At 57.3% G+C, this 57,671-nt stretch carries 35 protein-coding genes and 1 pseudogene (2 of these 36 cut by a window edge); 25 read left to right on the plus strand and 11 right to left on the minus strand.

The annotated features are described in order from the left end of the window. The 7 genes in view from ALFI_RS05270 to ALFI_RS05300 are tightly spaced (at most 49 nt apart) and all read left to right on the plus strand, a layout consistent with a single transcriptional unit that may run on beyond the window. Positions 1 to 2,022: the 3' portion of a beta-glucosidase family protein gene (locus tag ALFI_RS05270; RefSeq protein ID WP_014775054.1), read on the plus strand. 309 nt of this gene lie to the left of the window's left edge; 2,022 of the gene's 2,331 nt are visible here — the last part of the coding sequence; the start codon falls outside the window, past its left edge; the stop codon is at positions 2,020 to 2,022. A gap of 34 nt (positions 2,023 to 2,056) precedes the next feature. Then, positions 2,057 to 4,345: a glycoside hydrolase family 3 protein gene (locus ALFI_RS05275; protein WP_042493330.1), complete on the plus strand. Its 2,289-nt coding sequence runs from the start codon at positions 2,057 to 2,059 to the stop codon at positions 4,343 to 4,345. A gap of 22 nt (positions 4,346 to 4,367) precedes the next feature. Further along, on the plus strand, positions 4,368 to 5,954 hold the full coding sequence (locus tag ALFI_RS05280) for a beta-N-acetylhexosaminidase (protein ID WP_014775056.1): 1,587 nt from the start codon (positions 4,368 to 4,370) through the stop codon (positions 5,952 to 5,954). Between the two features lie 32 nt (positions 5,955 to 5,986). Next, positions 5,987 to 7,096: an acyltransferase family protein gene (locus tag ALFI_RS05285; RefSeq protein ID WP_014775057.1), complete on the plus strand. Its 1,110-nt coding sequence runs from the start codon at positions 5,987 to 5,989 to the stop codon at positions 7,094 to 7,096. Positions 7,097 to 7,145: 49 nt separating this feature from the next. Next, positions 7,146 to 9,161, plus strand: a complete 2,016-nt coding sequence (locus tag ALFI_RS05290) for a glycoside hydrolase family 97 protein (protein WP_014775058.1) — start codon at positions 7,146 to 7,148, stop codon at positions 9,159 to 9,161. 4 nt (positions 9,162 to 9,165) lie between these two features. Further along, positions 9,166 to 11,160: a glycoside hydrolase family 65 protein gene (locus ALFI_RS05295; RefSeq protein ID WP_014775059.1), complete on the plus strand. Its 1,995-nt coding sequence runs from the start codon at positions 9,166 to 9,168 to the stop codon at positions 11,158 to 11,160. An 8-nt stretch (positions 11,161 to 11,168) separates the two neighbouring features. Beyond that, a complete protein-coding gene (locus ALFI_RS05300; protein ID WP_009599127.1) occupies positions 11,169 to 12,005 on the plus strand; it encodes an endonuclease/exonuclease/phosphatase family protein in 837 nt (278 codons plus the stop codon). 59 nt (positions 12,006 to 12,064) lie between these two features. Here the strand turns inward: ALFI_RS05300 and ALFI_RS05305 are convergent, their stop codons facing one another. Beyond that, positions 12,065 to 12,922 (minus strand): metallophosphoesterase, encoded by an 858-nt coding sequence (locus ALFI_RS05305; protein WP_244076206.1) that lies wholly within the window; start codon positions 12,920 to 12,922, stop codon positions 12,065 to 12,067. Positions 12,923 to 13,262: 340 nt separating this feature from the next. Here ALFI_RS05305 and ALFI_RS05310 point away from each other — a divergent pair, with 340 nt between their 5' ends. The 16 genes and pseudogenes from ALFI_RS05310 (at position 13,263) to ALFI_RS05385 (ending at position 40,049) form a co-directional block, all read left to right on the plus strand. Beyond that, the gene (locus ALFI_RS05310) at positions 13,263 to 16,331 is read left to right on the plus strand and encodes a SusC/RagA family TonB-linked outer membrane protein (protein ID WP_009599108.1); all 3,069 of its coding nucleotides are present in this window, start codon (positions 13,263 to 13,265) and stop codon (positions 16,329 to 16,331) included. A 22-nt stretch (positions 16,332 to 16,353) separates the two neighbouring features. After that, positions 16,354 to 18,204: a RagB/SusD family nutrient uptake outer membrane protein gene (locus ALFI_RS05315; RefSeq protein ID WP_009599100.1), complete on the plus strand. Its 1,851-nt coding sequence runs from the start codon at positions 16,354 to 16,356 to the stop codon at positions 18,202 to 18,204. Between the two features lie 29 nt (positions 18,205 to 18,233). Then, complete coding sequence (locus ALFI_RS05320) at positions 18,234 to 19,106, plus strand: discoidin domain-containing protein (RefSeq protein WP_014775062.1); 873 nt, start codon at positions 18,234 to 18,236, stop codon at positions 19,104 to 19,106. Between the two features lie 29 nt (positions 19,107 to 19,135). Next, entirely contained in the window at positions 19,136 to 20,869 is a 1,734-nt protein-coding gene (locus tag ALFI_RS05325; protein WP_014775063.1) for a glycoside hydrolase family 5 protein, read from the plus strand. A 2-nt stretch (positions 20,870 to 20,871) separates the two neighbouring features. Continuing rightward, positions 20,872 to 22,362, plus strand: coding sequence for a glycosyl hydrolase family 28 protein (locus ALFI_RS05330; protein ID WP_014775064.1), 1,491 nt, complete (start codon positions 20,872 to 20,874; stop codon positions 22,360 to 22,362). Positions 22,363 to 22,371: 9 nt separating this feature from the next. Continuing rightward, positions 22,372 to 24,645 carry a glycosyl hydrolase family 28 protein gene (locus ALFI_RS17380; RefSeq protein ID WP_014775065.1) on the plus strand — a complete coding sequence of 758 codons (2,274 nt, stop codon included), beginning with the start codon at positions 22,372 to 22,374 and terminating at the stop codon, positions 24,643 to 24,645. Positions 24,646 to 24,695: 50 nt separating this feature from the next. Further along, entirely contained in the window at positions 24,696 to 26,147 is a 1,452-nt protein-coding gene (locus ALFI_RS05340; RefSeq protein WP_244265014.1) for a fimbrillin family protein, read from the plus strand. Positions 26,148 to 26,291: 144 nt separating this feature from the next. Beyond that, positions 26,292 to 27,803: a hypothetical protein gene (locus tag ALFI_RS05345; RefSeq protein WP_244265015.1), complete on the plus strand. Its 1,512-nt coding sequence runs from the start codon at positions 26,292 to 26,294 to the stop codon at positions 27,801 to 27,803. Positions 27,804 to 27,860: 57 nt separating this feature from the next. Beyond that, positions 27,861 to 29,732, plus strand: a complete 1,872-nt coding sequence (locus ALFI_RS05350; protein WP_014775068.1) for a beta-N-acetylhexosaminidase — start codon at positions 27,861 to 27,863, stop codon at positions 29,730 to 29,732. Between the two features lie 824 nt (positions 29,733 to 30,556). Then, positions 30,557 to 30,682, plus strand: a pseudogene (locus ALFI_RS17845) (DMP19 family protein); the annotation flags it as partial. 171 nt (positions 30,683 to 30,853) lie between these two features. Continuing rightward, on the plus strand, positions 30,854 to 31,855 hold the full coding sequence (locus ALFI_RS05360) for a FecR family protein (protein ID WP_014775069.1): 1,002 nt from the start codon (positions 30,854 to 30,856) through the stop codon (positions 31,853 to 31,855). Positions 31,856 to 31,981: 126 nt separating this feature from the next. Next, positions 31,982 to 35,497: a TonB-dependent receptor gene (locus tag ALFI_RS05365; protein ID WP_014775071.1), complete on the plus strand. Its 3,516-nt coding sequence runs from the start codon at positions 31,982 to 31,984 to the stop codon at positions 35,495 to 35,497. Between the two features lie 16 nt (positions 35,498 to 35,513). Then, the gene (locus ALFI_RS05370; RefSeq protein ID WP_009597106.1) at positions 35,514 to 37,286 is read left to right on the plus strand and encodes a RagB/SusD family nutrient uptake outer membrane protein; all 1,773 of its coding nucleotides are present in this window, start codon (positions 35,514 to 35,516) and stop codon (positions 37,284 to 37,286) included. A 33-nt stretch (positions 37,287 to 37,319) separates the two neighbouring features. After that, on the plus strand, positions 37,320 to 38,213 hold the full coding sequence (locus tag ALFI_RS05375) for an endonuclease/exonuclease/phosphatase family protein (RefSeq protein ID WP_014775072.1): 894 nt from the start codon (positions 37,320 to 37,322) through the stop codon (positions 38,211 to 38,213). A 31-nt stretch (positions 38,214 to 38,244) separates the two neighbouring features. Continuing rightward, the gene (locus ALFI_RS05380) at positions 38,245 to 39,306 is read left to right on the plus strand and encodes a BT_3987 domain-containing protein (RefSeq protein WP_009597101.1); all 1,062 of its coding nucleotides are present in this window, start codon (positions 38,245 to 38,247) and stop codon (positions 39,304 to 39,306) included. A 278-nt stretch (positions 39,307 to 39,584) separates the two neighbouring features. Beyond that, the gene (locus tag ALFI_RS05385) at positions 39,585 to 40,049 is read left to right on the plus strand and encodes an RNA polymerase sigma-70 factor (RefSeq protein ID WP_014775074.1); all 465 of its coding nucleotides are present in this window, start codon (positions 39,585 to 39,587) and stop codon (positions 40,047 to 40,049) included. 122 nt (positions 40,050 to 40,171) lie between these two features. On the opposite strand, the gene ALFI_RS05390 is transcribed toward ALFI_RS05385, so the two are convergent. The 9 genes from ALFI_RS05390 to ALFI_RS05430 form a co-directional block, all read right to left on the minus strand. Further along, positions 40,172 to 41,383, minus strand: coding sequence for an S-adenosylmethionine:tRNA ribosyltransferase-isomerase (locus ALFI_RS05390; RefSeq protein ID WP_009597097.1), 1,212 nt, complete (start codon positions 41,381 to 41,383; stop codon positions 40,172 to 40,174). A gap of 149 nt (positions 41,384 to 41,532) precedes the next feature. Then, entirely contained in the window at positions 41,533 to 42,492 is a 960-nt protein-coding gene (locus ALFI_RS05395) for a DUF4999 domain-containing protein (RefSeq protein WP_009597105.1), read from the minus strand. Between the two features lie 84 nt (positions 42,493 to 42,576). Further along, positions 42,577 to 43,746: a DUF1735 and LamG domain-containing protein gene (locus ALFI_RS05400; protein ID WP_014775076.1), complete on the minus strand. Its 1,170-nt coding sequence runs from the start codon at positions 43,744 to 43,746 to the stop codon at positions 42,577 to 42,579. 26 nt (positions 43,747 to 43,772) lie between these two features. Next, positions 43,773 to 44,894, minus strand: coding sequence for a glycoside hydrolase family 18 (locus ALFI_RS05405; RefSeq protein WP_014775077.1), 1,122 nt, complete (start codon positions 44,892 to 44,894; stop codon positions 43,773 to 43,775). Between the two features lie 28 nt (positions 44,895 to 44,922). After that, entirely contained in the window at positions 44,923 to 46,449 is a 1,527-nt protein-coding gene (locus ALFI_RS05410; protein ID WP_009597092.1) for a SusD/RagB family nutrient-binding outer membrane lipoprotein, read from the minus strand. Positions 46,450 to 46,462: 13 nt separating this feature from the next. Then, on the minus strand, positions 46,463 to 49,759 hold the full coding sequence (locus ALFI_RS05415; RefSeq protein WP_014775078.1) for a SusC/RagA family TonB-linked outer membrane protein: 3,297 nt from the start codon (positions 49,757 to 49,759) through the stop codon (positions 46,463 to 46,465). Between the two features lie 176 nt (positions 49,760 to 49,935). Then, complete coding sequence (locus ALFI_RS05420; protein WP_014775079.1) at positions 49,936 to 50,904, minus strand: FecR family protein; 969 nt, start codon at positions 50,902 to 50,904, stop codon at positions 49,936 to 49,938. Between the two features lie 106 nt (positions 50,905 to 51,010). Beyond that, positions 51,011 to 51,622, minus strand: coding sequence for an RNA polymerase sigma-70 factor (locus ALFI_RS05425; protein ID WP_014775080.1), 612 nt, complete (start codon positions 51,620 to 51,622; stop codon positions 51,011 to 51,013). 14 nt (positions 51,623 to 51,636) lie between these two features. Continuing rightward, a complete protein-coding gene (locus ALFI_RS05430) occupies positions 51,637 to 53,961 on the minus strand; it encodes a glycoside hydrolase family 20 protein (protein WP_014775081.1) in 2,325 nt (774 codons plus the stop codon). 189 nt (positions 53,962 to 54,150) lie between these two features. On the opposite strand from ALFI_RS05430, the gene nadB reads away from it, so the two are divergent. Together nadB and ALFI_RS05440 are read left to right on the plus strand one after the other, a co-directional pair. Beyond that, positions 54,151 to 55,710 (plus strand): L-aspartate oxidase, encoded by a 1,560-nt coding sequence (gene nadB / locus ALFI_RS05435; RefSeq protein ID WP_014775082.1) that lies wholly within the window; start codon positions 54,151 to 54,153, stop codon positions 55,708 to 55,710. 64 nt (positions 55,711 to 55,774) lie between these two features. Next, positions 55,775 to 57,358, plus strand: a complete 1,584-nt coding sequence (locus ALFI_RS05440; RefSeq protein WP_009597160.1) for a peptide chain release factor 3 — start codon at positions 55,775 to 55,777, stop codon at positions 57,356 to 57,358. Between the two features lie 182 nt (positions 57,359 to 57,540). Here ALFI_RS05440 and ALFI_RS05445 read toward each other — a convergent pair whose 3' ends face one another. After that, positions 57,541 to 57,671 carry the end of a pirin family protein gene (locus ALFI_RS05445; RefSeq protein ID WP_014775083.1) on the minus strand. Its footprint extends 586 nt past the window's final position, so the window shows 131 of its 717 coding nt (coding positions 587-717); its start codon lies off the right edge, out of view; the stop codon is at positions 57,541 to 57,543.

A 57,671-nucleotide genomic window follows, 5' to 3' on the forward strand; every position in this document is an offset into this window, starting at 1 on the left:
GGAGATGCACGGACTTATTTCTGTACGGCTTTTCCGATCGGCACGATGCTCGCCTCGACCTGGGACGAGGCGGCTATTGAACGCTGTGGCGCAGCGATGGGTAACGAGGTGCTCGAATATGGCTGCGACGTGATTCTCGGTCCGGGTATGAACATCCACCGCCATCCGCTCTGCGGCCGCAATTTCGAATATTATTCCGAGGACCCGTTGCTGAGCGGCAAATGCGGCGCGGCGATGGTGCGGGGCATTCAGTCGCAAGGCGTAGGGACTTCGGTCAAGCACTTTGCGGCCAACAACCAAGAGTCGATGCGCTTACAGAATGACGCCCGGGTGTCGCAACGTGCGTTGCGTGAGATTTATCTGCGAGGATTCGAGATCGCCGTCAAGGAGGGGCGTCCGTGGACGGTCATGTCGTCCTACAATCGTATCAACGGACCTTATACGCAGGAGAGCCGCGAGTTGCTGACCACTGTTCTGCACGACGAATGGGGCTACGAAGGTCTTGTCGTGTCGGACTGGATCGGAAAACGTAACACCGTGGCACAAGTACATGCCGGCAACGACCTGATGATGCCGGGAGAACCGGCTCAGGCGAGAGAGATTGTAGAAGCGGTGCGCAGCGGGAGACTCGCCGAGGCGGATGTTGACCGGTGTGTGACCCGTGTACTCGAATATATTCTGCGGACGCCCCGTTTCCGGAAACAAGCCGTGTCGGAGACTCCCGACTTGGAAGCACATGCTGCCGTATCGCGTCAGGTGGCAGCGGAAGGCATGGTTTTGCTCCGCAACGAAGGCGCTGCTTTACCACTTGCCGCAGGATGTAATCTCTCGGTGTTCGGAGTCAATGCCTATGACTGCATTGCCGGAGGTACGGGCGCCGGACACGTCAACAAAGCCTATACGGTCGATTTGGACGAAGGTTTGCGCAACGCCGGATTCCGGCTTAACACCCGTACGGCAGATCTCTATGCAAAATACATGTCTTTCGGTGAGGCACTGCTCGCGGAGCAGAACGCCCTGCGTTATTTGGGCGAAAAGTGGTTTGTCCCCGAAACGACGCTGACGCCGGAATTCATCGCTTCGCGTGCGGCGGACAGCGATGCGGCCATCGTTGCCTTAGGCCGCAATTCGGGTGAATACAACGATCGTCCTACATCGGATTTCTACCTGACGGAAGCCGAACGGGAACTGCTCGAATCGGTCTGCTCGGCGTTTCATGCCGCGGGTAAGAAGGTGGTCGTGGTGCTCAATATCGGCGGCGTGATCGAAACCATGTCGTGGAAGGAACTTCCCGACGCTATCTTGTTGGCCTGGCAGGGAGGTTTGGAAGCCGGGAATGCCATGGCTGATGTTTTGAGCGGCCGCGTATCGCCTTCGGGAAGGCTGCCGATGACTTTTCCGGCGGATTATTCGGATCATCCGTCATCGAAGAATTTTCCGCTCGACTATCGGGGGCGCTGCGGCGATTGGGCCGACGACGCCCCGGAACGGCACCTGCGAAACCTGGGATTCACTTGTTACGAGGAGGATATCTGGGTGGGTTACCGCTATTTCTCGACCCATGCTCCGGAGGCGGTGTCCTATCCTTTCGGCTATGGTTTGGGGTATACGACCTTCGAGTGGACGGATGCGGCCGTCAGGCGTTCCGGGACGGATTATGCGGTAACGCTCCGTGTAACCAATACAGGTTCGCGCGCCGGACGGGAGGTCGTTGAACTTTATGTTGCAGCCCCGCAAGGGGCGCTGCCGAAGCCCGTGCGCGAATTGAGGGCTTTTGCCAAAAGCCGGGAATTGCAGCCCGGGGAGTCGCAGGCGCTGACCCTTCGTTTCGCGGCTGCCGATCTGGCCTCGTTCGACGAGCGTATTTCGGCGTTTGTCGTCGATTCGGGGCGCTATATGGCCGAACTGGGGCGTTCTGCCGACGACATTGTCCAGCGGCTGCCTTTTGTCGCCAAAGCTTCCGAGCGCAAGGTGCATGACGTACTGAAACCGCAGGAGCCCCTGCGACGACTCAAATTCTGATGCAATGAAAATAATAGCTTGTTTGTTGATTTGTATGGGCTGCAATGCGCTGTTTGCAGCAGTGCCGCCCGCTATCCGGCCCGATGCGAAGATCGAAACCCGGATTGAAAAGATACTCGGCCGCCTGACGCTTGAAGAGAAAATCGGCCAAATGTGTCAGTTGACCGTCAGCATGGTGACCGATATGAATGATTCCGGGCATCCGTTCATCAGCGATGAGCTGCTCGATACGGTCATCGGACATTACAAAGTCGGGTCGATTCTCAACGTACCGTTCGATGAGGCGCAGTCCCGGGAGGCATGGACGCAGATTATCGGTAGGATTCAGCGTCGTTCGCTCGACTGCCTGGGGATTCCCTGCATTTACGGTGTCGATCAAATGCACGGTGCTTCCTACACCCGCGGTGCAACCTTTTTTCCGCAGGGGATCAACATGGGTGCCGCGCTGAACTGTGAACTGATGCGCCGTTCGTCGGAGATTTCGGCTTATGAAACCCGTGCCTGTGCCATTCCGTGGAATTTTGCGCCGGTGATGGATTTGGGACGCGATCCCCGATGGTCGAGGATGTGGGAGAGTTACGGAGAGGATGTTTGTGTCAATTCCCGGTTGGCGGCGGCTTCCGTGCGCGGTTTGCAGGGCGATGATCCCAATCGGATCGGGATGTATCGGGTGGCTGCTTGTTTGAAGCATTTCATGGCCTACGGCGTCCCCGTGTCGGGCAAGGACCGAACGCCTTCGTCCGTTACGCGCAACGCCCTGCGCGAAAAATATTTTGCCCCCTTTCTCGAATGTATCCGGGCCGGGGCGCTGTCGTTGATGGTCAACTCGTCCAACAACGACGGTATGCCCTTTCATGCCAACCGCGAGTTGCTCACGGGGTGGTTGAAGGAAGAACTGAACTGGGACGGGGTGATCGTTACGGATTGGAATGATATTTACAATCTATATGAGCGGGATCATATCGCCGAGAGCCGCAAGGATGCGGTTCGGATCGCTATAAATGCCGGGATCGATATGGCCATGGTCCCTTTGGACCGGGATTTCTGCGTCTATCTCCGTGAACTGGTCGAGGAAGGGCTGGTTTCCGAAAGACGCATCGATGATGCCGTTTGTCGGATTTTGCGGTTGAAAATGCGCATCGGGCTGTTCGAAGAGCCGTTCCCGGACACTTCGAAGTTCGATCGTTTCGCGAGTGATGAATTCGCCGCCGTGGCTTTGCAAGCTGCCGAAGAGTCGGAGGTGCTGCTCAAAAACGACGGAGGTCTGCTACCGCTCCCGAAGTCGGCGCGTATCCTGCTCACCGGCCCCAATGCCAATTTCATGCGCTGTCTCAACGGCGGCTGGTCTTACACCTGGCAGGGTGAGCGTTGCGATGAGTTTGCAGATCGTTACAATACGATTTACGAGGCCTTGGCGCGTAAATTCGATCATGTTACCTGGATTCCAGGCGTAGAATACGGCACCCCCTCGGAGAATTGGCAGGTGGAGCGTGTGCGGGGAATCGGCGAAGCAGTCTCGGCAGCGGCCGATGCAGACGTGATTGTCGTCTGCATCGGCGAGAACTCCTATTGTGAAACTCCGGGCAACATGAATGATCTGAACTTGTCGCAAAACCAGAAAAAACTGGTCCGCGAACTGGCGTCTACGGGGAAACCCCTCGTATTGGTGTTGAACGAGGGACGGCCGCGTCTGATCGGCGATATAGAGCCGTTGGCGCAGGCTGTCGTCGATATCCTGCTGCCCGGCAATTACGGGGGTGACGCACTGGCCAATCTGCTTGCCGGGGATGCGAACTTCAGCGCCCGGCTTCCCTTTACCTATCCGCGCTGGCCCGATGCGTTGGCCACCTATGACTACAAACCCTGTCAGAAAAGGGGTACGATGGAGGGCGAATACAACTACGATGCCGTGATGGACGTGCAATGGCCTTTCTGCCACGGATTGAGTTACACTACATTCGAATACGGAAATCTGCGGGCTAACCTTACGGAATTTCGGGCCGGAGATACGCTTTCGTTCACGGTCGATATCTCCAATACAGGCGACTGCGCGGGCAAGGAGGCCGTATTGCTCTGGTCGAGCGATTTGGTGGCAAGCCTGACGCCTGACGTGATCCGGCTGCGCAATTTCGAGAAGATCTCCCTTGAACCGGGCGAAACCCGTACGGTGACGCTTTCGATACCGGCATCCGATCTGGCGTTTGTCGGTTATGACGGTCGCTGGCGGCTCGAAAAGGGCGATTTCCGGATCCGTATGGGTACGGAGACCCTGTTCGTCCGATGCGTGGAAACCCGGGTGTGGGACACCCCTAACATTCCCTGAAACCGTTCTAAAACATACCGATATGAAAAATGTTTTTTTTGCCGTCATGGCGCTTGCTGTTTCATTTACGGAAACCCGAGCGGCGGATTCTCCCGCGATCGTTCCCATGCCTCAGCACATCGCTTACGCAACTGGCGAAGGAGCGGTGCTCTCCGCCGGATCGCGGATCGCTGTACCCGGCGGGGCTAAAGCGTTGCGGAGTGTCGCGGAACTCTTTGTGCGGGATATTTGCCGGGAACATGGACTTCGGCTGAAAGTTTCCGGAATTTCCGAAAGCGGCATCGTACTCGGGATCGATCCGGCGCTCAGGGCGGAGGCCTATTCGCTCGACATCGGCCAAGGGCGTGTCGCCGTGACGGGCGGTTCCCCTTCGGGACTCTTCTACGGATTGCAGAGCTTGCGTCAACTTATCTCGCAGTATGGCATGCGACTTCCGGCAGTGCATGTGGAGGATGAACCTTGTTTCGCTTATCGCGGCGCCATGCTCGACTGCTGCCGTCATTTCTTCACGGTTGACGAGATCAAAACGTTCATCGACATATTGGCGCTCCACAAACTCAACCGTTTTCACTGGCATCTGACCGACGACCAGGGATGGCGTATCGAGATCAGGCATTATCCCGGATTGACGAAAGAGGGGTCACGGCGTGCCGAAACAGTCCTTGGACGCAATACGAATATCTACGACGGCATACCTTCGGGAGGATACTATACGCAGCGACAAATTCGTGACGTCGTAGCCTATGCGGCCGAACGGTTCATTACGGTCATCCCTGAAATCGAAATGCCGGGACATGCCTCGGCGGCACTGGCGGCCTATCCCTGGCTGGGGTGTGCCGGTGAGGGGTATATGGTACGGACGCGATGGGGCGTATTCCCGGAAGTTTATTGCGCGGGCAAGGATTCGACGTTCGAATTCATGGAGAACGTGCTTGCAGAGGTGTGTGAACTGTTTCCCTCGGAATATATCCATATCGGCGGGGATGAGTGTCCCAAACAGAGTTGGACGAGCTGTCCCGCCTGTCAGCAGCGTATCCGTAATGAGCGGTTAGAGCATGAAAACGAATTGCAGAGTTATTTTGTCCATCGGATTGAAAAATGGCTCAACGCCCGGGGGCGCAATCTGATCGGGTGGGACGAAATACTCGAAGGAGGGATTTCAAAGACGGCTACGATTATGTCGTGGCGCGGTGCCGATGGCGGCGTTGCCGCTGCCAAGGCCGGGAATCAGGTGATCATGACCCCCAACACGCATTGTTATCTCGATTATTTTCAGACGCAGGAGCCGGAGCGCCTCGAACCACTCGGTATCGGCGGTTACGTGCCGGTTCGTAAGGTTTATTCGTTCGATCCCTATGACCGTCTTTCTTCAGCGGAACAATCGTGTATTCAGGGAGTACAAGGGAATATATGGACGGAATATATCGCTTCTTTTGCCCATGCACAGCATATGGCCTTGCCGCGGCTGGCCGCATTAGCGGAGGTGGGATGGGCCTGCGACCGCCGCGATTTCGGGGATTTCACCCGGCGCATGACGGTATTCCGGAAACTTTACGACAAATGCGGCTATCGCTACGCCTCCTATTTCTTCGATGGAACGGGCGAATAAATCGGTCTACCGGTGCTAAATATACTGCGATGATGAACCCGAACAGACGACTTTTATCTTTGGACACCCTGCGGGGGGTCGATATGTTCTTTATTATGGGCTTTTCAGGGCTCGTGACCTCGTTGTGCGCACTGTGGCCCGGATCTTTTACCGATATGCTTGCGTCGCAGATGCAGCATGCGGCGTGGAATGGACTAACGATTCAAGACACGATCTTTCCTCTGTTTCTTTTTATCGCAGGCGTGGCGTTCCCCTTCTCGCTGGCCAAACAGCGTGCACGCGGATTCGGCAGAAAACGGATTCTGGACCGGATTTTCCGCCGCGGACTGATTCTTGCCCTGTTGGGAATGGTTTATAACGGGTTGTTCGAGCTCAATTTCTCCTCGTTGCGCATAGCAAGCGTGCTGGGACGGATCGGCTTGGCCTGGATGTTCGCCGCACTGCTCTGCGTGTATTGCAGCGTGAGAACTCGGATAGCTGTTGCCGGGATTATCCTAATAGGCTATTCACTGCTGCTCGGCCTGGTCGTAGCCCCCGATGCTCCGGTCGGTGCCGATCCGCTTTCGGTGGAGGGGTGTCTGGCCGGATGGATTGACCGACAGTACCTTCCCGGACACATCCTTTACGGGGCATTCGATCCGGAAGGGATATTGAGCACCCTGCCGGCAGTCGTATCGGCTCTATTCGGAATGTTCACCGGCGAATTTTTGCTCGATGGCCGGAGAGGGCTCTCTGGCTCTTGGAAAGCGTTCTATATGGCCGTCGCCGCACTGGCGATCACGACGGCGGGCTTGTGCTGGAATCTTATCATGCCGGTCAACAAGAATTTATGGAGCAGTTCGTTCACTTGCGTGGTCTCCGGTTATTCGCTGGGGATGACCGCCTTGTTTTATTACCTGATTGACGTGTGCGGGTACAAACGATGGACGTTCGTTTTCCGGGTTATCGGATTGAATTCCATTACGATTTATATGGCGCAGCGGATTATTCCACTGCGTTATGCGTCCGATTTTTTCGTCGGCGGACTTGCTTCTAAATGCAGTGAAACAGTAGGGGCGGTGATCTACGATATAGGTTATATCGTGCTCTGCTGGCTGTTTCTCTATTTCTTGTATCGAAAAAACACTTTCCTTAAGGTATGACCGGCAAATAGCCCGAAAATTACAATAACCTCATTTAAATAAATTTAGCATGAACCAAACTTTGAAGTTCTCGTTCCGGAACTTGTTTTTGTCCTGTGTGTGCTTGCTTCTGTTTGCATGCGGCGGGAATCCGGAGATAATTTCTCCCGACGGGCGCACACGCCTTTCGTTCGTGACGGGCGCCGACGGCTGCATGGCCTATACCGTCGAACGCGACGGCAAACCTTTGATCCTTCCTTCTGCCTTGGGCCTCGTGGTGCAAGAACGGAACCTCGCCGGCGGCTTTTCGGTACGGGAGATTGTGAAAAGGTCCGTGGACGAAACATGGACGCAGCCGTGGGGCGAAAATAAAATCCTGCGCGATTGCCACAACGAAATGACGGCGGTATTGAAAAACGACGACGGCGTGTTGCTGACGCTTCGTTTCCGGGCTTTTGACGACGGTGTGGCATTCCGCTATGAATGGGAGGTGCCGGACCTCGATTCGCTGACCGTCACCGATGAACTGACCGAATTCCGCTTCGCCGAAGACGGCGTGTCGTGGTCGATTCCTGGAAATTTCAACACCTATGAATTGTTGTATCGCGAACTGCCGGTTTCGGCCGTCGAAAACGCCAATACGCCTTTCACATTCCGTGTGGACGGCACATACGGTTCGATTCACGAAGCGGCGCTGTACGATTTCCCCGAAATGAATCTCTACCGGACCGATTCGCTGGCCTTCAAAGCCGAGTTGGCTCCGCTGCCTGACGGTATAAAGGCTCGTATTCCCTCGAAATTCATGACGGCGTGGCGGACGATCCAAGTGGGAGACAAAGCGGTGGACCTGATCAACTCGTCGCTGATCCTTAACCTGAACGAGCCTTCGAAGATTGCTGACACTTCGTGGATCAAACCGCAGAAATATATCGGCGTATGGTGGGGACTGCATCTCGGCACCCATACATGGACAATGGGACCCCGGCATGGAGCGACGACGGAGAATGCTCTGCGTCATATTGACTTCGCAGCGGCGAACAATATTCAGGGAGTGTTGTTCGAAGGGTGGAACGAAGGCTGGGAGAACTGGGGTAAAACGCAGCACTTCGATTATGTGAAGCCCTATGCAGATTTCGATCTCGACCGCATTGCCGCGTATGCCCGGGAGAAGAACATCGAGTTGTGGATGCACAATGAAACGGGTGGTAATATTCCTGAATATGAAGCGGCTCTGGAAACGGCTATGCAGCGCTATGCCGGATTGGGTGTGCATGCCGTCAAAACGGGATATGCCGGAGGCTTCAGGGACGGCCAGCTCCACCACTCGCAGTATGGCGTGCGGCACTACCAGCGTGTCGTCGAGACGGCGGCCCGTTATGGGATCGTCATCGATGCCCACGAGCCGATCAAGGATACGGGCATTCGCCGCACGTGGCCCAATATGATGACCCGGGAGGGGGCACGCGGCATGGAGTGGAACGCATGGTCGGAAGGGAACTCCGCGGAGTATCTCTGTACGCTGCCTTTCGTACGGCTCCTGAGCGGTCCGATGGATTATACGCCGGGGGTATTCGATCTTGATTACTCGCGCGTCCGGGGCCGGGAAACCGGAATGCAGGAGTGGAACGGCGACAACAATTCGTGTTGTATCAAGACTACGCTGGCACGTCAGATTGCCAACTGGGTGATTATTTATTCTCCGCTTCAGATGGCGTCCGATCTGATCGAAAACTACGAGGGACATCCGGCTTTCCAATTCTTCCGGGATTTCGATGCCGACTGTGACTGGTCCGAAGCATTGCAGGGTGAACCCGGCGAATATATTGTCGTCGTACGCCGTGCGGATGACAGTTTCTTCCTGGGCGCCGGCACGAACGATGAGCCCCGGACATTGACCCAGAAACTCGGCTTCCTGAAGTCCGGTATGACTTATACTGCAACGATCTATGCCGACGCTCCGGATTCTGCGGAGAATCCCGAAAACTATCGCATCGAAAAACGGACCGTGACTTCTGCCGATATGCTCGAAATTGCAATGACTGCCCGTGGCGGGCAGGCCGTGACGTTTGTTCCCGTAAATGAATAGAACCATGATGAGACTTGTTTTTTGGGTCGTGCTGCTGTCGGTCGTTCCGCTGTCGGTCGATGCCCGCAGCGAAGGGTGGGTAATTACCGCACGAGATACCACGGCTGATTATTTTGCCGTCGCCATGGCCAACGGAGAAATTGGCGTAGCCGTGGGTCGGGAGCCTTTTGCCCTCGGTTCTGTGATTCTGGGAGGGAGTTATGAGCCGGGGTTCGGAGATGATGTGAGTCGTATTCTGGAAGGGATCAATCCGCTGGGGTTGACAATGGCTGTCGATGGTCATCGGTTCGATCCGTCGGAGGTCCGTCCACAGCATCAGTCGGTCGATATGCGGCGTGCAGTGCACACGACCCGTTTTTCAACGGACGGTGTGACGGTCGTCTATCGTATACGGGCCTTGCGGAACATGCCTTACGCTCTTATGACAGAAGTGGAAGTGACGGCGGAACGCGATGCAGAGGTTCTTTTTTCAAACGGTCATACCGTTCCCGGAGAGTTCGCCGACACCCTGCGGGAGTCGCGCACGGTCGGATGTGAGGACGGCAGCCGTATTGCCGTACAGCGCACTTCCGGCAGTTACAACCGCGGCCGCGACCATATTGTGGCTTCGTCGACTTTTCTTTGCGGTGAAGGGTGCGAAGCGGTCTCACCGGAAAGCGTGAGGATTGTTCTGCGCAAGGGCGGCCGGGCGTCGTTCTCCCTTGTGGGAACAATCTGTACTACAGCCGCTTTCGCCGACCCGTGGAATGAATCGGAAAGGCAGGCTATTTATGCAGCCCGGGAGGGAGCGGCGCAACTCGTTGCGGCACACGAACGGAAATGGGCGGAGTTGTGGCAGGGCGATATCGAGATCGAAGGCGATCCCACGGCACAGTTGGATGTGCGTTTCGCCTTGTTCAACCTTTACGGCTCTATCCGTGAAGGCAGTCGCCGGAGTATTCCGCCGATGGGCCTTTCGGCCCGGGGCTTTTACAACGGTCATATCTTCTGGGATTCTGAGATCTGGATGTATCCGGCGCTGCTGGTGCTCCGGCCCTGCCTGGCGCGCCAGATGCTCGATTACCGAACCGACGGACTCGATGCGGCCCGTCGTCGGGCCTACGCCCACGGCTATCGGGGCGCGATGTTCCCCTGGGAAGGGGATGACCGGGGCGAGGAGGCTACGCCGACCTTTGCCCTCACCGGTCCGCTCGAACATCATATTACAGCCGATATCGCCATCGCCAGCTGGAACTATTACTGTGTGACGCAGGACCGGGAGTGGCTGCGCCGCGAGGGTTTCCCGCTGATGCGCGAGGCTGCACGTTTCTGGTGCGATCGCGTTACGGCGAATGCCGACGGCAGCTACTCGATCCGCAATGTGATCGGAGCCAACGAATACGCCGTCGGCGTCACGGACAATGCCTTTACCAACGGCGCGGCCCGCCGGGCACTGGAGTACGCTTCGGCTGCGGCGGAGCTTTGCGGCGAGCGTCCCGATCCGCAGTGGAGTGCAGTAGCCGCGGGCCTTCGCATCCCGCACTTCGCCGACGGAACGACGCGCGAGCATGCCGGCTACGACGGCGAGATGATCAAACAGGCCGATGCCAACCTGCTGGGCTATCCGCTGGGCATCGTGACCGGACGCGAAGCTCAGTTGCGCGATCTGGAATACTACGAGCGCCGAATCGATCCGCGTAACGGTCCGGCGATGAGTTACTCGGTTTTTGCGATTCAGTATGCCCGGCTCGGAATGGCCGAAAAAGCCTGCGAAATGTTCCGTCGCTCCTACTTGCCCAACCTGCGGCCGCCGTTCGGGGTGTTTGCCGAAACGGCCACCAGCGGCAATCCCTATTTCATGACGGGTGCGGGCGGCATGTTGCAGGCCGTGCTGTTCGGATTCGGCGGGCTGGAGATTACGGCGGACGGTCTCGTGCAGCGCCCGTCTGTCCTGCCGCCGCAATGGAAGAATCTGAGAATCAAAATAAATGGTAAAATCTATCAGGCAACGAACCAATAAATATTCCGATGAAAAAGACAATGCTTTTTTTGCTGCTTGCGTTCTGTTTCTCGAACTCGGTCCAGGCCGGTCAGGATGCAGTATCTATCAAACTGATTTCTTTCAATATGCGTACCAGTTGGGGGCGCGACGGCGACAACAGTTGGCCGAACCGTCGTCACGCCACGGCGCAAATGCTCCGGCAGGAGGCTCCCGATGTGATGGGCGTGCAGGAAGCCATGCAAGACCAGTTGTATTACATCGACACCGAATGTCCCCGGTATGCCCGTGTCGGCGAAGATCGTGACGGCGGGGCCGAAGGCGGCGAAACGATGGCGGTGTTCTACCTCCGCGACCGGTTCGAACTGCTGGACAGCGGCACCTTCTGGATCAGCGAGACTCCCGACAACGTGTCGCGCGGATGGGATGCCGCCTGCAACCGCACGGTAACATGGGTCGAATTGCGCGACAAGAGTTCGGGCAAAGAGTTTTTCTATTTCAACACTCACCTCGACCACCAAGGGAAAATTGCCCGTGAGGAGGGCGTGAAACTGATCGTGACGAAGATTCGACAGATTGCCGGTAAGAAAGCGGCGGTTATCTTGGGCGGAGACCTTAATACATCCATTGACAATCCGCATCTCAAGCCGTTGACCAGACTGATGGCTTCGGCACGCGATACAGCGGCGGAAACCGATCAAAAGGGAACATTCAATGGTTTCGGATCGGCTCCGGACACGATTATTCTCGATCATCTTTTCTACCGCGGCAGGATGAAATGTCGAAAGTTCGTCACCCTCGACGGCGATTACGGGGCGCCTTACATTTCGGATCACTATCCGATAGCAATGGTTTTTACGCTCTGAAAGCGACGAGGCCGATTCGTCGAACCGGCCTCGTCGTACCGTCCGGAATTTGAACTCCGTTATCGGAGAGCCTGGATCAGTCCGGTTCGAGCGTCCGGTATTTCATCGAGCGGATAGTACCGGTGGATGATCGTTCGATCCTTGATGACAATAATCCGTACTCCCGAAGGAGCGTCTCCCAACGGTCGGCCCACGGCACTCGTGGTTATCATTCCGATGTTGTCGTACGATGTCTCCGCGTTGTCGTGCAAATGTCCCGTAAAGACGGTTTGCACACCGGTTTCCCGGAACAGTTCGAAATATCTCCGGCGTTTTTCCGGCGAAATGGTCGAATAGCCGTCCGGTTCGTCGATTTGCCGGAGAAAGAACGGGTGGTGTGCGAAGACAAGAGATGTCCGGCTGGGCCTTTTCTTTTTGAGCGAACGGGCCAGCCACCGGAACTGATTCTCTTCTTTCGAGGGGTCCCGGGTTTCGTCTTTCAGGTAATCCGAGTTGATTCCGGTCAGTAGGATCCCGTTCACACGCACACAGAAGCGGTCGATTCCGAGGTGTTTCGTGTAGGGTTCCACATCGACGGAACCCTCTTCCAGCCGGACGTCGTGGTTGCCCGGGAGATAAAGGGTCTTGATGCGGGGATTTATTTCTGCGACGATCCGCAGGAATTCCGTCCATTGGCTCTCGTCCGCTGCATTGTGCACGTAATCGCCGGTGAAGACGACGACATCGGGGCGGAGCCTGTTTATTGCTTCGACGGTTTTTGTGAGGGTGCGGGTTTCATAGGCCATGTCGCGGTTGTCGGCATAGAACCCCATCTGGGGGTCCGAAACCTGCATGATGATCGTGACCGGAGATTTTTCCCTTGCGGATGTGAGTGCGGCCGTCAGACAGCAAAGAGTTGTTAAAATGATCTTTTTCATTGGATTATAGATGAATGCATAGCCAAAAATAACGAATGGGTTGCCGAAATCCAAAAAAAAACGAAGGAATCCCACTTTATTTTCCTTACGGTGTTTTTCCGGTAAAATTTCGACCTTTTTTCTAAATAAGAGAAGAATTTTGTATCGGCATTTCAACCGAAACTACTTTATCTGAAAATTGTAAAATGAAACATGCTCATGACACACGTTTACGACATTACTTCTTATCCCGTTCTCTATTTGTAGTCGGGTCCCATCTCTACGAATCGCTAATGTTTGATCCCAGAAAATCATGAAATGTATTAAGATTGATAATATGTTGCGGACTGCGCGGTTGATTATGCTCGCCGTGTTGTCCGGAGGTATTTTCGCGGTTCCTTGCGGAATATATGCACAGTCTGCTCCCCGAACGGTTTCCGGTACTGTCACCGATGCGGCCACCGGAGAACCGCTGATCGGAGCCACCGTACAGGTAAAAGGTGTGACCATCGGTACTACGACGGACCTGAACGGAATGTTTTCGATCAACCTGCCGGCAAACCGGAAAACACTGCTTTTCTCCTATGTCGGGTATGAAGCCCAGGAGATTGCGGTTGGCCGTGAGAATTATCTCAACGTGGCGTTGAAACAGGACGCCAATGCGTTGGACGAAGTTGTGGTGGTGGGTTACGGCCAGCAAAAGAAAGGCATGCTGGTGAGCTCGGTACAGTCCATCGCTCCCGCGGAACTGCGGATGCCTTCGTCGAGTTTGTCGACCGGGTTTGCCGGACGCCTGGCCGGTGTGATCGCCGTGCAGCGCAATGGACAGCCCGGTGCCGACCAGGCGGATTTCTGGATACGCGGTATCTCCACGTTCGGTTCCGCGACCAAGCCGTTGATCATCCTTGACGGTGTGGCTATCGACGCGAATGAACTGAACGGGCTGGACCCGGAGATTATCGAGAGTTTTTCGGTGCTCAAGGATGCTACGGCGACCGCTCTCTATGGTTCGCGGGGAGCCAACGGCGTGATGATCGTTACGACGAAGAACGGTAAGAATCTGGATAAGCCGGTCATTAATTTTCGCTTCGAGACGGCTCTTTCGACTCCGACGAGCCGCCCGGAAACGGTCGATGCGGTGACCTACATGCAGATGTACAACGAGTCGGTTCTGACGCGCGGTACGGGGCAGATTCCTTATACGCAGGCGAAGATCGACGGTACGCGGGCCGGCAGCAACAAATATATCTATCCGGATGTGGATTGGTACGATGAGATGTTTAAAAATTTGGCAGTCAACGAAAACTTTAACTTCAATATCCGCGGCGGCAGTTCGAGGGTCGATTACTTCATGAGCGCCACCGTCCGTCACGAGGAAGGTATGTTGAAGAACCTGAGCCGGGATTACTTCTCCTATAACAACAATTACTCGGTTTGGCGTTACGCTTTCCAGAACAATGTCAACGTCAATCTTACGAAGTCTACCAAAGTGTCGCTGAAAATCAACACCCAGCTCCGGGATACGCACGGGCCGGTGAAAAGCAGCGAAAACATTTTCGGAATGATCATGAACGGCAATCCCGCCGATATGCCGATAACCTTTCCCGACGATCCGACGGTAAACCATATCCGTTGGGGCGGCAAAGCCATGGTGAAGAATCCCGTGGCTGAAATGGTTACCGGCTACAAAGACGAGTTCCAGAGCGTATTGAACGCCAATCTGAGTCTGGATCAGAATTTCGATTTCATCACCGAAGGGCTTTCCGCTTCGGCGCTGATCTCTTTCAAGAACTATTCCTATACCCAGACATCGCGTTCGGCAGGTTATAATTCCTACGAAATTTCGGGTACGCATACGGGCGATGACGGATTGGAAGACTATGATCTGGAGATCCGCGGCAACGAGCAAAGTACGACACTCGCCACCTCCAGCAGTACTGACGGAGACCGCAAGATATATATCCAGGGAATGATCAACTATAACCGCAGTTTCGGCCGTCATGACGTGAGTGCTATGGTCGTGTATAATCAGGAGGAGACTGCGCTCGGAAATCCCGGTAGTCTGTTCAGTTCTTTGCCCAAGCGTAAACAGGGCCTTGCGGGCCGTCTGACCTACGGGTACGACAACCGTTACCTCATCGAGGCCAATTTCGGATACAACGGCAGTGAGAATTTCGCCGAGGGACGGCGCTTCGGCTTTTTCCCTTCGGTGGCCGTGGGATACGTGGTCAGTCAGGAGAAATTTTGGGCGCCTATCAAGAAGGCCGTCTCTTATTTCAAACTCCGCGGTTCGTACGGTCTTGTGGGCAACGACAGCGAGGAGACGCGTTTCATGTACATGTCGGACCTCTCCCTTTCCGGAGCCGGATATACGACGGGCGCCGACGGGGAGTATACGCTGAGCGGTCCCGTTTACAACCGTTTCGAGAATAAGAAGATCACTTGGGAAACCGGAGAAAAACTCAATGTCGGTGTCGATCTGCAATTTTATAACCGACTGAATGTAATGGTCGATCTGTTTCAGGAGGTCCGGAGCGGTATTTTCCTGGAACGCGGCACAGTTCCGGCTTTTCTCGGAACGGCTACGACAAAAGTGTACGGCAATCTGGGTAAGGTGAGAAATCGCGGTTTGGATCTCTCGATGGATTATACCCATCAGATCGGCAAGGATTTCTTCATTTCTGCCAAAGGAACCTTCACCTTCGCCCGCAACCGGGTGCTCGAACAGGATGAGCCGGATTACCTGCAGTATCCCAATCTTTCGCGGGTCGGCCGTTCGGTCAATTCGTTCCTGCTTTATGAGGCGCAACGCCTGTTTATCGACAATAACGAGGTGAAATACAGTCCTGAACAACTGCTGGGCGGTGAAATCATGGCCGGCGACATCAAATACGTCAACCAGCCCGATGCGAACGGCAACTACGACAACACGATCAATTCGAACGACCGTATTTATGCAGGGTATCCCGAAGTGCCGGAGATCGTCTACGGGTTCGGGTTTTCAGCGCAGTGGAAAGGACTCGATTTCTCGGTCTTCTTCCAGGGTACGGCCAATACGTCGCTCGTGATGAGCGGATTCCATCCGTTCGGTATCAATAACAATGTCAAGCGCAACGTCATGCAGTTCGTCGCCGACGATTACTGGAGCGAAAGCAATCCGAATATCTATGCGGCCTATCCGCGGTTGAGCGTCGTGGAATACGGCAACAACACGGTTGCCTCGACCTACTGGCTCCGCGACGCGTCGTTCCTGAAACTGAAAAACGCGGAGATCGGCTATACCTACAAGAAAATGCGTTTCTACATCAGCGGATCGAACCTGCTGACCTTCTCGAAATTCAAGTTGTGGGACCCCGAACAGGGCGGCGGATCGGGACTGAAATATCCGACCCAGCGGGTTTTCAACATTGGAATCCAGATGACGTTATAAAATAAATTCCAAACGAAATCCTATGAAATATTACACACATATTCTATCCCTGATTTTATCTGCCGCATTCCTGTTTCAGGCGTGCAGTTATCTGGACGTAGTCCCCGATGAGACGCCGGACGAGAAAGACGCCTTCCAGAACCCGACGATGGCCGAACGCTATCTCTATTCCTGTTATTCGTTCCTGCCCAATCCGCGTCACGAAACAGCTTCGCTGGACCTGATGACGGCCGACGAGGTGGTGACCCCGTGGGAACACGAGACCTTCGCCAACTTCCCGAAGGGAAACTACAACGCCAGCGAACCGGTGATCTCCTACTGGAATACGCTTTTCGGAGGTATCAGGCGGTGCTACATCTTGCTGGAAAATATCGACGCGGTGCCCAACATGACGGAGGCGAATCTCCGGATTTACAAAGGAGAGGCGAAATTCCTGATCGCTTATTACCATTTCCTGCTTTTGAAGAACTACGGTCCGATTCCGCTTATCAAGGGCGTCATGTCCATCGATATGGACAAGGCGGACTTCCCCGAGCGGGACAGTTACGACGTATGTGTGCAGTGGATCTCTGACCTGTTCGACGAAGCGGCCGGGATGCTGCCGGCAGAGCAGACCTCCACGGCCTACGGCCGGGCCACGAGCGTTGCTGCCAAAGCGCTGAAATCACGGTTGTGGCTCTATGCCGCTTCCCCGCTCTTCAACGGGAACAGCGAATACTATGCAAATTTCGTCAGCAAGGTGGACGGGCGCCATCTGATCAGCCAGACTTATTCGGAGGCAAAATGGGAAAAGGCGGCTTCCGCAGCCGAGGAGGCCATTGAGGTCGCTAAGGCCGCAGGTTATAAACTCTATACCGAAAGTCCGGTGGTTACGTCGAGGTTCGCCCAACCGACCGATCCCGTGCATCGGGTGCTCCGTCTGAATTTCATGGATTACAACACTTCGAAAGAGGTGCTGTGGGCCGACACCCGAAAAGAGGGTCACTATGGGTTGCAATACAAGTCCACTCCCTATCGCGTGGGTCCGTCATCGGGCAACGGTGTCGGCGTGACATTGACGATGGTCGAGATGTTCTATTCCAAAAACGGACTTCCGATCGATCTCGACCCGGAATACGACTATACCGGGAGGTACCGTTACGGGGAGTATCATAACGATGTCTGCGACGGTGTGACCATGAACCTGAATATCGATCGTGAACCCCGCTTCTATGCGTGGGTGGCTTTCCAGAACGGGTATTACGAAGTGCTCCGTCGCGACGGAGCTGACGACAACGCGAACATCGTGCAGACGAAGTTCCGCAAAAACGATGTTTTCGGCATCAAGGAGCGCACGACGAACTACACCCCTACGGGATACCTCAATAAGAAGGGTTGTTCGCCGCTCTACAACAACATTCAGGAGGATGTTGCCGCTCCGCATTATCCGTGGCCGGTGATTCGCATGGCAGAGCTGTACCTGAATCTTGCGGAGGCTTATGCCAACTTGGGACGGATTGACGAAGCGGCAGCAGCGCTGAAACCGGTCCGCGAACGGGCGGGACTGGACCCGGTAGACGAGGCTTTCGAAAAGGCGGGGCTGACGCTTGGACGCGACGAAATGATCCGCATGGCACGTCAGGAGCGGACTATCGAACTTTATCTGGAGGGGCACCGCTTCTGGGATGTGCGCCGTTGGAAAGAGGGCGACAAGTATTTCAACGTCCGCCCCAAAGGCATGAATTACAACGGGGAGTCCGATGCCGATTTCTTCCGGGTGACCGAAGTGATCGTCCAGCGCAAGTTCATGACTCCGATGCATTACCTGATGCCGATACCCAAGGATGACATCAACAAGAACGAACGAAAGTTCGTCCAGAATCCGGGTTATTGACAGAATCACGAATTTGAAAAACTGCATCTATGAAAAGCATATATAAAATACTGTTGCTCTTTACCTGTTCGTGCGGCGTTTCGTGCGGCGGGGACGATGAGCCGGCCATGACGGCGCTCGCCGTACAGGGAATCCGCGCCGAGGCATTTCCGGGAGCGATCCGACTGACATGGAATCCGGTCGAGAACAGCGACTTCCTCTATACCGAGGTTTCGTATTACGATTTCGGCACGCAGACGACAGTCTCGAAGCAGTGCAGCCGCTATACCGGTACCCTCTACATTGACGGACTGCTGAACAGATATGGGAAGTACCGTTTCACATTTACGGCTTACGATGTAAACGGAACGCCCGGGCAACCCGTCTATATCGAACGGCAGTGTGAAAAGGCCGAGTCCTATTATGTGGTTGTTGCGGAGAATCCGATCCCGCTCGCAGCCGACCAGTTGGCTACCAATGCCCAGGAGCCGAGCGAAGGCCCCCTGGAATTGCTTGTGGATGGAAATCCGGATACTTTTTTCCAGAGTTTCTGGGATGAGTGGACCTATCCCGAATTGAAGCCTGCGGGTTACCATTACCTGACTTTCGATCTTCGCAAGGAGGTTTCAGCGTTTAAATTCCAATATTGGAACCGTAAGAAAGCGAACGGTTCGCTGCCCAAGACCGTGAATATTTACGGCAGTCCGGATGGCGAAACGTGGGCGTTGCTGGCCCAATTGGATAACCTGCCCGGTGATCTGGGTTCCTCCTACACTTCGGAGTTGTTTCTGCCGGAAGAACCTATTTCCCATGTAAAATACGAGGTGGTGAAAGGAACCGATGTCTACCAGCCCTATTTTTCACTCGCAGAGATCGAATTTTACGAGGTCGTGCGGGAATTGGTCGATCCCGAAGCCGAATGACAATCATAATTGAAAAAGCAACGATAAAGATGAAAAAACTCTTGAAATACATATTGCTGCTAATTTATGTCGCATTGATGCCTGCTTGTGGGGAAGATTCCGGACTGGACGGCGTATTTGCGAATAAGCCTTTTGCCCTGGTGACCGCTGCCGACGGCGGGCGGACTTCCATTTCGGCGGTCATCGACGACGGCAAGCGGACGATCCGTCTGACTTTCGACAAAAAGCGGGATGTGGATGCCGTGGAGTTGACGTTCCAGTTGAATCCCGGGTATGCGATGGTTTCTCCGAAGGAACCGGAGACGACGATGGACCTGACGCAACCCCGAACCGTGACGGTCAGCTCGGGAGCCGGGGAGGTCTCCTACGAAATCTCAGCCCGGAACGAAACTCCGGTCTTGTCGGCCTCTTTCCTGTTTCGCGGGAAACCGATCGAGGGAGTGATTGACCATGAGACGAGGACGGTTTCGTTCCCGATCACGACGATCTATGCTTCGGAATATCCGGAGGAGCTGTTGGGTGCCGTACCGCTGGATATCACGCTTTCCGACGGCTATCGGCCGACAAGCGAAAAGGTTTCGTACGACCTTTCGACCGGGGAGAGTTTTTCCGTTTACAAAGGCCGCAATACGTACACTTATAGACTGGTTGCCGACATTGCTCCGATATCGGTGGCAGATCATCTCTCTGACTTCCGGTTTCGGCGCGGCGTGAACCTCGCTTATTGGATGACGGAAGCCGATCGTGACTGGTTGGGCTATGTCATGCCCGCTCAATTCCCGTTGTGGAAAGAGTTGGGATTCGACCATTTCCGGGTTCCCGTCGACGAGCTGTGCATCTTTGACCGGGAGGGGCAGTTTAACGAAAAGGCCGTCGGGAAATTACACGAACTTTTTACATGGTGCGAGCAAAACGGCATGTATGCGATTCTCGACATGCACACACTGGCTCCCCGTGAAGGCTCGGACAGTTACCGGGAGGAGGAGTTGTACGACCCTGCCTATCCCGAATTTCGCACCCATTTCGTAAATGTTTGGCGAAAACTTGCTGCGGAATTCAAGGCTCACAATCCGAAGTGCGTGGCCTTTGAACTGCTGAACGAACCGCATGACGGGACACCCGACGCAACTGGTTGGAATAAGCTCCAGAATGAGGTTCTGACGGCAGTCCGAGAGCAGGACCCCGAACGGATCGTATTCGTCCCGGCAATGGGCTGGCAGGACTACAACTACATCAAGTATGCACGGGTGGCCGAGGAAGATCCCAATGCGGTTGTGTCGTTCCATTATTATCTCCCGATGCTGCTGTCGCATTATAAGATGCTGGCGTGGGTCGGCTATCAGGGAGCCGTGCAATATCCGGGGGTGGTCATTCCCACTCAGTCGGATGCTGACAAATACCCGCAGTATGCCTCTTTTCACAAAACGACCTACAATGCCGACCGGATTATGGGTGAAATGTCCAATGCGGCGTCCGACGGTCGGAATGCCGGACTTGCGGTACATTGCGGCGAATTCGGATGCAGTAAAAACGTCGCGGAAGCGATGCGTTTGGCGTGGTTCACGGATATGGTGGCTGCCATGGAGGCAAATAATATTCCATGGACGCTTTGGGAGTGCCTCGACGGCGGATTCGGATTTGTCGATATGGAATATGGCATTTACCGGATCAACTGTCCTCTGCTGAAAGTGTTGACCGGCAAGGAATTGACCGATGCAGAGGCGAAAGCTCTGCTGCAAAAGTATGGATTTAAAACCGAATAGGAATGTTGTTGAAGATTGCACAGGGCGTATTCTGGATACTTGCTGTTTGCCTGATGCCCGGAACGGCCTATGGGGAGGGCCGGGACGTCCTGCCCGGAAACGCCGCCTATAAGGTCGAGGTTTTTCGGGGCGGAACCTGGGAGGAGATTTTCGTTTACAATGCCCGGGTTTCCGATTATGCCGGCAATCCCGAGGCGGGATATACCCAGTATACAATGGGGTTCGCCTTGTTTACGGACTCGTTTCGGCAGTCGTTGAAGGTCCGCGTGACCCGCCGTGCGGGGACGTTTTCGAAAGTGGAGATTCGTCCGCTCTCTTACGGCATCGTGCCCGACGTGCAGACCCCGAACAGCGTCGAGTTCGAACTGGGCGATCCCGCGCAAAAGGTTTCGGTGGAGTTCGACGGCAATCGGATGGAGAACCTCTTCATCCTGCCCGACCTGCCCGACACGGCGATCCCGATGGGTGCCAATGTAACTTATTTCGGTCCCGGGGTGCACAATGCGGGTGTGATCCGTATTGCGAATGAAAGCGGCCGTATTCTCTATCTCGATGAAGGGGCGGTCGTGCTGGGACGGATCGAGGCTGAAAATGCCGCCAACCTTACAATTCGAGGACGAGGTGTTTTCTGTTCGTCGCAGGAGGATCACGGCGCCGGCCGGCGGCCGCAGATGGAGTTCCGCAATTGCGACAATCTGAAGATCGAGGGCATCCTGCTGCGCGACACGCCGAACTGGACGCTCAAGATCGTCGGGAGCACGGGCGTGCATATCGACAATATCAAGGAGATCGGCTGGATCATGAACTCCGACGGCATGGATTTCATCTGCTGCCGCGATGTGCTGGTCGAAAACACCTTCCAGCGTAACTACGACGATAACGTGACCATCAAGGCTTTCAATGCCACGCCCGAATACATCGCTTCCCATACGAATACCGACGGCTCCTATTCCGACGGGGCGATCTGGATGGTTGCCGGGCTTCGCGATTTCGAGGTCTGCAACTACGAGATCCGCAACTGCGTTTTCTGGGCCGACAAGGCGCACAATATGCTCGTAGGCCCCGAGGCGCGGGGCATTGCATTCCGGAATATCCGGTTCCACGACAACATTGTGCTGGAAAACCGTCAGGACGACGGGATTTATCCCGGGGCAATGGCGGTGATGATCGCCGACGACGGCACGTTCGAGGACATTGCGTTCGAAAACATCATTGTCGAGGACATCGACGGCGGAAAGGTTTTCTGCGCGCACTTCACCAACGCCTGGGCGTTCGACGGACTTTATGGACAATGGGCCCGGAACATCACCCTGCGCAACATCGCCTATACCGGTACGCGGGCGACTCCGAGCTGGATCAGAGGACGCAACGACGCGCAGTCGATCGACGGAGTGACGATCGGGAACTTCACGGTCAACGGCACGCCGGTAACCGACGGATCGGGCCCCCATCTGGAGATCAATGAATATGTCCGAAACGTAACGTTCGAATAGACTTTTGTCATGAGAAGAATCTTAATAACCTCTCTTGCCCTGTGTACGGCCGCGCTGTCAGCCGCCTGCTCCGACTCCGCGTGCGATTCGGACTTGGTTGCGGGCGGAATGGCTATGGTGCGGGCCGTACCGCAGTCCGTGACTGCGGAGGCCGCCTATGCCCACCGTGTCTGCCTGATCCGTGAAGGCGTTGTTGCGCAGTCCGTCTCTGCGGCATCCGCCGCGGCGCTCGCACCGTTTCGGGTAGAGCCGGGAACCTATGGAATGCTGGCGGTTGCTGCTGCGGACGAGGATAATCTGACCTTTCCGGCAGCGGAGGGGATCGCTCTGTCGGAGTACGGCGTCCGGATAACGGACATGACCGCTCCGATTCCCGACCTGCTGATCGGGTGCAACAGCCGTTTCGAAGCCGTCGCCGGATCGGTTTCGGCTCCGGTCGGGATGAAGCGGGCCGTGGCTCACCTTACGGTGACTGTCGTGGGGCTGGAAGCGCTCTCCTGCGAAAGTATCACGGTCTCGATTCCCCGGATGTACGACCGGATCGCCTCCGACGGAACGCCCGGAAACAGCGGGGCTGAATTTTCCGAAAAGGCGATCGTGCTGGCTCGGAACAGCGCGGGACGTTATGTCGGCCAGGCCGTCGTCCTGCCGACTGACACAGCCTCCGCGACGTTGGAGTTCCGCTTCACGATCAACGGAAAGAATTATGTTTCCGTGCAGGAAACGCGTATCGAGGCTAATCGGAAATACGCGCTTTCGGTCGCGGCGAAATTTAAGGACGATACCGACCTGAAACTTACGCCCGTGATCAGCTATCTCCCCTGGGACGCTCCGACGACGATTCCCGACGACGGGCTGCCCGCCATGGACGACCGTCCGGCCAATGACGATTTCACGGTGGAGATTTTCCGCAACGGATGCTGGGAAGAGATTTTCGTGTACAATGCCGAAGTTTCGGACTATGCCGCCAATCCGGCTGCGGGGTACGTCCAGCATGACATGGGCTTTGCAATGTTCACCGATGCGTTCGCCGCTCCGTTGAAGGTCCGTGTGACCCGCCGTGCGGGGACGTTTTCGAAAGTGGAGATTCGTCCGCTTTCTTACGGCATCGTGCCCAACGTGCAGACCCCGAACAGCGTCGAGTTCGAACTGGACGATCCCGCGCAAAAGGTTTCGGTGGAGTTCGACGACAACCGGATGGAGAACCTCTTCATCCTGCCCGACCTGCCCGACACGGCGATCCCGACGGGTGCCAACGTAACTTATTTCGGTCCCGGCATTCATAATATGGGGCGCAAGGAGATTCTCTATAAGGATAATCAGACGATCTATCTCGACGAGGGAGCGCTGGTCTACGGCAGCATCTATGCCAAGAGATGCCGCAACTTGACGATCCGGGGGCGGGGCATCCTCTGTTCGTCAAAGGAGAATCACGGTGACGGCCGCCAGCCGCAGATCGAAACCTTCGACTGCAACGGTTTCAAGGTCGAGGGCATCCTGCTGCGCGACACGCCGAACTGGACGCTCAAGATCGTCGGAAGCACGGGCGTGCATATCGACAACATCAAGGAGATCGGCTGGATCATGAACTCCGACGGCATGGATTTCATCTGCTGCCGCAATGTACTGGTCGAGAATACGTTCCAGCGCAACTACGACGACAACGTGACTATCAAGGCCTTCAACGGAAAGACCGATTACGTCACCGCGCACACCGCCTCCGACGGATCGTTCACCGACGCTTCCATCTGGACGGTCTATTATCTGGCGCAGAACAAGTTTGATGTCTACGATTACGAGATCCGCAATTGTGTTTTCTGGGCCGACAAGGCGCACAACATGCTCGTCGGTCCCGAGGCGCGGGGCATTGCATTCCGGAATATCCGGTTCCACGACAACATCGTGCTGGAAAACCGTCAGAACGACGGGATCTATCCCGGAGCGATGGCGGTGATGATCGCCGATAACGGCACGTTCGAGGATATTGCGTTCGAAAACATCATTGTCGAGGACATCGACGGCGGAAAGGTTTTCTGCGCGCACTTCACCAACGCCTGGGCGTTCGACGGACTTTATGGACAATGGGCCCGGAACATCACCCTGCGCAACATCGCCTATACCGGTACGCGGGCGACTCCGAGCTGGATCAGAGGACGCAGCGACGCGCAGTCGATCGACGGAGTGACGATCGGGAACTTCACGGTCAACGGCGCGCCGGTAACCGACGGATCGGGGCCTCATCTGGAGATAAACGGATACGTCCGGAACGTGACGTTCGAATAACCGCCTGAAATCAATAAAAAAATTTTATTAACCACCTTAAACGCATAATTATGAAAAAGTATTCCATGTACACATTTGCCGTCGCCATGCTGGCCGGTATGATTCTGACGGGCTGCTCCTCTTCGGAGGAGATTCCGGGAGGTACTCCCGACAACGGACCGAAACTGAAGATCGAGACCCGCTCGGCGGATGCCGCCGAGGCTGCTTATGCACACCGGGCGATTCTGGTGTCGGAGGGTAACATTGCGGATGCAAAGAGCGCCGCCGATGCTGCGGCTTTAGGTTCTTTCTCGGTCGAGCCGGGCAGCTACACCGTTTACGCCGTCGCTTCCAGCGACGAGACGAATCTCACTTTTACGGGTGTCGCCGCTTCGAATGCCGTTGCCGATGCACGTGTCAAAATAACCGACATTTCGGCTCAGATTCCCGAACTGTTGGTCGGTAATTCCGACGTCGTTACGGTCGGTGCCGAAGGCGCGGCGGCCGCACTCCAGCTCAAGCGCGTCGTGGCATCGGTCACGGTGACGGTCAGCGGACTGGAGAACGTCGATGCCGAGAGCATCACCCTGACGATCGGCAACATGTACGATCAGGTGAGTCTCGACGGAGCGTTTTCCAAGAGCGGAGCTGCGTTCGCATCGAAAAGTCTTGTACTCACCAAGAATGCCGAAGGCAAGTTCGTCGGCAACGCTATCGTGATGCCTACCGATACGGAGGCTTCCAACCTCTCGCTGACTTACAGCGTCAACGGCACGGATTACACCAGCACCCCTGCGGGCCGGATCGCGGCCAACGGGCAGTATGAACTGGCGACGACGGTCGAAGCCGGCAGTTCCTCCTCGAAGGTCAACCTGAACTCGGCGATTACCTACGCGGCCTGGGACAGCACGGTGGTGAATCTTTCCGACAGCTTTACCATCGACGAGACTACCCCTGACAAGCAGTGGATGGGTCCGACAGCCCTTCCAATCAGCGGTTCAGCCGCTCCTGGATACGACAATTTCTGGGCGTCGTCCGATGGAGGCGATTCCGGCTGGGGCGAGACATTCTGGCAGTACAACCTTTATGACGGGAACAAAACGGACGGAAGCAACTATTGGTGTCCTGACGAATGGGACCGCACGGCTCCCGTCTGGTATATCGACCTCGGCGCTGCCAAGCAGGGCGTGACCATCGACTACTGGAACAAGGCTGGCGGTAAGGGCGGTCAGAAAATCAAGACGATGGACATTTACGCAAGCAATACGCGAGCCGATTACGGCGGTGGCAATGCGGATTGGGTGAAGATCATGACTTTCACCTCCGACAAGACCACTCCGACCACGGACGCCGGGGCGCAGGTGACGACGGGCAAGATCGCATTCTCGGAGGATGGAAGCGTCTCCTATCAGTATGTAAAATGCGTGATGACATCTAAGGTCAATCCTGACGGTGCGACCATTACGGATGTGCTCGACGTGAATGTCGGCGAGGTAGAGGTTTCCTACTGGGAGTTCAAATAATTGTCGGAGGGGAGTTCTCCTCCTGCGATACGCTGAATGGGGATTTGCGGGAGCGGACTTTAACGGTCCGTTCCCGGCATCGCCCCGAACGGCAGTCGTGTGGGCCTGCGGGGCCTGAAGAATCAAGTATATAATATGAAAGCCATGATGATGAAAAAACAGAATGTCGGGAATGCCTGCGGATGGGCGGGTCGCCTTGCACGCCTTCTGTTACTGCCTGCGCTCACGCTCGTTCTGCTTTGCTCGTGCGACGAGGACAAGGCGAAATCCGAAAGACCGGAAGAGGGGGATCAGCTTTGGAAGATCGTTCCCGTTCTTGCATCCGAAAGCGATGGCTTCGAGGGGCTCGGTGAGTATGGGGTGTCGCTCTACCTTTTCAACGACATGTCATCCGACTGCTATAAATACCAGCATGCCGACTCGTTCGGCGATCTCGAACCTTTCGTGGTGGAAAAGGCGGCTTATTCGCTTGTCGCGCTGATGATGGATCGTGATGTTCCTCATGTTTTCTATGAGGCTTCGGACGAGGCCAAAAAGAACACAACCGTGACCGTAACGGACATGAACGAGACTATTCCGGATATGGTGCTCGGTACGGCGTCCGTTTCCCGGAATGTCGGCGCGACGGTTCCCGTCTCCGACCTGCAACGGCTGGTCGGGGCCTTGGATGTCCGCCTGACCGATGTCCCGAATGATGTCACGGCCGTGGAACTTACCGTAGGCGATCTCTACGACCGGGTCGACCTTACGGGGCAGTACGACTTTTCGACGGGGGAGCCTGCTTCGAAGCGGATCGAGCTGACGAAAGAGGGAACCGTTTTTTCAGCCCGGAGTGTGCTGATGCCTTCGGACGAGACGAGGGCCAATGTGAAGATGGATTTTCGGGTTTTCCGGGGCGACGCGTATGAGGATTTCGTCGTACGTCTTTCCGGAAGTATTCCGGCAGACAAACTCACGCGGCTTGAAGGCCGTGCGGAAGAGATCTTGAAGAATGCTGAACTGACGTTGGGTTTGACCTATGCTCCGTGGGATGCGAGCATAACGATCGAGGATCACTTCCAGACCGACGACGACCTGAATAAGGTTTGGTCCTCGGCGCCGCTTCCCATCAGCGGCGCAGCCGATCCCGGATATGACAATTTCTGGGCTTCGTCCGTATTCACCGACTGGGACGGTTCCGTAAAATACGATTCGTATCTTTATGACGGTATCATGGACGGGAGCGACGAGCACAAGGACCTCTATTGGGGCCCCGACGCAGTTGGGGAGGCAGAAAAAGGCACCGTTCCGTCGTGGTATGTGGATTTGGGAACCGGATGTCAGGGCATTACGCTCACCTACTGGAACAAATTCGGAGGCAAAGGCGGCCAGAAGCTCCGCACGATGAATATCTATGGAAGCAATGCTCCGGAGGACTATCGGGGCGGCAACGAAAGCTGGACGCTGATCACGACTTTCACTTCCGACCGGACGAAACCTACGGAAGACGCCGGAGCCGAGGTCACGACCGGGCGGATCGAATTCGACAAGGGAAATGCGACCTACCGGTATGTGAAATGCGAGATCACCTCCCGGGTGAACGCCGACGGCAATGTGGTCGAGGATTCCGATGTGAATGTTGCCGAAGTGCAGATAACCGTGTGGTCCTGTAAATAGGAATGTTTCGGCCCGGCTTGACGGCCGGGCCGTATTTTATGTAAAAATCAATTGGACATGAATGAACGATTGTTGCCGGGACGTATCCGTTCGGGCTGGGGAGTCTCTATTCTTTTTCTTTGTTTAATGGCCCTTTCCGGGTGCTGTTCACACGAAGCGATTCGGGTGAATCTCATTCCGCGCCCGGCGGAAATGGAGGTGCTGTCCGGGTATTTTCAGCCGGGAAACACGACGGTGGACGACTTCACGACCGTAGTTGTGGACAATTCCCGGATGGATGCGCTGGGACGGGAGGGATACGAACTTACGGTCGATCGCTCGTCGGTGAGACTCACGGCTGCCACCCAGACCGGCATTTTCTATGGGAAACGGACGCTGGAACAGTTGATGACCGACAAGGGTATTCCTTGCGTAAGGGTCAGCGACCGGCCCCGGTTTGCCTACCGGGGCATGCACATGGATGTATCGCGGCATTTCTTTCCGAAAAGTCAGGTGCTGAAGATGCTGGACGAAATGGCCCGCTACAAACTCAACGTATTCCATTTCCATCTGACCGATAACGGTGGTTGGCGCATCCGGATCGACAAATATCCGCGGCTCACCGCCGAAGGGGCATTCCGCACGCAGCGGGATTGGTATGCATGGTGGGACCGGAACGACCGTCGCTATCTTCCCGAGGGAACTCCGGGCGCTTACGGCGGATATTTCACCAAAGAGGACATCCGTGAGATCGTGACCTACGCCGCCGAGCGGCACATTACGGTCATTCCCGAGATCGAATTCCCGGCGCATTCCGACGCCGTGTTCATCGGCTATCCGGAGTTGTGCTGTACGGGCAAACCTTATACGACGGGAGAATTTTGTGTCGGCAACGAACAGGTATATACTTTTATGGAGGATGTGCTTACCGAAGTTATGGAGCTTTTCCCTTCGAAATACATCCATATCGGAGGCGACGAGGCCCGGAAAGTCGCCTGGGCGACCTGTCCGAAATGCCAGGCCCTGATCGAGCGGGAGAGACTTGACGGGATACAGGGACTCCAACCCTATATGATCGCCCGTATCCAGGATTTTCTCGCTTCGAAAGGGCGGGTTATGGTCGGCTGGGATGAAATACTGCACAACGAACTGCATTCCGAAACCTTGGTTATGTCGTATCGTGGACAGAAAGGGGCTATCGAAGCCGCTAATCGGGGCAATTATGCCGTAATGACACCCGGTGAAGTGCTCTATTTCGACTGGTATCAGGCCGATCCTTCCACTCAGCCGCGTGCCATGTACGGATATTCTCCCATTAAAAAGATGTACGCTTTCGAGCCGGTGCCGGCTGATCCGGAATCGGCGGCCCGCAACGAGTCGATCATCCGGGCCGAATTCGTGGACCCTGCGGCCGTGGAGCCGATCCGGGCGGATCGCGCCGACCGCATCGTCGGTGTGCAGGGATGTACGTGGGCTGAATATATCGAAGATGAAGAGCAACAGGAATACATGATCTTTCCGCGTCTGCTGGCTGTGGCAGAATTGGCATGGACACCGCAGGAGAAGCGCGAATGGTGCGATTTCAAAGTCCGGATGAACTCCCATATCCCACTGTTGCAGCAACGGGGGCTAAATACTTTTACGCTGAGCGACGAAGTTGAGATCACGACTCGCATTCGTTCCGGAAATAGAGCGGTTGAGGTGACTCTCGACTGTGAGAAATATCCCGCAGAGATTCGCTACACGTTAGACGGAACCCCGCCGACGCCCGACGCTTCGCTTTACGAAGCTCCTTTTACCGTGACCGATTCGACGGTGGTCCGGGCCGCCGTATGTCGGGATGGAGTGATTCGAAGTCCTGAACGGAAACAATTGGTTACTCTCGCCGCGGAGATCGACAACTATTATCCGTTCGATGTGCCGGAAATCTGGAAAGAATATTTCGATTAATCGTTCCATCGACTATTGTGCGTTATCGCCTTTTCTTTCTGGGCGGCAGACTGTGCGCAGCCTTGAAACGGAGTCGGACGTGGCTGACTTTGGGTTGATTCGGGAAAAGGTCCGGGTGGAGGGAATAACAGACAGCCCTTTTATTTTCGGCCTTCGGATTTTTCCCGTATGCCCTGGCGCGGACGAATATGCCGTTGGGTCGCTCCTGTTCCGAAAGATCGTCTTCATTTCGCAAACAGAAACGACATCGTAATTGACGTTCCGGAGGGGGCAATGCCCGATAAACACACCGGTCGATAACCGATTCGTCATAGATCGCCCCGGAGATTTGCTAGTTTTCAAAATCAAAGATCCCCGGGGCTTATCGTACGATTCAGAAGCGATCGATATTTATGTGAACGGTTCAACATCGCATATAATCGGCTTATCTATCAGGTTCAATCTATTTAGAGACGGGAGAACCAAATATTTAAAGTCATACGCTCTATATTAGTGTACAAGCGTTTGTCAATGTGTTTATGTTCCTCAATATTCCGGAACGATAACCCATATCCTCCGAGATAGTTTTGTTGTTCACGATCATTTGATGGAATATAACCATTGGAGGACTGTCTATTTATCATGGTGAAGTCATTCTAAATAAATTATCCAATTTGAAAAATCGGGACATTTTATTAAATTTGTATTCAATAACAGGAGTTGTTTGACAAGATGGAACGCAGATGCGAACAAATGCATACGACTGTTTCCTAACCATTACCTGCTATATGCAAATAGAGTCATAACTTTTTAAGTTACAACTCTATCTAAAAATGAATGGATAATACGAGCAGTACGAAGCCTTCGACGAGCTGGAGGAGGAGTACGGCGAAATGGAAGCCGAGGTCACGGAGACGCTCGCCCGCTACGTGGACGGGCATCTGGATCTGTTCGCCGCGGTCGTCGGATAACCGGCCCGGAATCCTGCGGAAACAGCCTCTCCGCATCGCCGTTCCCGGCATATACGAAGCGTCCGCGGAGGAATATCCGGAGACATTCCGCTAAAAAAATCGGAAAAAAGGCGGTCGGCCGTAAGGGTCGGCCGCCTTTTTCGTGTCTTCGGGTAAAAACCGAATACCGTCATGGACAAACATTACCGGGACCTCCTGATCCGTGCGCTGAAGGGCACGCTGGACACCGCATCGCGCCGCGAATTCGACCGGTGGGTCTCGGATGCGGACAACCGCCGCATCTACGAAAACGCCCTCCGCATATGGGACGACGTACAGCGCCGCACCTCGGCCTACAATCCCGACCGCGACCGGCTCTGGGAGCAGTTGCAGTCCCGCATCGGAGTCTACGGAACGCCGCAGCCGACGGAGCGGCCCGCGCCAAAACGCCGCTGGGCGCCGATACTTCGCACGGCGGCAGCCGTCGCCGCGGGCGTCGTCGTCACGCTCTTCGCGGTGCGTCCCGACGCCGCCCCCACACCGAGCCCGGCCCGACAGGAGTTCTGCGCCTTCGGCGGCAAATCGCTGGCACACCTGACCGACGGTTCGACCGTATGGCTCCAAAGCGGCTCGACGCTTGCCTACGACAGCTCCTTCGGCGCCGAAAGCCGCAACGTAAAACTCCGCGGAGAGGGATTTTTCGACATCGCCAAAGATCCCGAACGCCCTTTCACGGTCGAAGTGGAAGGGCTGCGCATACGGGTTCACGGCACGAAATTCAACGTGAACACCTCGCACGAAGACCGGACCGTCGCCGTATCGCTCGTTGAGGGTTCGGTGGCCCTCGATTCCGGCAACGGGGAGACGCGCCGGCTGCACCCCGGAGAAATAGCCTGCTACGACCCCGCCACCCAAGAGCTGAATATCCGCAGGGGCAACGTCGAGCTGGAATCCTGCTGGGCCGCGGGCAAACTGGTCTTCGAGCGGCAGTCGTTGGGCGAAATCTGCCGCTACCTCTCACGCTGGTACGACATCCGGATCGACATCTCCCCGGCACTCGCCCACAACTACGCCTACACGTTCACCATTACCGACGAACCGCTCGAAGCGATTCTGCGCATCATGAGTCGCATCAATCCGATCGTCTACACTTTCTCGGACAACCGCTCGGTGTACATCTCCGAGATAGAATAAAACCGCAAACCTACCAAACACCAACCAAACCCCGAATGCCTATGACCGAACAGAGCAGAACCGTACACTATCCTTCCCGCGGCAGCATCCGCCGCCGCAAACATACGCTAACTTTAAACTTCAACCATGAAACATTTTAGACTATTCGCAATTCTTTTGCTGCTCGTCTGCGGATGGACAACGGTTGCACACGGCCAGACGCAGGAGCCGGCGATCAACCTTGAGTTCACCGACATACCTCTCTCGGAAGCCATATCGCGCATCGAGAAGAGCAGCAAATACACGTTCTTCTACGACGCCAAACAGACCGATCTGACCCGGCGCGTCAGCCTCCGCGCCAAACAGCTGCCGATCTCCGCCGCCCTGCGCCAGATGCTCGCCCCGACGGGTCTCAATTTCACGATCTCCGAACGCCAGATCGCCCTGATCCCCGCGGCGCGCAAGGCCCCGGCCGGATCGCGCACGATCACCGGCACGGTCAACGACTCCCACGAGCTTCCCTTGGCCGGCGTCGCCGTCACGCTGGAGGGCGACAATACCCGCGGCACCGTTTCCGAGAACAACGGCAGTTTCACCATCACCGTTCCCGACACCGATGCGGTGCTCAGTTTCACCTACTTGGGCTACATCTCCAAGAAAGTCTCCGTTCCCGTCTCGCAGAACAGCCTCAAGGTATTCCTCGCAGAGGACGCCGTGAGGATGGAGGACGTCGTAGTAGTAGGTTACGGCACCCAGAAGAAGGTCAATCTGACGGGAGCCATCACCACGGTGGACGACACGCAGCTTGCAAACCGTTCGGCGCCGTCCGTAGCCCACATGCTTCAGGGTGCGGTTCCGGGTCTGACGATCTCGACCACATCGGGCCGTCCGGGCAACTCGGCCGACCTGAACATCCGCGGCATCACCTCGATCAACGGCGGTTCGCCGCTCGTGCTGATCGACGGCGCCGAGGGCGACCTGATGAAGCTCAACCCCAACGACGTGGCCTCGATTTCGGTGATCAAGGATGCCTCGGCAGCCGCCATCTACGGCGCACGCGCGGCCTACGGCGTCGTGCTGGTGACCACCAAGGAGGGCGACGATTCGGGAAAAACCCGCGTGTCGTACAGCGGCCGCTGGGGCTGGAACGCCCCCACCACCTCGACCGACTACGAGACCCGCGGCTACTACTCGGTCTACGTCAACGACCTGTTCTGGCACGCCGACGCAGGCACCAACTACACCAACTACACAGAGCAGGACATGATGGAGTTGTGGGCCCGCCGCAACGACAAGGTCGAAAACCCCGAACGTCCGTGGGTGAAGATCGACCAGCGCGACGGCCGCGACACATATGTCTATTACGCCAACTTCGACTGGTACCACTACCTGTTCAAGGACGAACATCCCAACACGAGCCACAGCGTCTCGCTGTCGGGCGGCAACTCGAAGGTCAAGTACATGCTTTCGGGCAACTACTACAGCGAAGAGGGACTCTTCCGTCAGGACCCCGACCGTCTGCAGCGGATCAACTTCCGTTCGAAAATCTCGTTCGACATCAACAAGTGGCTCAAGATCAGCAACAACACCAGCTACTACAACTACCAGTACTACTACCCCGGCCCCACCGGAGTCAATACCGCCTTCTCGCTGGGCACGGTACACGGACTGGCCTCGATGATGCCCTACAACCCCGACGGCACGAGCGTCTACTACACCTCGCTGTCGAAATACTCGATCATGGACGGCCTGCCCACGATCATGAACAAGGGCGGCCACTACAACAAGGACAAGACCGACAACATGTCGACCACCACGGAGCTGACGTGGGCCCCGGTCAAAGGGCTGGAGATCAAGGGTAACTTCACCTACATGTTCAACACCCAGCACAACCTCAACCGTCAGGTCAATACCGAATACTCGCAGTATCCGGGCGAAGTGCAAACCCTCTCGACGGGCAGCCGCTTCCAAGACAAGCTCTACGAAAAGACCATGATGCACAACTACTATCAGGCCAACGTCTACGCCACCTACGCACACACGTGGAACGAGAAGCACAACTTCAAGGCGATGGCCGGTTTCAACTGGGAGACCAAGTATCTCAAGGACGTATCGGCCACGGGCTACAACCTGCTCTCCGAAACGCTGATGGACCTCAATCTGGTGGGACAGGGCGCCGACGGCAACGAGCGCATGGAGGTCGGCGGCGGCCAGAACGAATACGCCCTGATGGGTTTCTTCGGCCGTCTGAACTACGACTACAAAGGCAAATACCTCGTGGAGGTGAGCGGCCGCTACGACGGCACGTCGCGCTTCAAGCGCGGTCACCGCTGGGGTTTCTTCCCCTCGTTCTCGCTCGGATGGCGCATCTCGGAAGAGCCTTTCTTCGAGGGCATCCGCGAAAACTTCAACAACCTCAAAATCAGGCATTCGTACGGACAGCTGGGTAACCAGAACGTAGGCTACTACGACTATATCCGCAAAATCTCGATCGGCAACCAGAACTATCTGTTCGGCGGCGACAAACCCACGACGGCCACCATTTCGGCCCCCGTGGCCTCGAACCTCTCGTGGGAAACCTCGATCCACAACAATCTAGGCGTAGACATGAGCTTCCTGAACAACCGGCTGGCTTTCAGCGCCGACTTCTACATCCGCGATACGAAGGACATGCTGACCGCCGGCGTCGCACTGCCGAGCGTCTACGGCGCCGATTCGCCCAAGATGAACAGCGCCGACCTGCGCACCAAGGGTTACGAGCTCTCGCTCAGCTGGCGCGATGAGTTCCAGCTCCTGCGCCGGCCGTTCACCTACAGCGTGACGGTCACCTTCAACGACTACGTGACCAACATCACCAAATACGACAACCCCGACCGCACGTTCGCCAAGTCCTACTACGAAGGCATGCGCTGGGGTGAGATCTGGGGCTACCGCATCGGCGGACTCTTCGCCACGGACGCCGAGGCTGCCGGCTACGCCGTCGATCAGACGGCCGTCAACAACCGGATCAACGCCGCGGCCGGCTCGGAACGCGGCCTGCACGCCGGCGACCTGAAGTTCCTCGATCTGGACGGTGACAACATCATCTCCATCGGCAAGAACACCGTAGACGATCCGGGCGACCGGGAGATCATCGGCAACAGCCAGCCGCGGTTCCACTACGGCACTACGCTGAGCATGTCGTGGGCGGGCATCGACTTTTCGATCTTCTTTCAGGGCATCGGACGCCGCCACTGGTATCCCAAAGCCAATACGATCGCCTTCTGGGGTCCCTACGCCCGTCCGTATGCGAGCTGGATTCCCAAAGACTTCCACAAGATGTACTGGAGCGAAGAGAATCCCGACGCCTACTTCCCCCGTCCGCGCGGCTACGTCGCCCTGTCGGGTACCAACCGCGAGCTGACGGCCGTCAACGACCGCTATATGCAGAACATCCGCTACTGCCGTCTGAAGAACCTCACGATAGGCTACACGCTGCCCAAGAAATGGACCCGCAAAGTGCTGATCGACAACCTTCGCGTCTACTTCACGGGAGAGAACCTCGCCACATGGTCGCCCATCCGCTCGGACTATATCGACCCCGAAATGGCCGCCATGAACGACGAGATGCGCACCTACCCGTGGCAGAAGACCTACATGTTCGGCGTAGATGTCACATTCTAATCAAACAAGCAGAACCATGAAAAAAATATTATTGATACTGGCCGCAGGCTGCACCATGGCGCTCGTCTCCTGCGAAGAGTGGCTCGACAAATACCCGCTGGCCCAAATGTCGCCCGAAACCTTCTTCTCGAACGAAAACGAGCTGCAGGCTTTCAGCAACAAATTCTACACGGCCTTCCCGTCCGACGGGCTCTACAACGAGTACTGGGACAACATCATTCACAACGACCTGCCTCAGGAGATGCGCGGCGGCCGCACGATCCCCGCGTCGGGCGGCGGCTGGACATGGACCAGCCTGCGCGACATCAACACGCTGCTCGAATACTCGGTCAACTGCAAGGACCTCGACGTCCGTAACCGCTACGACGCGCTGGCCCGTTTCTTCCGCGCCTATTTCTACTTCGAAAAGATCAAGCGGTTCGGCGACGTGCCATGGTACTCGAAACCGATCGGCTCGGCCGATCCTGAGCTCAAGCGTCCGCGCGATTCGCGTGAATACGTCATGCAGCGCATGATCGAGGACATCGATTTCGCCATCCGCTACCTGCCTACCAAACACGACCTCTACCGTATCACGAAATGGACGGCACTGGCCCTGAAATCGCGTTTCTGTCTCTTCGAAGGCACGTTCCGCAAATACCACGGCATCGACCTTCCGGAGAACGACTGGAAATACTACCTCGACCTGTCGGCGAAGGCATCCGAAGAGTTCATCACCAACAGCGGCTACGGACTCTACACATCGGGCGGCACGCAGACCGCCTACCGCGACCTGTTCGTGTCGGAAGACGCCCAGCAGATCGAGGTCGTCCTCGCCCGCGATTACAACAAGGGGCTAAGCGTATTCCACAACAGCACCTTCTACTCGCTGAACACCTCCTACGGGCGTCCGGGCCTGACGCGCAAGATCGTCGCCAGCTATCTGATGGCCGACGGCACGCGCTTCACGGACAAGGCGGGCTGGGAAACGATGGAGTTCCGGGACGAGTGCCAGAACCGCGATCCGCGTCTGGCGCAGTCGATCCGCACGCCGGGTTACACGCGCATCAACTCCACCAAGGTCGAAGTGCCGAGCCTTTCGACCTGCATGACGGGCTACCAGCCCATCAAGTTCGTCGCGCCCGCCGATTTCGGTTCCGACGGTTACAACCTCTCGTACACCGACCTGCCGATCATCCGCACGGCCGAGATCTATCTCAACTACGCCGAAGCCAAAGCCGAGCTGGGCACGCTGACGCAGGACGACATCGACCTGACGATCAAGAAGCTGCGCGACCGAGCTGGCATGCCCAATCTGGACATGGCCCAAGCCAACGCCAACCCCGACCCGTACCTTTCGGCCCCTGAGACAGGCTACCCCAACGTGACGGGTTCGAACAAAGGCGTACTGCTCGAAATCCGCCGCGAACGCACCATCGAACTGCTTCAGGAGGGCCACCGTTACTACGACCTCATCCGCTGGAAAGAGGGCAAGACCTTCACGCAGCCGCTGCTGGGCCTCTACATCCCCTCCAAGGGCGAATACGACCTCGACGGCGACGGCACGCCCGACATCTATCTCAAGACCAAGGGAGAGACGCCCTCGACCAAAGCCCCGCTCATCATGGAGATCGATCAGGACATCTTCCTCTCGGAAGGCGACCACGGCTACATCTCGCCCCACAAGAAGAATCCGGGCGAGTGGAACGAGGCCCGCGACTACTACTACCCGATTCCGACCGACGACCGCTCGCTGACCGGCGGCGCCCTGACGCAAAACCCCGGCTGGAACGACGGGCTCGACTTTTAATTCCCAATACTAACTTCAAAAACGAACGAAACGATGAACAGACTGAAAAAATATCTTACCATCATGCTGCTGCTCGGCCTGACCTGCCCGGCAACGGCCTGCAACAGCAGCTCCTCCTCCGAAGACGAAGTTCCGCCCCATCTGAAACCCGCCCCCCCGGAGGAACCGGGTCGGGACTACTACCCCAAGGCCGACGGCGCGACGCGTCTGGTGACCTACAACGTCGGCGTCTTCACCAAGTACATCAGCGACGGCAGCTACCAGATGATCGCCGACATGATGACCGAGGGCAAGGCCGATCTGGTGGGCATCAGCGAACTGGACAGCTGCACGGTCCGCACCGGCCGGGTCTTCCAGCTCAAGAAATTCGCCGGACTGATGGGCAAGGAGTGGAGTTACGAATATTCGCGGGCGATGGCCTATCAGGGCGGAGCCTACGGCGACGGAATCGCCAGCCGTGAAAAACCCGTCCGGACCTTTGCCGCTCCGCTGCCGAAGGGCGACGGCGCCGAACCCCGCGTGATGGTCGTCATGGAGTTCGAGAAATACGTCTTCGCCACCACCCACCTCGACCATGTGTCCGCGCTGGCTCAGGCAGGACAGGTAGACGAGATCAACAAGGTCATCGAACGCGAATTCGGCGGCTCGAAGAAACCCGTCTTCCTCGGCGGCGACTTCAATGTCCGTCCCGATTCGCCCACCATCTCCAAACTGAAGACGGGCTGGACGGTCCTCACGCCCCACGGCGCGAGCGACTTCACCCACTCCTCGCAGGCGCCGAACAAATGTATCGACTACATCCTGCTTTGGAACGGCAACGGCGCGAAGTGCAACGTGGTCGGCACCAAGATCATGCTCGACTTCAACAAAGGCGACATCAAGCGGGCCTCGGACCATATTCCCGTGCTGGTCGATGTCAAATTCTAATGCTGAGACGAACCCTTAAACGCAAACGATTATGAAACGATATGCAAACATACGTCTTCTGGCCGCCGTCGCCCTGCTCGTCGCAACGGCGGGCTGCAAGGACGACGAAGGTCCGGCGCTCAAGCAGCCTGCCCTGCTGAGCATTCAGGACGCCGCGGCCGACGCCGAAGTGATTACGGTGGAAAGCCCCAAGAAGCAGACCCTCAACATCCGCGTGGAGGCCGAGCAGATCAGCGGCAACTACATAACCGTCGTGTTCAAGATCGACCCCGAACTGGTCGAGACCTATAACGCGGCGCACGGTACCTCGTACAAGCTCTGCCCCTCGGAGGCCTACGCATTCTCGACCACCGAAGTCATGCTGCCCCGCTACAACACGGTCTCCTCGACGATGAAAGTCGAGCTGTTCAGCGAGCGCATGCCCGACGAGGAGCCGTACCTGCTCCCGATCGCCATCGATTCGATCAAGGGCGACCCGCGGGCGACGGTCTCGCCGACGGGCGGCGTCCGCTACATCCTCTTCAACAAGTTCGTCAAGCCGGGACCGCCCGCACCCGTGCTGCTCGACCGCAGCGGCTGGAAGGTGCTCGCCGCCCCCAAGGCCAAACCCAACTACGAAGTGGAGAAGATGTTCGACGAAGACATCAACACCTTCGGCTACTGCAACGCCGACGAGGAGCAGGCCAATCCGCCCTACGACTTCGTCATCGATCTGGGCAAAGAGGTGACCGTACGCGGCTTCCAGTTCAATCAGCGCTACATGACTACCGGCAAACCGGAAGCCGGCGCGCGCTACGGCATCGCCCACTTGGAGGTCTGGACCGCGAAGGAGATCACCGGCGACGGCCTCGGCGCAGCGAACGACGCCAACTGGACCTACACCCAGACATACCGCGACTACAGGACCGATCCCGACTCGCCGCTGGATCCGATGGGTGTGGTCATCAGTCCGATGCTCGACGACTACCAGCATGCGCGTTACGTCCGGCTGCGCATTCACGCCAGCTATACGAACAAGACCTATAATCCGACCTTCCGGGGATGGTGCATCGCAGAACTGAATGTCTGGGGCAACAACGAACTGCTCGAATAATACGTATGAACCTGCAAAGGGACCTGCCGAAACACTTCAGCAGGCCCCTTTTTTTAACGCAGTCCCGATTTCGGGCGTCCCGCATTCCGCAGGATAACAGGAACGAAAGAATGCCGAAACGAAAAATTCATACGTTCCGCGTCCGTTTTGTCCCCGAAAATGCCTATCTTTATTAGTCTGAATTTCCTTTAGCGATACGATGAGGTCGGAAAACGAACACGACATGGTTTTATGGAAACGCATCAGCCGAGGGGGGGGGAACCGCCGCCTTTCGGGAGTTGTTCGACCGTTATTACGCCCCGCTTTGCAGGTTCGCGGCCTACTGGCTCCGTGACCGCACCTCTGCCGAAGAGATCGTATTGGACACCTTTACGCACATCTGGCAGCATGCCGGGGAACTCCGCATCTCGACTTCCGTCCGGGCCTATCTGTTCCGCGCCGTGCGCAACCGCGCGCTCAACCGGCTTCGCGACAAACGCACCGACGGCATCCCCATCGAGGGACCTGAGCCGCTCTTCACGAACCCGGAAGCATTGCAGCTCGAAGCCGACGAAATGATGCTGCTGGTCGCCGAAGCCGTCTCGCAACTGCCCGACCGCTGCCGCGAAGTATTCCGCAAAAGCCGCGAAGAGGGGCTTTCCAACGCCGCGATCGCCGACCAGATGCGGATTTCGGTCAAGACCGTCGAAGCGCAGATCACCAAAGCCCTGCGACGCATCCGCGAAACGCTGCTGCGCAGGTGATCTTCTCCCCGGACTCCCCGGAGACTTTCCGCCCCCGCCGAACGACCGTCTGATGACCGCCGAAGACCGGCCGGCAGCCGCATCCGGCAGCCGCGCTTTCTCCCTCAGCCTCGCTCCCAGCGTCAGCGCATCAGCACCGACGAGTCGCCGTAACTCAGGAAACGGAAGCCGTGTCCGAGGGCGTATTCGTAAATCCGCTTCCAGTCCCCGCCGACGAAAGCCGACACCAGTAGCAGCAGCGTCGATTTGGGCTGGTGGAAGTTGGTGACGATATTGCGCACGATGCGGAACTCGTACCCCAGCGGCGTAATCATGATCTGCGTCGCCGCCTTGATGCGTTCCAGCCCCTTTTCATCCATGTATTTCAGCAGAGTCTCCAGCGCCTCGCGCCCGGAAAACTCCGCCGGCACGTCGTACAGCTCCCACTGACCGACGACCCGCTCCGCATCGGGCGTTCCGGCCGTACGTATGCGCCACGCCAGCGCCGTGAGCGATTCGAGCGTCCGCACCGAGGTCGTGCCGACGGCCGTGATCCGCCCCCACTTCTCCAGCAGGCGGGCTACCGCCGCACGCCGCACCTCGAAATGCTCGGTGTGCATCGGATGCCGCGCGGCATCGTCGTCCTTGACGGGCAGAAAGGTCCCGGCCCCGACATGCAGCGTCACCTCCTCGAACCCGAAGCCGCGCGCCTTCATCCCCTCGATCAGTTCGGGCGTGAAGTGCAGCCCCGCCGTCGGCGCGGCCACCGATCCTTCGAATTTGGAATAGACGGTCTGGTAGCGCGTATAGTCGATCTCCTCGCTTTCGCGGTTCAGGTAGGGCGGAATCGGAATCCGTCCGAGGTATTCGAGCAGCTGCCCGAACGTCATCGCCGCCGACCACTCGAAACGCACGGTATGCTCGCGGCCGCGGTTCTCGACGAGCCACGCCCGCAGATGCTCCGGGCGGCCTTCGTGCTCGAAGTTGATCTCCACATACCCCTCTTTCCATTTCTTGAGGTTGCCCACGATGCACGACCATTCACACCGCCCGACGACGGCGAACGCCCGTTCGTAATCGGCCGGATCGTGCGGTTCGAGACAGAACACCTCGATGCGGGCGCCCGAAGGCTTGTGCATGATGATCCGCGCGCGAATCACCTTCGTATTGTTGAACACCAGCAGCTGGCCTTCGGGCAGCACGTCGCCGATGTCGGCGAAATGCGCTTCGCCGATCTCCCCGCCGCGGTAAACCAGCAGTTTCGAGGCGCTGCGCTCGGCCAGCGGGAACTTGGCGATCCGCCCGTCGGGCAGGTCGTAATCGAATTCGTTTATGTCTATATGCCGTTCACTCATGGGCACAAATGTACGCTTTTTTCGCTTCCGTTGCACACGCTCCGGCCGATAATCGCCCATATACCATATCCCACAGGCCCTCTCGGTCAAAAAAGCCGCCCGGTCTCGGACCGGGCGGCTTCCCCTCAAAAACTATTCAAAGCCCACCTCTATTTGGAATAAACATAAATCTCGGAGCTGAGAGGCGCCGACCCATACATATGCCAAATTATATAACGAGCGGTTATCGGCGCGATAAACGAAACATACTGCGTTCCGGCAGGCGTCATCGACAAGCCCTCTTCAGGCGTTACGAGTTTCCACCCGGCCCCGTCATCGCTAGTATAAACAGCACAAGAACTCATCGCATAAGCCGCACCGTAAGCACTGAACGTCTCCAATCCGGTAACAGTCTTTGTAGCGCCCATGTCGATCTTTACACCGAGATGGGGAGTATTGAACCATATATAATCTCCGGTATTCCCATTGATCAATTTAGGTTGATGGGCTCCCCAGTCTGCATTATTATCATCCACATTGGTAGCATAAACCGACCAACCGCTGTAATCCGCAATCCGGCTGCCCGAAGGTTTCACGCCGGCCTGTATATCCATGGATTTGGCTTTGTTTATCTGAACGGACAGCTCCTTCTGTTTCGAAGAAATACGCAATTGTCCGGAAACAGGCTGCACCGATCCGATCCCGACCGTCACTTTGTAGGTGGCAGCCTCCTGCGGAACAAAACTCCAATCCGTCCTGAGATCCATCGTATCTCTGGCTGCCAACTCCCCGGCAGGAATCACGACGGCACCGCCTTCGCGGAAAGTAACGATCTCCTCCGGCATATCGCCTTCGATCGTATAAGCGAACTTCACGGCGACATCCGACTTCCATGGTTTGGCAAGACAAACCGCAAACGGCATCGAGACCTCCGTATCGCCTGCAATTCCCAGAGACGAATGCGTCTGATTGAACTCCAAAGAGCCGACACCGAGCTTCAGACGTTCCAAATAAACATAGTCGGCCGTCCATTCGTCTGTTGCAGACTCATCGTCGTCGCATGCGACAAAACAACCCGCAACCGCAGAAACGAGAACTCCGGCCAAAAGATATTTCAATTTTTTCATCATAATGTAATCGTATTTAACAAACAATTTGAATGAACCGCATGGCGGCAGGCACGCACCGGGCGCGCCTGCGCCATAATTACGGGATTAAGGCCACGGCGTTTCCGTATCGGTGGACTTGATGCCGGCAACCCACGTCGGGGTCTTGGACGTCTTCAGCGTATGCCCGTTGCCCGTGCAGTCCTCGAACGTATTGCCCTCGCCTTCGTTGAAGCGCCAGTAAGCCTCCAAGCCCTGCGATTTGGCGCTGGTCGTGGTCATGTTGTTCTGCACCTGCGCTTCCGTACGGCATACCGACCAGATACGCGCCTCGGACATCAGTATCTTACATCCGCTCCACCACGAATCGCCGGTTCCGTGTCCGCCGCCGGCATCGCCGCCGAACCAGTTGGCCGATCCGAAGTTGGGATCGCACACGCCCTCCTTGCTTCCGGCAAAAGTACCGTTGACATAGAGGGTCACCTTGGTTCCGTCATAGGTCAGCGCCAGATGTTGCCATTTGTTGGGCGTGAACGACAACGACGGATTGAGATACCAGCCGTCGCCTTGGAACTGCACCAGCGAATGGGCCTTATGGTCCGAAGTGTCGTTCTGCGGGTCCTCGAAGCGCAGCAGCACCGAACCGCCGTTGGTAAATACGGCACGGTTGCGGTTGGCCGTATTGCTCACTTGGAAACGCACCTCGACCGTAAACTGCGGAAGCGTCAAGGGGAAACCGTCGGCGGCAAGTCCCGCGCCGCCGACGAACATCGGGAGCGACGAGACGACGATCGCTTCGGTCGTAATCACATAGGTCGAGGTCACCGAGGTCACCGGAACCGACCCGTCGGCGCTGACAAGACGCAGCGGCAGGGCATAGCTCTCGCCGACATACTCCTTGGGCAGCGGCTTGATATGGATCTTGGTTGCAGGAGCGCTGAATTCTCCGGCCTTGATCGTCACTTCGGAGTCCATCTCGTAGACCTCTTCGGGCAGTACGAGAAAACTCGAAGCCTGCTTCTGGTTGTAACGGTCCAGCACCTCGGAATCGACCACGAATTTCAGCTTTACGTCTTTCGTTGCGGCCTCGCTCAGGCAGGCCGTGATTTCGGCGTCGGCGCCCAGTTCCGTAATGGTCACTTTCGTGCTTTTATTCGACGCGCTCTCGCTGACGAAGGCGTGCACTCCGAGCGTATCGTAATCGGCATCGTTGCAGGCCGAGAATCCCGAAACGAGCGCCGCGAGACCGAGAACTGCTGTTTTAATGCTGTTTTTCATCTTTTTCTTGCTTTTGGTTGTTCGGACTAATTGACTGCGGGGTTCTGCGCCTGAATTCCGGTTCGCATCCATTTGTAGGAGGGTTTGTTCACCGCCTCGTTGCTGAACCGGTAACCGCCGAAACCGCCTTTGCGGAAGCCGTTGACGGGCTGCCATCTGGCCATTCCCAGCAACGACGGGCACTCGGCCTTGTCGAGTCTGGTTCCGTTGCGAAGCGTCCAGTAATAACCGCCGTTCAATGCGTCGATGGCGCTCTCCATGTTTTCCGTGACGATGAAGCGCTTGGTGATCTCCTCCTCGGACATGTATTCGCCGAAGTTATTGATTATCTGCCTCAGGCGAGAGTCCATATTCGATTCGCTCTGTCCGGCATTGGGCGACGGAGTGCCGCCGGAAACCGAATAGGCCTGTCCGATGAAATAGTCGAAATAAGTCGCCGCGCTCACAGGAACCTTCCAGAGTTCGCCGTCGATAACGAGCATTTTACCCGAATTGGACTGAGGGCCGAGGTGCTTGCACAAAATATCGAGGAACCATCTCACATAAGTATCGTTTTCATCGAGTTTGCCCACAACTCCATCGACATTCGGTTCGAAATCGATATCCAGACCGTCGTAGTTGTACTTGTAAATGGTATCCGCGATAGCCTGCGCATATTTCTCCATCGAGGTCTTGATGGCCGCTTCATCGTCGTCCACCCAGCCCCAGAACGCTTCGCGGGTCGCTTCATCGACATCATATTCGGCAGGAGTGAACCCCTTGCCGACATACTGGATAAAGGTACACATCAGCACTTTGGTCCCTTTCTTCTGCTGCACCATGCGGAGATCTTCGATCTTGCCCTGCGAAAGGTTGCTCGAATTGTCCCACAACGAGACCATATCCATACTGTCGGGAAGTCCCATCAGCATACTGGCCGTCAGAACGGCAGGATCGCCCCAGCCGCTGAACCACCCGAACGAAATCGAGTGATCCGTCTTTTTCCACTCGCGCAGAGCTTGGTAGTAGGATTCGGGGCGCGAGGTCTCGGTATTGCCGTAATCGACCTTCTTTTCGGCTTCGACCTCCGTCCAGTCGCTGCAGTTGGTAAACGCAGTCGCGAAAAGCAGCGCCGCCGCCAATGCCCATATATTTTTCTTTATGTTCATAATGTATGCTTTCGTTTAGGTTTCGACACTATTTTTTCTTCGTCCAGAAAAGATCGACCGACTCGTTGTCCGTACCGCCCAGCAATGCCACCGCCTTGTCGTAATTGCTCTTGTTGAGGTTACGCTCGGTATAGGGATAGCGCAGCCGGCGCAGGCCGCGGAAGTTGTCGGAGATAACGCCGCCGCTGAGGTTGTCGATGGCCGGCGCCAGTTCGGGATAGCCCGTACGGCGGAATTCGGCCCACGCTTCGAGTCCCATCGGGAAGTTTGCGATCCATTTCTGGGTGATGATGCGCTCCAGATTCTTCTCCGTACCGTCCGCGTCGTTCCACTTGATCTTGACGTCCGTCTGACGGTCGTAGTTGTACTTCGCGCCGCGCGGATCGTTCAGATGTCCGGCGGGAACGAGCGTTTCATCGGCCAGATAGGCGTCGATGTCCTCGCCCGCCACGCCGTTCTGCTCCATCGACAGACGCACGCCGGCTTCGTAGTAGGACTGCGCCGTACCGCCTACGGTCCACTCTCTGAGCGCCATCTCGGCGCGCAGGAAATTGGTCTCGGCGGCCACGAAAATCGGCAGCGACGAGCCGGACTGCACGTTGGGCAGCGAATAACCGCTTACGGCCGATTTTTCGAATCCGGCCGTACCGGCGCGCATGCCGATATAGCGGGTGTTGTCGAAGGTCGATTTCTGGAAATAGGCTTCGCAGCGGGGATCGTCGTACCCGGTCATGTAATCGACGATCGAAGCATTGATTCGCAGGTCGCCCCACGACGCCGAAGCCAGCTGATAGGGATTTCCCTGCACGCCGGGACTCATCATGGCGTTCTGGGCGTTGGTCTCGATCAGGCCGGCGGCATGGCCGCAGGCGCTCTCGGCGGCCTCGCGGTCGTTTGAGCGGATCGCCGCACGCAGGCAGAGCGAGTTGGCCAGACGCGCCCAAGCCGTATAGTCGCCTGCGAAAATCGGATCGTTGTTAGCCAGCGGTTTCGACGCCGGATACTCCTGCGCATAGGCGTAGAGCGTGGTCGCCGCACCCGCGAGGTCCTCGATGATATGCTTGTAGACATCCTCCGCCGAGTCGTACTCGACATAGAACGAGCCGTCGGCTACCTTGCTGTAGGGGATCGGGCCGTAGCAGTCGGCGACGCGCATCATCACGGCGGCGCGCACCAGACGGGCCATCGCGTAGTAGTGGCCCGACTTGCTGGTCGATTTCTCGATGTCGAAGAAGTTGGCGTAAATATCCTCGAACATCGTATTGTACGGCGTGGCGTTCCATGCGTCGGACGCATTGAACGTATCGAAGTTCTGACCGCCCCAGCGGTTCGACAGCGTGAAATATCCGCCCAGCGAGCCGACCATCTGATCGACCATCTGCGAGTCGTTCTGCTGCACGTACATCATGGCGTCGAGCATGGTGGGAATCAGCACGGCGGGGTCTCCCTTGTAAAGGGCATAGGGATCGGTGTTGTACTCGTCGAAATTGCCCGTACAACCCGCAAAACCGCATACCGTCAATAAGAGGCAGGTAAGTTTAATGATATTTTTCATAGCTTTGGTTCGGTTAGAATTGCAGTTTCACGTTAAAGCCGAAATTGCGCGTGCTCGGCTGCATGAAGTAGTCCACGCCCTGATAGTAGGCGTTGTCCGTCGCCGCCGAGATTTCGGGGTCGAACGGCGCCTTGCAGTAGATCATCCAGAGGTTCTTGGCGACGAATCCGACCGTCAGTCTGGCTTTGTTGCGGAACCACCGCGCCGGCAGCGTATACTGCAGGCTCAGCTCCTGCAGGCGTACGTTGGTGGCGCTGTAGAGGTAATAGGCTCCGTAACCGCCCTCGGCCGTCGAAATCGCCGAATAGTACTTCTGGGGATCGACGGTGCCGTAGTTGATCGGAATGCCGCCGCGGTCGCGCGCGTCGGCCGTGGCCTGCGACGCGCCGTAGTAGTCCAGCACGCCCTGCGTGGCCGAGTAGGTCAGGCCGCCGATTCGGGCCGTGAGGACCGCACCGAGTTCGATGCCCTTGTAGCCGAAGCTGTTGCTCCAGCCCATCGTGTAGCGGGGCGAGAGCTGGCCCACCTTGCGGAAGTCGGTTTCGGCGATCGAGAGGTTGCCCGTCGAAGGATCGATCTCGATGTTGCCGTTCAGGTCGCGCTTAAGCTCGTGATTGACGTAAATATCGCTCATCGAACCGCCCGGACGCAGGATGACCTGCGGCGCCACGTTGCTCGCGCCCAGCCAGTCCTTCTGAATCTCGTTGTCGGTGATGGTCTCGCCCGTCACGGGGTTCACTTCGCCGGCCGCCAGCCGCTTGATCTCGTTGCGGTTGAGCGTAAAGGTGTACGAACTGCTCCATGTGAAGTCGTTCCACTTGTTGTTGTAGCCCAGCGCCAGCTCGACGCCTTGGTTCTGCACGTCGCCGGCCTGTACGACCACTTGGTTGTAACCCGACGAAGAGGGCAGCGGCGCATAGATCGTCTGGTGGTAAGTGTTCGAACGGTAATAGGTCACGTCGAGGTTGATGTGGTTGAGGAAACGGGCGTTCAGGCCGATCTCCCACGACTTGGTATCCTCAGGCTTGAGGTTGTAGGCCGGATAGGTCGAAGGCTTGCTCCAGTTGTGGGTCTGGTTGTTGAACGAGTAGGCCGGATTGGAGAGGTAACGGGCGAAAGCCGACGCCACCTTCGAATACGACCCGCGCACCTTGAGGAAGGTGAACCATTCGGGCATGTTCACCATGTTGGAAACCACGGCCGACAGACCCACCGAAGGATAGAAGAAGGACGAGTTTTTGGAATAGGCCAGCTGCGAAGCCCAGTCGTTGCGGCCCGTCACCGTCAGGTAGAGCATCGAGCGCCACCCCACCTCGACCGAAGCGAAGATCGCCTGCGTCTGGTCGTGCCACCCCTCCTGCAGGGGTTTGAACTTCTCCTGATAGTTGAGGTTGTTCATGGCGAAATGGTTGGTCAGCAGCAGGTCGCCCGCCACGCCGGCCTGCTCGTAGCGCTGGTCGTTGATCGAAGCGCCGATGTTGGCGTTGAGCGTCCAGTCGTCGCCGAAGGTCTTGTCGATGTTGAGCATCACGTCGCCGTAGAAACTGCGGTCGTGCTGCGTCTGGTCTTCGTAACCGCCGTTCGTTCCGCAGAAGGTGGTCAGCGTCGAGGCGTAGAGCTTCTGCTTGATGCGGTATTCCGAATTATCGACCCGCACGCGGCCCGAAACGTTCATCCAGTCGGTGATGTTCCACCGCAGCGATGCGTTGAGCATGTAGCGGCGCTTGCTCGTCTCGCGGTTCATGCGGTTCTGAATCCAATAGGGGTTCTGCAGCGAATGCGCGCCCTCGCCGTAAGGCCAGTACTGCACCATATAGCCGCGCACGGGGTCCCAGCGCTCGAAAAGGCGAATTTCGTCGAAGTCGTCGCTGCGCGGGAAGAGGTAGAGCGCGGGCAGCGGGTTGTAATACTTGCCCTGCGTCACCATGTTTTCGTCGTGCTGGATGATAAAGCTGGCGCCCAAGTCCAGTACGAGCTTGTCCTTGGCGAACGAGGTGGTATTGCGGGCCGTGAAGTTGTAGCGGTCGTACGTATTTTCGGGAATGATGCCCGCCGTATTGGTCGTCGAAGCCGAGATATAGGTCTGGTTCTTCTCGTTGCCCGTCGATACCGACACCGAGTTGATGATGTTGGTTCCCGTGTTGAAGAACTTCTTGGCGTCGAACGTGCTGGCATACTTCTCACCCCAGTTCATCAGCCCCGAACTGGTTCCGTAGCTGTTCTGCATGTCGGGCAGCCGGTAGACCTTCGAAAAGGTCGTACTGTTGCTGACGGTCACCACCGTACGGTCCTTGACGCCGCGTTTGGTGTTGATGACCACCACGCCGTTGGCGGCGTCGCTGCCGTAAAGGGCCGCAGCCGAAGGGCCGGTCAGCATGTTGATCGACTCGATGTCTTCGGGGTTGATATCCGCGGCGCTCTCCGAACCGGCCTGTTTGGCATAGGTGCCGCCGTCGCCGCCGAAGCTGTGGTTATACATCGGAATACCGTCGATCACATAGAGGACGTTGTTGCCCTTCTCGATCGACTTCTCGCCGCGCATCACCACGCGCGCACTGGCGCCGGGGCCGCTCGCACCGCTGTTGATCTGCACGCCGGCCACCTTGCCGACCAGCGAATTCATGAAGTTGGCGTCCTTGACGGTCGTCAGCTCCTCGGACTTGACCTGCTGCACGTTGTAGCTCAGGGCCTTCTCCTGACGTTTGATGCCGAGGGCCGTCACTACGACGTTCTCCACCGCCACAGCCGAATCGCGGAGCGTAATCCGGAAATCGGTGCGGCTGCCGACGGTCACATCGACCGGCTCGTAGCCCAAGTAGGTAACGGTCAGGACCGCATTTTCCGCGGGGGGGGGAACTTGCAGCGAGAAGGAGCCGTCGGTATTGGTCGAAGCTCCGACGGTCGTACCTTTGACGATCACCGAAGCTCCGATCACCGGCGCGCCGTCGGCGTCGGTCACCACGCCCTTCACGGTCACGGGCCTGCGGTCGGCCTTCGAAAGCAGAATGTATTTGCCGTCGAAACGGTAGACCACGTCTGTTCCGCGCACCATCTGCGCGAGCGCTTCCGAAAGCGGGCGCGCCTCCACATCGACGCTCACGACGCTGTTGATGTCCACGTCCTTGTTCGACAGGAACAAATAATTGGTTTGGTTCTCGATTTCATTCATCACACGCTCCATGCTGACGCCCGACAGACGGATCGTCACCGCATTATTCTGAGCGTATGACCGTGTGGCATAGAACGATGCGCACACGACAAAAAAGAGTGTAAACAGGCATTTAATTTGCTGAATACGTTTTTTGTTCATACTTTTGCAATTAGTTAGTTGTTAGTAGGCTGGGTAGCTGATTAACGGCCGACCGCGGCTTGCGGATGTTGCGACCATCTGCAAGTTTTTTTAATTTGCCCCGGACGACCGGTGAGGGTCATTGTTCGGCTCTTCTCATAGGCAGTCTTTTCGTTTTTTTCAGGTTTATAAATTGGTTATCGTATGACGATCGTTCCGTTGTCTTCGCTGCGCGTATAGGTGAAATCCGAGGCCATCTGCAACAGGCGCAGCGCCGAATCGACGCCGTCCGAAATGCGGATCTTGCCGTGGTTGTAATCGACCTCCGGCATCCGGGCGCGGTCGATCCGTATCTTCACGCCGAAGCTCTTTTCGAATTTGTGCATCAGCTCCCCGAACGAAAGGCCCTTGATGCTGATCATCCCTTCGGTCCAGAGGTAGTCGTCCATGCTGCCGATCGCATTCAGGTTCAGCCGCCGCCCCGCCAGCCGCACCTCCTCGTTGGGCTTGAGGACGAACTGTTCGCCGGGCGTCAGGCGGTTGGTCACCTTCACGCTTCCGCGCAGCAGGGCCGCCGAGAACAATCCCTCGCGCTCCTCGGCCATCACGTCGAATTTGGTTCCCAGCACCTCGACGTCGCAGGCGAACGTCTCGACCACGAACGGATGCGCGGGATCGTGCTCGACATCGAACATCGCCTCGCCCGCAACCTTCACGCGCCGCTCGCCCCCGGCGAACACCAGCGGATACTCCAGCCGGGTTCCCGCATTGAGCCAGACCTTGGTGCCGTCCTGCAACTCCATGCTCAGGTACTGCCCCGCAGGCACTTCGAGCGCCGTCGTCCGCCGCGTCCACTCTTCGATCCGGTCGTCGGCAAGCATCCGGGCCACGCCGATGCCGACGACCGCCACGGCGGCCAGCTCCGCGGCATAACGCACGATGCGGCGCAGCGGAATGCGACCCAGCGAAATGCGGCGCGCCGCCTTCTTCGCTGGCGCAGGCGACAGCACGTCGGGACCGTAAATGACCGAAGCGGCCATCACTTTGTCCAGCTCGTCCAATTCGCGCACATGCGCGGGATCGGCGTCGAGCCAGTCGAGCACCTGCTTCATCTCGTCATCGGTCGCCGTATTTTCCAAATATTTATAGATAAGTTCCGGATTCATCTCTCTCTTCGTCTGTTTCTATAAAAACGAATAAGTGCGCCCGATTCCCAATCAGACGCACTTGGATTTGCTAAAAAAATATTTTTAATAATTCACGCTCTCGAATTCAGGATCGCAAAATATTATCCGACAGCAACATAAGCAGCACGGGCAAATAATCCTTCAACGCCACGCGCAGCTGCTTCACGGCCTTTTCCAGTTCGAATTCGACGCGCCGCACGGTGATGCCGTACTTTTCGGCGATCTCCTTGTAGCTCAGCTCCTCGAAGCGGCGGGCGACGAACACTTCGCGTGTCAGTTCGGGCAGGCGGTCGAGCGACTGCCGCACGATCGCGGCCACCTCCGCCGAGAAAATCTCCTCAGGATTGAACGCCTGCAGCGACCGTATGTCGGCCGCCAGCACCCGCCGCCTAAGCTCGTACACCTCCTGCTCGATCTTGGCATGCAGGCTTTGGGCGCGCAGCCAGTCGAGGCATTTGTTGCGGACGATAATCAGGATATAGGCCTGCAGGTTGGCATCGGCGGGAATCCGGCCGCGGTTCTCCCAGAAGGACATGAAGCTGTCCGAGACGAGATCCTCGGCCACCGCCGCGCTCCGCACGTAGCGGCACGCGATCGCTTCGAACCGCGCGCGCCACGTAGCGAACAGGCGGCCGAATTCGGCCGTCGTCATCGCAACGGACTCGCGTCCCTGTATTCGCACGGCGGTCTTCTCCACGTCCACTCCCGGTTTTATTCTACGATGATTTCATCCACGAACATATGCGCCTTCTGTCCGGCCGCGCCGTGCCATGCCGGAATCGGATCGACCGTACGGGCCACCACGCGCAGGTAGCGGGCCGAGGTTTCGGGGAAGAGCACCTTGAACGGCTTGACGCCGTCGGGGCTGCCGGCCGTCTCCTGCGGCACGGACATCAGCGCCGCCTCGGTGAACTCGCTGCCGTCGTCCGAGAGGTAGACCCCCACCGACGAAGGCGGGAAAACCCACTCGCCCTTCTCGACCAGCGATTCGACGGTCACCGCCGAATAGGGCTTCGCCCCCTGCATGTCGATCGTAACGTCCAGCGGCTCGTTCAGGAACCCGATCCACGCGCCGTTCGAATAGACGGGACCTCCGCGGTAACCGTCCACCAGCAGCGAAGCGCCGCCGTAGGTATATTTGAGCGTCGGCGCGGCGTTCAGCGCGATGCGCCGTCCGGTCGCCTTGTTGAAATCGAATTTCCGCGCATAAACCGGCGTCTGCATGCCTTCGCGCAGGGCCGCGGCCTTGAACGTGCAGCTTTCGCCGATGGTCACCGGCGCCTTGTAAAGCGGACTCGAAGCCGTGGGATCTGAGCCGTCGAGCGTGTAACGGATCGGCGCACCGCCCTGTGTGGTGAGGGTCATCACGACGCCCCCCTTCTCCGGATCGACCGCATACGAAGCCGTCACCCCGAAGATATGCTTGGCGAACTCATATCCCATCTGAGAATAGATTTCGTCCATCCTGAAACTGCCGATGAAGCGGTTCCAGTCCTTCGTTTCGGGCAGACACCACTGCACCTCGCTCAAGGCGGCCAGACGCGGCAGAAGCATGTATTCGAGGTGTTCGTCGCTCAAGACGTATTCGGTCCAGAGGTTGGCCTGCACGCCGAGAATATGTTTCTGCTGTTCGGGCGTCAGCTCCGGGAACGCCGGATCGTACGAATAGACCTGCTCCATCGGTATGTAACCGCCGATTCCGAACGGCTCGGCGTCGGTGTCGAGCGACTGGTAGTAGTCGAAATAGAAGTGCGAATTCGGCGTCATGATGACGTCGTGCCCCAACTTGGCCGCGGCGATTCCGCCCTCGCTGCCGCGCCACGACATGACAACGGCGTCGGAGGGCGCCCTGCCTTCCAGAATCTCGTCCCAGCCGATGATGCGGCGGCCGTGCTGCGCAAGGAATTTGCCGATGCGGTCGGTCACGTAGCTCTGCAGGTAATGCTCGGCAGTATGCTCTCCGTCGTCCTTCAGGCCGAGCTGGCGGATCTTCGCCTGACAGCGCGGACACTTCTCCCAGCGCACCTTCGGGCACTCGTCGCCGCCGATATGGATATACTCCGAGGGGAACAGCTCCATCACCTCGGTCAATACGCCTTCGAGGAATTCGAAAGTCTTCTCCCGTCCGGGGCAAAGCACATCGTCGGCCACGCCCCAGCGGCCCCACACCTCGTACGGACCGCCCGTGCAGCCCAGTTCGGGATAGGCGGTCAGCGCCGCCAGCATATGGCCCGGCAGGTCGATTTCGGGAATCACCGTAACACCCCGGTCGGCGGCATATTTCACCACGTCGCGGATCTCGTCCTGCGTATAGAAACCGCCGTAGGGCGTACCGTCATAGGTTCCCCACTCCTTGCGGACCACAGTGGCCTTGCGGATGCTGCCCACGGCGGTCAGCTCCGGATAGCGCTTGATCTCGATGCGCCAGCCCTGATCGTCGGTCAGGTGCCAGTGCAGCGTATTGAGCTTGTGTATGGCCATCACGTCGATATACCGCTTCACTTCGTCCACCGAGAAGAAGTGGCGCGCCACGTCGAGGTGCATGCCCCGGTATGCGAACCGCGGCGCGTCGGCGATCTTCACGCAGGGCACCTCCCACGCCGCATCGGGCGCAGGCTCCGTGCCGTAAACCGCCGCAGGCAGCAGTTGTTCGAGACTTTGCAGGGCATAGAGGAAGCCGGGAAACTGCGACGCCCGCACTTCGATTCCCTCCCCGTCCACGTTCAGTTCATAGCCTTCGGCCGGGAGCGATTCGTCCGTGACGAAACGGATGCCCGACGCGGGCACCTCGTCGGCGACCGTGACGGGATTCGTCCCGCCGGTAACCGTCGCCAGCCGTGCGGCGAATCCGACCACGGCGCGCTGCGTCCGCTCGTCGGTGCGACTGTCACACGTAACGGGCCGATCGGTCACCCGATAGGTTCCCCGACCGGTTTCGAGATGATTGGGATAGGGCACGATCGCGATCTGCGGATCGTGCGAACCGCAGGAACAAAGAACTATTCCGGCAGCCAGAGTCAAAAGTAGTTTTTTCATAATTTATTTTGGGTAGCTTAAGGCAAAAATAGAGAAAAATTCCAAATATCGCCTGCCGGGCCGAAAAAATTACCGCTCCGGGGATCCGTTCCGGAGCCGTTGCCCCATTTTTCCGTACGCTTTTTCCGGCCGGAAATGGGATTATCGGGCATTTTTTATAACTTTGCGACGCTTAATGCTTGCAAAACTATGAAAACCGACTTTCTGGTTATCGGTTCCGGCGCGGCAGGCCTTTCGTTCGCGCTCAAAGCCGCCGCCCACGGACACGTCACCATCGTGACGAAGGGCGAAATGAACGAGTGCAACACCAACTATGCGCAAGGCGGCATCTGCTCGGTAACGTACGCCCCCGACACTTTCGAGAAACACATCCGCGACACGCTGGTCTGCGGCGCGGGCAAATGCGACGAAGAGGCCGTCGGACTGGTCGTGCGCCGGGCGCCGGAGCTGATTCGGGACCTGATCGAATGGGGTACGCGCTTCGACAAGACTCCCGACGGGCGTTTCGAGCTGAACCGCGAAGGCGGCCACACCGAGCACCGCATCCTCCACCACGAGGACCTGACGGGCGCCGAGATCGAACGGGCGCTCATCGAGTCGGTCCGCAGGCATCCCGGCATCACCGTACTCGAACACCGCTTCGCCATCGACCTGCTGACGCAGCACCATCTGGGCGAGTTCGTCACGCGCCACACCCGCGGCCTGACCTGCTTCGGGGCCTACGTCCTGAATCTCGAAACGAACGAAATCGAGACCATGCTGGCCAAATTCACCGTCGTCGCCACGGGCGGCTGCGGCAACATCTACTCCACGACCTCCAATCCGGTCGTCGCCACGGGCGACGGCATCGCCATGTGCCACCGCGCCAAGGCGATCACCGAAAACATGGAGTTCATCCAATTCCACCCCACCACGCTCTACAACCCCGGCGAGAAGCCCAACTTCCTCATCACCGAGGCCATGCGCGGCTTCGGAGCCATCCTGCGCCTGCCCGGCGGCGAGGAGTTCATGGACAAATACCACCCGATGAAATCGCTGGCGCCCCGCGACGTGGTGGCCCGCGCCATCTACCGCGAAATGACCAAGCGGGGATCGGACTTCGTCTACCTCGACGTCACGCACAAAGATCCCGACGCCGTGCGCAGCCACTTCCCCAACATCTACGAGAAGTGCCTTTCGATCGGCATCGACATCACCAAGGACTGGATTCCCGTCACTCCCGCGGCACACTACTGCTGCGGCGGCGTCAAGGTGGACACCAACGGCGAAACCTCCATCAAACGGCTCTACGCGCTGGGCGAAACCTCCTGCACGGGACTGCACGGCGCAAACCGGCTGGCATCCAATTCGCTGATCGAGGCGGTGGTATACGCCGATCAGGCGGCGCGCCACGCATCGTCGCTGCTCGACCGGGTCGAAATTCAGGAGGGCATTCCCGACTGGGACTTCGAAGGCACGCAGCACACCGAGGAGATGCTGATGATCATCCAGTCGAAGCGCGAAATGCAGACGCTGATGTCCAACTACGTGGGCATCGTCCGCTCGAACCTCTCGCTCAAGCGCGCCATGCGGCGGCTGGAAATCCTGTGGCAGGAGACCGAGGAGCTTTACAACAAAACCAAGCCCAACCGCGAACTGTGCGAACTGCGCAACATGATCGCCGTGGCCTATCTGGTCATCAAGCAGGGCCGCGAAATCAAGGAGTCGGTCGGCTGCCACTTCAACGCCGACTACCCGAAGGAGAACTAAGGATTGCCGCCGGCGGAACAGCGCCCGGCACTCCCCGCAATAAAACAGACACACATTCAGTTACATGACATTACAGGAAGAGATCACACGCCGCCGCACCTTCGCGGTCATCGCCCACCCCGACGCGGGTAAAACCACCCTTACCGAGAAACTGCTCCTCTTCGGCGGCGCCATCCACGTCGCCGGGGCCGTCAAGAGCAACAAGATCAAGAAGGGCGCCACTTCGGACTTCATGGAGATCGAACGCCAGCGCGGAATCTCGGTCGCCACGGCCGTGATGGGCTTCGAATACAAGGGCGCGAAGATCAACATTCTCGACACTCCGGGCCACGAAGACTTCGCCGAGGACACCTTCCGCACGCTGACGGCCGTCGATTCGGTCATCATCGTCATCGACGGCGCCAAGGGCGTCGAGTCGCAGACGCGCAAGCTGATGGAGGTCTGCCGCATGCGCTCGACCCCGGTAATCGTCTTCATCAACAAGCTCGACCGCCCCTCGAAGGAGCCGTTCGACCTGCTGGACGAGGTCGAAAAGGAGCTCAACATCCGCGTGCGGCCGCTGGCCTTCCCGATCTCGAACGGCCCCACGTTCAAGGGCGTATACAACCTCTACGAGAAAAACCTCTCGCTCTTCACCTCCGACGAGAAGCTCACGGCCGACGCCTCGACCGTCGAAATCTCGGACCTCGCCTCTTCGGAGCTGGAGGCCCAGATCGGCGACAAATTCGCGGCCCAGCTGCGCTCGGACGTCGAGCTGGTCGAGGGCGTTTACGACGATTTCGACCGCGGGGCCTACCTGCGGGGCGAACTGGCCCCGGTATTCTTCGGTTCGGCGGTCAACAACTTCGGCGTGCGCGAGCTGCTCGAATGCTTCGTGCGCATAGCCCCCTCGCCGTGCCCGGCCCCGACCGAAACCCGCATCGTGGAGCCTGCGGAACCCAAAATGACGGGCTTCGTCTTCAAGATCCACGCCAACATGGATCCCAACCACCGCGACCGCATCGCATTCCTCAAAATATGTTCGGGCACGTTCGAACGCAACAAAAACTACCTGCATGTGCGCAGCGGCAAGCAGCTCAAATTCTCGTCGCCGACGGCCTTCATGGCCGAGAAGAAGTCGATCATCGACTTCGCCTATCCGGGCGACATCGTGGGCCTGCACGACACGGGCAACTTCAAGATCGGCGACACCTTCACCGAAGGCGAAAAGCTCAAATTCACGGGCATCCCGTCGTTCGCCCCCGAACAGTTCCGCTATATCGAGAACGCCGACCCGCTGAAATTCAAGCAGCTCGCCAAAGGCGTGGACCAGCTCATGGACGAGGGCGTGGCGCAGTTGTTCGTCAGCTCCCTCAACGGCCGCAAGATCATCGGCACGGTGGGCGCGCTCCAGTTCGAAGTCATCCAGTATAGGCTCGAACACGAGTACAACGCCGCCTGCCGCTGGGAGCCGATCTCGATCTACAAAGCCTGCTGGATCGAGAGCGACAACGCCGCGCAGCTGGCCGACTTCAAACGCCGCAAGCACACCAACATGGCCGTCGACAAGCACGGCCGCGACGTCTTCCTCGCCGACACGAGCTACGGACTCGCCCTCGCGCAGGAGAATTTCAAGGATATCCGGTTCCACTTCACCTCGGAATTCTGACGCAGCGGCGCCGGGCGCAACACCCCTCCCGGCAAAACCCATCTTTCCGGCGCCTTCGCCGACCGACGCAAAAAAAGGGCTGTCCCGTGGGACAGCCCTTTTCCTTCGCACTCCCCTTCGGAAGCGTTCGCCGCACCCGAAGGAGGAAGGAATTTGCCGGAAAACTCCTTTGCTTCGTCTTGTCAAACCTCCATGGGAACTTCGATAATCAGCACCTTCGCGTCGGTTTCTCCCTTGATCGGGAACTCGTCCGCCCCGGTGATGCCCATGCCGTCGCGCGGTCCCAGCTCCTCGCCCGCCGCCTCGACGCTGC

It is taken from the genome of Alistipes finegoldii DSM 17242, assembly GCF_000265365.1.
Lineage (GTDB): Bacteria > Bacteroidota > Bacteroidia > Bacteroidales > Rikenellaceae > Alistipes > Alistipes finegoldii.

Excerpts from the sequence above, each read along its gene's own strand:
- ALFI_RS05330 (WP_014775064.1), top strand. The coding sequence starts at position 20,872 with ATGTTGTTGAAGATTGCACAGGGCGTATTCTGGATACTTGCTGTTTGC.
- ALFI_RS05285 (WP_014775057.1), top strand. The coding sequence starts at position 5,987 with ATGAACCCGAACAGACGACTTTTATCTTTGGACACCCTGCGGGGGGTC.
- ALFI_RS05340 (WP_244265014.1), top strand. The coding sequence starts at position 24,696 with ATGAAAAAGTATTCCATGTACACATTTGCCGTCGCCATGCTGGCCGGT.
- ALFI_RS05370 (WP_009597106.1), top strand. The coding sequence starts at position 35,514 with ATGAAAAAAATATTATTGATACTGGCCGCAGGCTGCACCATGGCGCTC.
- ALFI_RS05310 (WP_009599108.1), top strand. The coding sequence starts at position 13,263 with ATGCTCGCCGTGTTGTCCGGAGGTATTTTCGCGGTTCCTTGCGGAATA.
- ALFI_RS05280 (WP_014775056.1), top strand. The coding sequence starts at position 4,368 with ATGAAAAATGTTTTTTTTGCCGTCATGGCGCTTGCTGTTTCATTTACG.
- ALFI_RS05430 (WP_014775081.1), bottom strand. The coding sequence starts at position 53,961 with ATGAAAAAACTACTTTTGACTCTGGCTGCCGGAATAGTTCTTTGTTCC.
- ALFI_RS17380 (WP_014775065.1), top strand. The coding sequence starts at position 22,372 with ATGAGAAGAATCTTAATAACCTCTCTTGCCCTGTGTACGGCCGCGCTG.
- ALFI_RS05365 (WP_014775071.1), top strand. The coding sequence starts at position 31,982 with ATGAAACATTTTAGACTATTCGCAATTCTTTTGCTGCTCGTCTGCGGA.
- ALFI_RS05275 (WP_042493330.1), top strand. The coding sequence starts at position 2,057 with ATGGGCTGCAATGCGCTGTTTGCAGCAGTGCCGCCCGCTATCCGGCCC.
- ALFI_RS05400 (WP_014775076.1), bottom strand. The coding sequence starts at position 43,746 with ATGAAAAACAGCATTAAAACAGCAGTTCTCGGTCTCGCGGCGCTCGTT.
- ALFI_RS05410 (WP_009597092.1), bottom strand. The coding sequence starts at position 46,449 with ATGAAAAATATCATTAAACTTACCTGCCTCTTATTGACGGTATGCGGT.
- ALFI_RS05320 (WP_014775062.1), top strand. The coding sequence starts at position 18,234 with ATGAAAAGCATATATAAAATACTGTTGCTCTTTACCTGTTCGTGCGGC.
- ALFI_RS05420 (WP_014775079.1), bottom strand. The coding sequence starts at position 50,904 with ATGAATCCGGAACTTATCTATAAATATTTGGAAAATACGGCGACCGAT.
- ALFI_RS05375 (WP_014775072.1), top strand. The coding sequence starts at position 37,320 with ATGAACAGACTGAAAAAATATCTTACCATCATGCTGCTGCTCGGCCTG.
- ALFI_RS05315 (WP_009599100.1), top strand. The coding sequence starts at position 16,354 with ATGAAATATTACACACATATTCTATCCCTGATTTTATCTGCCGCATTC.
- ALFI_RS05440 (WP_009597160.1), top strand. The coding sequence starts at position 55,775 with ATGACATTACAGGAAGAGATCACACGCCGCCGCACCTTCGCGGTCATC.
- ALFI_RS05300 (WP_009599127.1), top strand. The coding sequence starts at position 11,169 with ATGAAAAAGACAATGCTTTTTTTGCTGCTTGCGTTCTGTTTCTCGAAC.
- ALFI_RS05405 (WP_014775077.1), bottom strand. The coding sequence starts at position 44,894 with ATGAACATAAAGAAAAATATATGGGCATTGGCGGCGGCGCTGCTTTTC.
- ALFI_RS05295 (WP_014775059.1), top strand. The coding sequence starts at position 9,166 with ATGATGAGACTTGTTTTTTGGGTCGTGCTGCTGTCGGTCGTTCCGCTG.
- nadB (WP_014775082.1), top strand. The coding sequence starts at position 54,151 with ATGAAAACCGACTTTCTGGTTATCGGTTCCGGCGCGGCAGGCCTTTCG.
- ALFI_RS05345 (WP_244265015.1), top strand. The coding sequence starts at position 26,292 with ATGATGATGAAAAAACAGAATGTCGGGAATGCCTGCGGATGGGCGGGT.
- ALFI_RS05325 (WP_014775063.1), top strand. The coding sequence starts at position 19,136 with ATGAAAAAACTCTTGAAATACATATTGCTGCTAATTTATGTCGCATTG.
- ALFI_RS05380 (WP_009597101.1), top strand. The coding sequence starts at position 38,245 with ATGAAACGATATGCAAACATACGTCTTCTGGCCGCCGTCGCCCTGCTC.
- ALFI_RS05290 (WP_014775058.1), top strand. The coding sequence starts at position 7,146 with ATGAACCAAACTTTGAAGTTCTCGTTCCGGAACTTGTTTTTGTCCTGT.
- ALFI_RS05415 (WP_014775078.1), bottom strand. The coding sequence starts at position 49,759 with ATGAACAAAAAACGTATTCAGCAAATTAAATGCCTGTTTACACTCTTT.
- ALFI_RS05305 (WP_244076206.1), bottom strand. The coding sequence starts at position 12,922 with ATGAAAAAGATCATTTTAACAACTCTTTGCTGTCTGACGGCCGCACTC.
- ALFI_RS05390 (WP_009597097.1), bottom strand. The coding sequence starts at position 41,383 with ATGAGTGAACGGCATATAGACATAAACGAATTCGATTACGACCTGCCC.
- ALFI_RS05360 (WP_014775069.1), top strand. The coding sequence starts at position 30,854 with ATGGACAAACATTACCGGGACCTCCTGATCCGTGCGCTGAAGGGCACG.
- ALFI_RS05395 (WP_009597105.1), bottom strand. The coding sequence starts at position 42,492 with ATGATGAAAAAATTGAAATATCTTTTGGCCGGAGTTCTCGTTTCTGCG.
- ALFI_RS05350 (WP_014775068.1), top strand. The coding sequence starts at position 27,861 with ATGAATGAACGATTGTTGCCGGGACGTATCCGTTCGGGCTGGGGAGTC.